The 44,889-nt window shown below is 42.6% G+C and carries 44 protein-coding genes and 1 pseudogene; 3 read left to right on the top strand and 42 right to left on the bottom strand.

What is annotated here, in order from left to right; translation table 11 throughout:
• Window positions 1-108 precede the first annotated feature (108 nt).
• From H7T92_RS09640 to H7T92_RS09580, 13 genes are all read right to left on the bottom strand, one after another.
• Window positions 109-3,639, bottom strand: a complete 3,531-nt coding sequence (locus H7T92_RS09640; RefSeq protein WP_201037657.1) for a family 20 glycosylhydrolase — start codon at window positions 3,637-3,639, stop codon at window positions 109-111.
• A gap of 161 nt (window positions 3,640-3,800) precedes the next feature.
• Window positions 3,801-4,934: a molecular chaperone DnaJ gene (dnaJ, locus tag H7T92_RS09635; RefSeq protein ID WP_003004734.1), complete on the bottom strand. Its 1,134-nt coding sequence runs from the start codon at window positions 4,932-4,934 to the stop codon at window positions 3,801-3,803.
• A 266-nt stretch (window positions 4,935-5,200) separates the two neighbouring features.
• Entirely contained in the window at window positions 5,201-5,833 is a 633-nt protein-coding gene (locus H7T92_RS09630) for a DJ-1/PfpI family protein (protein WP_201037656.1), read from the bottom strand.
• A 214-nt stretch (window positions 5,834-6,047) separates the two neighbouring features.
• On the bottom strand, window positions 6,048-7,871 hold the full coding sequence (dnaK, locus tag H7T92_RS09625) for a molecular chaperone DnaK (protein ID WP_201037655.1): 1,824 nt from the start codon (window positions 7,869-7,871) through the stop codon (window positions 6,048-6,050).
• A gap of 352 nt (window positions 7,872-8,223) precedes the next feature.
• Complete coding sequence (gene grpE, locus H7T92_RS09620; RefSeq protein ID WP_301355021.1) at window positions 8,224-8,748, bottom strand: nucleotide exchange factor GrpE; 525 nt, start codon at window positions 8,746-8,748, stop codon at window positions 8,224-8,226.
• A 24-nt stretch (window positions 8,749-8,772) separates the two neighbouring features.
• Window positions 8,773-9,807: a heat-inducible transcriptional repressor HrcA gene (gene hrcA, locus H7T92_RS09615; protein WP_003004578.1), complete on the bottom strand. Its 1,035-nt coding sequence runs from the start codon at window positions 9,805-9,807 to the stop codon at window positions 8,773-8,775.
• A gap of 168 nt (window positions 9,808-9,975) precedes the next feature.
• Window positions 9,976-10,749: a M15 family metallopeptidase gene (locus H7T92_RS09610; RefSeq protein WP_049475118.1), complete on the bottom strand. Its 774-nt coding sequence runs from the start codon at window positions 10,747-10,749 to the stop codon at window positions 9,976-9,978.
• Window positions 10,739-11,440 carry a histidine phosphatase family protein gene (locus H7T92_RS09605; RefSeq protein WP_201037654.1) on the bottom strand — a complete coding sequence of 234 codons (702 nt, stop codon included), beginning with the start codon at window positions 11,438-11,440 and terminating at the stop codon, window positions 10,739-10,741. The genes H7T92_RS09610 and H7T92_RS09605 overlap by 11 nt, the downstream gene beginning before the upstream one ends.
• A gap of 123 nt (window positions 11,441-11,563) precedes the next feature.
• Window positions 11,564-12,253, bottom strand: coding sequence for a histidine phosphatase family protein (locus tag H7T92_RS09600; protein WP_201037653.1), 690 nt, complete (start codon window positions 12,251-12,253; stop codon window positions 11,564-11,566).
• An 81-nt stretch (window positions 12,254-12,334) separates the two neighbouring features.
• Window positions 12,335-13,672: a PFL family protein gene (locus H7T92_RS09595; RefSeq protein WP_201037652.1), complete on the bottom strand. Its 1,338-nt coding sequence runs from the start codon at window positions 13,670-13,672 to the stop codon at window positions 12,335-12,337.
• An 18-nt stretch (window positions 13,673-13,690) separates the two neighbouring features.
• Complete coding sequence (locus H7T92_RS09590; protein WP_003004214.1) at window positions 13,691-13,957, bottom strand: ACT domain-containing protein; 267 nt, start codon at window positions 13,955-13,957, stop codon at window positions 13,691-13,693.
• Between the two features lie 143 nt (window positions 13,958-14,100).
• Window positions 14,101-15,204: a VanZ family protein gene (locus H7T92_RS09585; protein WP_201037651.1), complete on the bottom strand. Its 1,104-nt coding sequence runs from the start codon at window positions 15,202-15,204 to the stop codon at window positions 14,101-14,103.
• A 144-nt stretch (window positions 15,205-15,348) separates the two neighbouring features.
• A complete protein-coding gene (locus H7T92_RS09580; protein ID WP_257738302.1) occupies window positions 15,349-15,939 on the bottom strand; it encodes a rhomboid family intramembrane serine protease in 591 nt (196 codons plus the stop codon).
• Window positions 15,940-16,263: 324 nt separating this feature from the next.
• Here H7T92_RS09580 and H7T92_RS09575 point away from each other — a divergent pair, with 324 nt between their 5' ends.
• Window positions 16,264-16,467 carry a CsbD family protein gene (locus H7T92_RS09575; protein WP_049471982.1) on the top strand — a complete coding sequence of 68 codons (204 nt, stop codon included), beginning with the start codon at window positions 16,264-16,266 and terminating at the stop codon, window positions 16,465-16,467.
• A 284-nt stretch (window positions 16,468-16,751) separates the two neighbouring features.
• Here H7T92_RS09575 and H7T92_RS09570 read toward each other — a convergent pair whose 3' ends face one another.
• The 20 genes and pseudogenes from H7T92_RS09570 to rlmB all read right to left on the bottom strand — a co-directional run bounded on the left by H7T92_RS09570 (window position 16,752) and on the right by rlmB (window position 29,827).
• Window positions 16,752-17,453, bottom strand: a complete 702-nt coding sequence (locus H7T92_RS09570) for a DUF3169 family protein (RefSeq protein WP_201037649.1) — start codon at window positions 17,451-17,453, stop codon at window positions 16,752-16,754.
• 14 nt (window positions 17,454-17,467) lie between these two features.
• The gene (locus H7T92_RS09565; protein WP_049523591.1) at window positions 17,468-17,818 is read right to left on the bottom strand and encodes a PspC domain-containing protein; all 351 of its coding nucleotides are present in this window, start codon (window positions 17,816-17,818) and stop codon (window positions 17,468-17,470) included.
• A gap of 13 nt (window positions 17,819-17,831) precedes the next feature.
• Window positions 17,832-18,014: a hypothetical protein gene (locus H7T92_RS09560; protein WP_049499707.1), complete on the bottom strand. Its 183-nt coding sequence runs from the start codon at window positions 18,012-18,014 to the stop codon at window positions 17,832-17,834.
• Complete coding sequence (locus H7T92_RS09555) at window positions 18,011-18,220, bottom strand: helix-turn-helix transcriptional regulator (RefSeq protein WP_031576108.1); 210 nt, start codon at window positions 18,218-18,220, stop codon at window positions 18,011-18,013. The genes H7T92_RS09560 and H7T92_RS09555 overlap by 4 nt, the downstream gene beginning before the upstream one ends.
• A gap of 768 nt (window positions 18,221-18,988) precedes the next feature.
• Window positions 18,989-19,273 (bottom strand): hypothetical protein, encoded by a 285-nt coding sequence (locus tag H7T92_RS09550; RefSeq protein WP_229041728.1) that lies wholly within the window; start codon window positions 19,271-19,273, stop codon window positions 18,989-18,991.
• 69 nt (window positions 19,274-19,342) lie between these two features.
• Window positions 19,343-19,477: a hypothetical protein gene (locus H7T92_RS10490; RefSeq protein WP_003004655.1), complete on the bottom strand. Its 135-nt coding sequence runs from the start codon at window positions 19,475-19,477 to the stop codon at window positions 19,343-19,345.
• Window positions 19,478-19,522: 45 nt separating this feature from the next.
• Complete coding sequence (gene cadX, locus H7T92_RS09545) at window positions 19,523-19,861, bottom strand: Cd(II)/Zn(II)-sensing metalloregulatory transcriptional regulator CadX (RefSeq protein ID WP_003004755.1); 339 nt, start codon at window positions 19,859-19,861, stop codon at window positions 19,523-19,525.
• An 11-nt stretch (window positions 19,862-19,872) separates the two neighbouring features.
• Window positions 19,873-20,487, bottom strand: coding sequence for a CadD family cadmium resistance transporter (locus H7T92_RS09540; RefSeq protein ID WP_083327647.1), 615 nt, complete (start codon window positions 20,485-20,487; stop codon window positions 19,873-19,875).
• Between the two features lie 299 nt (window positions 20,488-20,786).
• Window positions 20,787-22,850, bottom strand: coding sequence for a heavy metal translocating P-type ATPase (locus tag H7T92_RS09535; RefSeq protein ID WP_201037648.1), 2,064 nt, complete (start codon window positions 22,848-22,850; stop codon window positions 20,787-20,789).
• Window position 22,851: 1 nt separating this feature from the next.
• Window positions 22,852-23,130 (bottom strand): DUF6110 family protein, encoded by a 279-nt coding sequence (locus H7T92_RS09530; protein ID WP_002893755.1) that lies wholly within the window; start codon window positions 23,128-23,130, stop codon window positions 22,852-22,854.
• A 180-nt stretch (window positions 23,131-23,310) separates the two neighbouring features.
• Window positions 23,311-23,889: pseudogene (locus H7T92_RS09525) on the bottom strand (IS256 family transposase); the annotation flags it as partial.
• 499 nt (window positions 23,890-24,388) lie between these two features.
• On the bottom strand, window positions 24,389-25,438 hold the full coding sequence (locus H7T92_RS09520) for a DUF389 domain-containing protein (protein WP_151379262.1): 1,050 nt from the start codon (window positions 25,436-25,438) through the stop codon (window positions 24,389-24,391).
• Window positions 25,435-25,758, bottom strand: coding sequence for a potassium channel family protein (locus H7T92_RS09515; protein ID WP_001253404.1), 324 nt, complete (start codon window positions 25,756-25,758; stop codon window positions 25,435-25,437). The genes H7T92_RS09520 and H7T92_RS09515 overlap by 4 nt, the downstream gene beginning before the upstream one ends.
• Before the next feature lie 13 nt (window positions 25,759-25,771).
• Window positions 25,772-26,113, bottom strand: a complete 342-nt coding sequence (locus H7T92_RS09510; protein WP_000397556.1) for a hypothetical protein — start codon at window positions 26,111-26,113, stop codon at window positions 25,772-25,774.
• Window positions 26,038-26,340: a TMEM175 family protein gene (locus tag H7T92_RS09505; protein ID WP_004240734.1), complete on the bottom strand. Its 303-nt coding sequence runs from the start codon at window positions 26,338-26,340 to the stop codon at window positions 26,038-26,040. The genes H7T92_RS09510 and H7T92_RS09505 overlap by 76 nt, the downstream gene beginning before the upstream one ends.
• Before the next feature lie 353 nt (window positions 26,341-26,693).
• Window positions 26,694-27,086: a 30S ribosomal protein S9 gene (rpsI, locus tag H7T92_RS09500; RefSeq protein WP_002893764.1), complete on the bottom strand. Its 393-nt coding sequence runs from the start codon at window positions 27,084-27,086 to the stop codon at window positions 26,694-26,696.
• 18 nt (window positions 27,087-27,104) lie between these two features.
• Window positions 27,105-27,551 carry a 50S ribosomal protein L13 gene (rplM, locus tag H7T92_RS09495; protein ID WP_002876943.1) on the bottom strand — a complete coding sequence of 149 codons (447 nt, stop codon included), beginning with the start codon at window positions 27,549-27,551 and terminating at the stop codon, window positions 27,105-27,107.
• A gap of 152 nt (window positions 27,552-27,703) precedes the next feature.
• The gene (locus H7T92_RS09490) at window positions 27,704-28,567 is read right to left on the bottom strand and encodes a DegV family protein (protein WP_201037647.1); all 864 of its coding nucleotides are present in this window, start codon (window positions 28,565-28,567) and stop codon (window positions 27,704-27,706) included.
• A complete protein-coding gene (locus H7T92_RS09485; protein WP_201037646.1) occupies window positions 28,564-29,079 on the bottom strand; it encodes an NYN domain-containing protein in 516 nt (171 codons plus the stop codon). The genes H7T92_RS09490 and H7T92_RS09485 overlap by 4 nt, the downstream gene beginning before the upstream one ends.
• Before the next feature lie 19 nt (window positions 29,080-29,098).
• Entirely contained in the window at window positions 29,099-29,827 is a 729-nt protein-coding gene (gene rlmB, locus H7T92_RS09480) for a 23S rRNA (guanosine(2251)-2'-O)-methyltransferase RlmB (RefSeq protein WP_003010074.1), read from the bottom strand.
• A 96-nt stretch (window positions 29,828-29,923) separates the two neighbouring features.
• Here rlmB and H7T92_RS09475 point away from each other — a divergent pair, with 96 nt between their 5' ends.
• Window positions 29,924-30,886 (top strand): aromatic acid exporter family protein, encoded by a 963-nt coding sequence (locus H7T92_RS09475; RefSeq protein ID WP_201037645.1) that lies wholly within the window; start codon window positions 29,924-29,926, stop codon window positions 30,884-30,886.
• A gap of 114 nt (window positions 30,887-31,000) precedes the next feature.
• Window positions 31,001-34,219 carry an LPXTG-anchored zinc carboxypeptidase gene (locus tag H7T92_RS09470; RefSeq protein ID WP_201037644.1) on the top strand — a complete coding sequence of 1,073 codons (3,219 nt, stop codon included), beginning with the start codon at window positions 31,001-31,003 and terminating at the stop codon, window positions 34,217-34,219.
• 59 nt (window positions 34,220-34,278) lie between these two features.
• Here H7T92_RS09470 and H7T92_RS09465 read toward each other — a convergent pair whose 3' ends face one another.
• From H7T92_RS09465 to pnp, 9 genes are all read right to left on the bottom strand, one after another.
• On the bottom strand, window positions 34,279-35,946 hold the full coding sequence (locus tag H7T92_RS09465; protein WP_201037643.1) for an alpha-glucosidase: 1,668 nt from the start codon (window positions 35,944-35,946) through the stop codon (window positions 34,279-34,281).
• Window positions 35,947-36,012: 66 nt separating this feature from the next.
• On the bottom strand, window positions 36,013-37,143 hold the full coding sequence (locus H7T92_RS09460; protein ID WP_049518228.1) for an ABC transporter ATP-binding protein: 1,131 nt from the start codon (window positions 37,141-37,143) through the stop codon (window positions 36,013-36,015).
• A 124-nt stretch (window positions 37,144-37,267) separates the two neighbouring features.
• On the bottom strand, window positions 37,268-38,128 hold the full coding sequence (locus H7T92_RS09455) for a helix-turn-helix domain-containing protein (protein WP_201037642.1): 861 nt from the start codon (window positions 38,126-38,128) through the stop codon (window positions 37,268-37,270).
• Window positions 38,125-38,523 carry a Mini-ribonuclease 3 gene (locus H7T92_RS09450; RefSeq protein ID WP_003004765.1) on the bottom strand — a complete coding sequence of 133 codons (399 nt, stop codon included), beginning with the start codon at window positions 38,521-38,523 and terminating at the stop codon, window positions 38,125-38,127. The genes H7T92_RS09455 and H7T92_RS09450 overlap by 4 nt, the downstream gene beginning before the upstream one ends.
• Complete coding sequence (cysS, locus tag H7T92_RS09445; RefSeq protein WP_201037641.1) at window positions 38,516-39,859, bottom strand: cysteine--tRNA ligase; 1,344 nt, start codon at window positions 39,857-39,859, stop codon at window positions 38,516-38,518. Before cysS ends, H7T92_RS09450 begins: the two co-directional genes overlap by 8 nt.
• 41 nt (window positions 39,860-39,900) lie before the next feature.
• Window positions 39,901-40,665, bottom strand: coding sequence for a nucleoside phosphorylase (locus tag H7T92_RS09440; RefSeq protein WP_013904594.1), 765 nt, complete (start codon window positions 40,663-40,665; stop codon window positions 39,901-39,903).
• Between the two features lie 4 nt (window positions 40,666-40,669).
• Window positions 40,670-41,536 carry a GNAT family N-acetyltransferase gene (locus H7T92_RS09435; RefSeq protein WP_201037640.1) on the bottom strand — a complete coding sequence of 289 codons (867 nt, stop codon included), beginning with the start codon at window positions 41,534-41,536 and terminating at the stop codon, window positions 40,670-40,672.
• 12 nt (window positions 41,537-41,548) lie between these two features.
• Window positions 41,549-42,166 carry a serine O-acetyltransferase gene (gene cysE, locus H7T92_RS09430; RefSeq protein WP_201037639.1) on the bottom strand — a complete coding sequence of 206 codons (618 nt, stop codon included), beginning with the start codon at window positions 42,164-42,166 and terminating at the stop codon, window positions 41,549-41,551.
• A 24-nt stretch (window positions 42,167-42,190) separates the two neighbouring features.
• Window positions 42,191-44,413, bottom strand: a complete 2,223-nt coding sequence (gene pnp / locus H7T92_RS09425) for a polyribonucleotide nucleotidyltransferase (RefSeq protein ID WP_201037638.1) — start codon at window positions 44,411-44,413, stop codon at window positions 42,191-42,193.
• Between the last annotated feature and the right edge of the window lie 476 nt (window positions 44,414-44,889).

Below are 44,889 nucleotides of genomic sequence, written 5' to 3'. Positions count from 1 at the left end.
ACAGCCCTACTCAACTGTGCGGAGGTGGGACGACGAAATCGAATTCTAACGAATTACCGATTTCTGTCCCACTCTCCTAACTTCGACCTGTTACAAGTCAACTAGGTCTCAGTCTCTTTTTTTATTTTTCAAGTCCATTCCTGCTGCTCCTAAGATCGCTCCTAGTAAAGCGAGTCCCAGAGCAGATTCCACTCCTGTTTCTGGAAGTTGCTTGTTAGAAGATACTGTTTCTGGACGAACCGCTTCTTCCACAGTTGCTGGAATTGGCGTTGGGGTATTTACTGGTGCTACAGGTTGAGCCTTCGCGATCACTTGAGGTGTTGAAGGATCTGGAACCACTTTATTTACAAGCACGTCTGACTTCACTGGTGCTTCTACGGAAGGGCTTGTTGGGATCACAATTTCTTTGGTACCGACTTCAACAATTTCTGCAACTGGCTCTTTAGCAACTTCTGTAGCGATCACTTTTCGACTTTGATCAAGTGCCGAAACCTCTACATACTCAAGACCTTGCCCTTTAACCCCAGCCTGGATCACTTTGCGTTCTCCTTTAGCGAGATCTGGATTGGTCCGTTCCACAAGGTCAAAATCAAGCTCTTTTTCTACGATTTCAAGACTTGGTTTGTCTTCCACTAGGGCTTTGACGTCATTTTCAGCCAAGCTACCTACTTGCGTGATTGGCTTGAGCCCCGCAAGGGCTTGAGTCAGAGCAGCCACTTCTTGATCCACCTGATCTTGATGAGCACGGCTCACATTCCAATTCAAGTTATCTAAGACTTTCGCAAGTGCTGCGCGCGATTCTGGTGTGTATATGTCTAGATCTGTTGGCACCGTAGCAACTGCTTTTCTAAGAGCAGTGAAGTCCGCCTTGAAATAGTCCTTGTTATGGTTGGCAAAAGCTTCCATGAGATCAAAGACATTTTTTTCGATGTATTCTTCACTTGGGGTATCACACCAAACAGCTACCATGCTACCGACCATCGGCAAAGATGTTTCTGGATATGTTGTACTTGGGAGTTGTCTAAATGGAGTAGCAGCTGCATTGGCAATCGCTTTTTCAATATAACCACCACCCGTTTCAGGTGTTCTTCCCAAAACATAGTACCAGTCTCCGTTAGTATTAAGGAATTTATAGCCCTTATCTGCCAAATACTGTGGAGATGCGAGATTATAGCCCCACCATCCTTTAGACCAGTATGAAATCAAGACGTCCTTGTCAAAGGCAACATCATCTTCATCTCCATAATAGAAGCCATCGTTAAAGGCCATTGGCTGCAAGCCTTTTTCACGCGCCATAGCTGCAAGACTATTGGAATACTCCGCAAATTTACCATAGAGGTCATACCACTTGAGGTAGTACCAGCCTTGCGCACTGGTAGCGTCATTGGCATATTCATCTGTTCCGTAGTTAAAGATCTTAGACTTGTCTTTGAAGTAGTCCATGTACTTGCCAATCAAGGCTTTGGTAAAGTTGACTGCTGCTTCATTGGTCAAATCCATGGTTGTTTTTGAAACCGTATCAAAGCTGGCTTGTGGATTTTCAATGCCCAATTTTTCCATGGCCACCAACAAAGCATCCATGTGTCCAGGACTATTGACTGCCGCAATCAAGCCGATTCCTTTCGCAGTCGCATAAGCATGGAGTTCATCCATTTCTGCTTGGGTCAAGGCTTGACCATTTGGATCATCGTAATAGGCCTTGGTGCCTTCTAAAATGGCCTTTTTCACATCATCACTGGCATAGGTTTTGCCATTGGCTTCCACCGTCATATCATCGAGCACGAAGCGCATACCATCGTTTCCGACAAGGAGGTGCAAGTCAGAATAACCCAGCTCACTGGCCTTGTCGACGATCCGTTTCAACTGATCCAGTGAGAAGTATTTGCGGCCCGCATCGATCGAGATGACCTTCTTCATGGCGAGTTTTTCTGCTGCTTCTTTTGCAGCAACTTCTTTCGCGTAGCTTTCCGTATACACCAAAGCATCTTGAGCTGCTTTGAGATGATCGATCAAAGTTTTGGCCTCTGCTCGAGTGGTGTTTGCTCCTGCCCCTTCTAAAGCTTTTTTAGCTACCGTAAAGGCTACTAGAGATTCCTTTGTATAGTGGTCCAAATCAGTTGGAGCTTCCGAAAGAGCTTTTTCAACGACTTCAGGATCTGCTACAAAGTAGTCCGCATTCTTGTCCGCGAAGGCATGCATGAGCTTAAAGAGAAGGTCTTTTTTGTAGGTTGCGGATGGCGTATCTGCCCAAGCAGCTACCATGCCACCGATGAAGGGTACCTTAGCTCCATCATTTTTTTGAACCACATCAATCGCTGACTTGGAAATTCCTTCGAGACCTTGATCCAGGTTGTACCAACCAGATCCAGCCTTGTCCCGTCCAAGCACATAATACCAAGCATCATTGGTATTAAGAATCTGATGACCTAGTTCAGACAAGAGTTTTGAAGATGCGACATCATAGCCGTTCCAGCCACCTGTCCAGTAGGAGACAATGATATCCTTGTCAAAAGTACCATAGGAAGTATCGCCATTGTAGTAGATTCCGTCATTAAAGGCCATTGGTTTCATCTTGTGTTTTTTCACAATAGCTGCTAGATCATTAGCATATTGTATGAATTTTTCATAGCCTTTTTCTGGATAGCCTTCACCTGGCCAATGCTTGCTGGCTTGGAGAACCTGCCAACCATGGGCATCTGTGGCATCGTTGGCATATTCATCCAAACCGATGTTAAAAATGTCTGCCTTGTCGCTGAAATAAGCCACATACTTGTCTACCAAAGCCTTAGTAAAGTCTATGGCTTTTTGGTTGTCCAAATCAACTGTCCGAGCTGATTTCTTTGTACCAAAATAATTAAAGTGAGGGTTTTCGATACCCAATTGTTCCATGGCCGTCAGAATCGCATCCATGTGACCTGGACTATTAATGGTTGGGATGACACCTACTTTCTTCGATTTGGCGTAAGCCAAAATATCATCCATTTGAGCCTGGGTCAAGGCTGTCCCGTTCGGATCATCGTAATAAGCTTTTGTCCCTTTTTCAATCGCATCCGTCACGGCTTGGCTAGAATAAGAAGTATCTCCCACTTTCAAAGACATATCATCCAACACAAAGCGCAAACCGTCATTTCCGACTAGAAGATGCAAGTCTGTATAGCCAGTTTTACTTGCTTCATCAATGATTTCCTTGATTTGGTCTGGTGAGAAGTACTTGCGACCGGCATCGATCGAAACAATCTTTTTCTTGGCTAATTTTTCTTCTTGGTCAGGATCTTTAGCAGGCGTTTCCGTCGCTGGTTGAGCTGCCACATTCGACTCTGCGACAGAGCTCGCTTCTTCGCGAATCAAACGGTCAAGATCTGATACCCGCAATTCACGATCAGGCAGTGTCGGTTGACTTTGATCGACGATTGGGGCAGGAGCCGTTGGTTTTTCTACTGTTAGCTGAGAAGCTTCCTCATTGGGGGAGAGCGTCGCCTCGCCTTCGCTTGGCTGAGTTGGAACTGTCGTTGCAGGACTTTCAGTAGTCGTCGGCGTATCGGCCGCTACAACATGAGCACCAGCAAAAAATCCTATGAGCACCGAAGCAGCTCCTACTGCATACTTTCGAATGGCATAACGTGGTTGATGTGATTTCATCAGGACCTCCTAAATTGTCTTTGTAATCGTTTTCTTAAATTTACCACGATATCTTAATAAATTCAATGAGGCTTCTCATTATTCTTTAATTAGGAGAGGAAGTTCTTGGATTCGATCCAAAATAAAACGAGCCCCTTACTCAAAAGGAAACTCGTTTTTTCTTATAAATCATCCAAGGCATCTTTGACCTTATCAAAGAACCCTTTTTTCTTTGGGTTGACCTTCAAATCACTTGCTTCCGCAAAGGCTTGAAGGGCTTCTTTTTGCTTATCATTTAATCCAGTTGGGGTGACGACATTGACAGATACATATTGATCCCCCATGGCACCACCACGTAAGCTTGGAGCCCCTTTTCCACGGAGGCGGAATTTCTTACCAGTTTGGGTTCCTTCAGGAATGACCAAATCGACATCTCCATGAACGGTTGGCACATGGACCGTATCTCCAAGAGCTGCTTGGACAAAGTTCAAGTCTAACTTGTAGTAGATGGTTGAGCCATCTCGTTCGAAGCGATCGCTCGGCTCAACATTGACAACAACATACAAGTCACCATAAGGTCCACCGTTAAAGCCAGCTTCTCCTTGACCAGCTAAGCGGATTTGTTGACCTGTTTCAACTCCTGCAGGAATCTTGACATTCACGCTATGAGCTTGTTTTTCATGACCTGTTCCACGACAAGTCGTACATGGATCCTTGATTTCTTGACCACGACCATGACAGACATCACAGGTCACTTGACGGCGCATCATCCCAAGAGGGGTTTGCGTATCCACATTGATGACTCCAGAACCATGACAGCGTCCACAGGTCACCGGACTAGTGCCTGGCTTAGCTCCAGAACCATGACAGGTATGACAGCTAGCTTCCCGATGGTACTTGACTTCTTTTTCCGCACCAAAAATCGCTTCTTCAAACTTGAGATTGACGCGGTATTGGAGGTCATCCCCTTGACGAGGAGCATTCGGATTACGGCTTGCACCACCACCAAAGAAGCTAGAGAAGATGTCTTCAAAACCACCAAAACCAGCACCATCAAAGCCACCAAAACCACCTGCTCCGCCACCGAAGCCACCATTGGCACCCGCAGCACCATATTGGTCATAAGCAGCCCGTTTTTGCTCGTCACTCAAAGTCTCATAAGCTTCTTGAACTTCCTTGTACTTTTCCTCAGCACCAGGCTCCTTGTTGATATCTGGGTGATATTTTTTAGATAATTTCCGATAGGCTTTCTTGATCTCATCCTGAGATGCATTCTTTGAAACGCCCAAACGGTCATAAAATTCAGTATTATTCATACAAGATACTAAGAGCGAACAGAAAGCGACTGAAATTTAGGAAACCGACAAGAAATCCTGATTTCTTAGGCGGTTTATCTAATTTCCAAGCTTTCCGCTCGAGTTCAATTCCCCGAACGCTCTTTGTTCCTTTCTATTGATGTTGTGAATCAAACCACGATTTAGGTCGGGTTCAGTTCCTTTCTTTTATATTGAATTAGAAACTTTGGAACCCGTGTTCAGTTACGAACACTCTTTGTTCCTTTCTATAATTTTCATGTAAATCTTTAGAGGCTGTTTTCTATACTTCGCTTCACTTGATCAAAGTCTTGGTCCGATAGAGTAAATATCAAATCCTCTTCTGAGTAGTCGTTTCGTTCTTTAAAATAGTTGTCCGTATTAGCTGCCAAGCCTAAACTTAGAATCACTTTTCTTGCAAACTCTTGATGGGCAAAACCGATAGCCGTAATGATCTGTTTATCTTGCACAACCAGTTTGGGTTGGAAATTTTCACGTGGAAGAAATTCAAAATAGTCAAAGAAGTTTTGCCAAATTCCACCTGTAAATTTCGTGTCCTTCAACAGACCTGCTTTCGCTAATAAAAGAGGCGCTGAAGAAATGGCTGCAATGAGGATATCTTGCTCACCAAGATCCCTCAAGAACGAAATCAATTTCTCATCCTGTAGGGCAGGTCCTATGTTGACCATTCCTGGCAAAATCACACAAGAATACTCTTCTATACAGATTTGATCTAGTGTTTTGGTCGGTTGACAGGGCAAGCCATCCTCAGAGACCACCATCGAATGATCTGAAGCGGCATAATCAATCGTACTATCAAAAGACAGAGCTAAAGTACTCGTTAAAGCAGTTATCTCATAAAGAGAAAAATTAGGATAAATCAAGCAAAGTACTTTTTTCATAGGCAACATCCTCTATTTTACCGAAAAACAGAGGCTGGGTTGCAACCTCTGGATTTCTTCTTATACTTACTAGTTTAAGTTTTAAAAATCAAACTAGTAATGCTGAATTGAGCACGCCCTAACCTCTTGGTGAAAAAGATAAATCTTTCTAGAAACTAAAGTTTCTGCGTCAGATTTCCTATTTTCACTGTGAGGTTTTAACGGGCTTTGCATCTTATTTTTCTGTAAACTCTCCGTCTACAACGTCATCGCCTGCGTTTCCTGCCGCTTGTGCGCCTTCTGCTCCTGCTTGGGCTTGTTGCGCTGCTGCGGCTTGTTCGTAGAGTTTAACAGCCAATGCTTGTGCTTTTTCGTTCAAGGCTTCAAGTTTTGCTTTCATTTCTTCAAGGTTACCTGATTCTTGAGCTTTCTTAAGATCATCAAGTCCTGCTTGAGCTGCGTCACGTTCTGCATCAAAGCCTTTGCCTTCAGTTTCTTTGATTGTCTTTTCAGTCGCAAAGATAGCTTGGTCTACTTCGTTACGAAGGTCAACTTCTTCTTTACGTTTCTTATCTGCTTCAGCGTTTGCTTCTGCATCTTTCATCATGCGATCGATTTCTTCGTCTGTCAAACCTGAGTTTGATTGGATAACAATTGTTTGTTCTTTTTGAGTTCCAAGATCTTTCGCCTTAACAGATACGATACCGTTCTTATCGATGTCAAATGTAACTTCGATTTGTGGGATACCACGAGGTGCAGCTGGGATATCTGTCAATTGGAAGCGTCCAAGAGTCTTGTTATCTGCTGCCATTGGGCGTTCTCCTTGAAGAACGTGGATATCAACGGCTGGTTGGTTGTCTGCTGCAGTTGAGAAGACTTGTGATTTAGATGTTGGAATTGTTGTGTTACGGTCGATGAGTTTTGTGAAGACTCCACCCATTGTTTCGATACCAAGTGACAATGGTGTTATGTCAAGAAGGACAACATCTTTGACATCACCAGTGATCACACCACCTTGGATGGCAGCACCCATAGCCACAACTTCATCAGGGTTTACTGATTTATTTGGTTCTTTACCAGTTTCAGCCTTAACTGCTTCTACAACGGCAGGGATACGAGTTGAACCACCAACAAGGATGACTTCGTCGATTTCTGACAAGCTCAAACCTGCATCTGAAAGGGCTTGGCGAACTGGAGTTTTTGTACGTTCTACAAGGTCACGAGTCAAATCGTCGAATTTAGCACGAGTCAAGGTCATTTCCAAGTGAAGAGGTCCAGCAGCTCCTGCAGTAATGAATGGCAAGCTGATTTGAGTTGAAGTGACACCAGAAAGGTCTTTCTTCGCTTTTTCAGCTGCATCTTTCAAACGTTGAAGGGCCATCTTGTCTGTTGACAAGTCGATACCATTTTCTTTCTTGAATTCTTCAACCATGTGGTCGATGATTTTTTGGTCAAAGTCGTCACCACCGAGTTTGTTATCCCCTGCAGTTGACAATACATCGAAGACACCATCACCGAGTTCGAGGATAGATACGTCGAATGTACCACCACCAAGGTCGAATACCAAGATTTTTTCTTCTTTATCAGTCTTATCCAAACCATAAGCAAGGGCTGCTGCAGTTGGTTCGTTGACAATACGTTCTACTTCAAGACCAGCGATTTTACCAGCGTCTTTAGTTGCTTGACGTTGTGCATCGTTGAAGTAAGCAGGAACTGTGATAACAGCTTTCGTTACTTTTTCACCAAGGTAATCTTCAGCATAACCTTTCAAGTATTGAAGAATCATAGCTGAAATTTCTTGTGGTGTGTATTCTTTACCGTTAGCAGAAACTTTTTCAGAAGTCCCCATCTTAGATTTGATAGAGATGATGGTATCTGGGTTTGTGACTGCTTGACGTTTTGCAGCGTCACCAACGATGATTTCACCGTTTTTGAATGACACAACAGATGGAGTTGTGCGGTTTCCTTCTGGGTTTGCGATAATTTTTGATTCAGTTCCTTCAAGAACCGCTACTGCTGAGTTTGTTGTACCTAAGTCAATACCGATAATTTTAGACATATGTTTTTCTCCTTGTTATTTTTTCTCTTTTTTTCTTTCTGATACTCTTCTTAAGTGGCGACGCCGTCAGAGCTTGACTTCGTCAATCTCTTAGACTAAACTTTGAGCCTCAGGTCTCAAAGTTTGCAAAGATACTGCCACGGCGAAGAGTATCGCCTTTGGTTCGCTTCGCTCACTATTGGCAAAGCTGAACCAATGTTAATCTTTCTTTCATAGTTTAGTGTCGTTTCGGACAAGACAGACTAGTTGAACACGCCCTAAGCTCTGGGTAAAAAAGATAGATTTCCTTGTGTTCATCGAACACTTCGTCAATCTCCTATTTTTACTGTGAGCTTTTTACGGGCTTTGTATCCTAGTTATACACCACTACCATTGCTGGGCGTAGGATGCGGTCATGGAGTTTGTAGCCTTTTTGGAAGACTTGTGCGATGGTGTCTGCTGGATGCTCGTCATCTGCAGGTAAGGTTTGGATGGCCATGTGGTAGTTATGGTCAAAGGCTCCGTCCGCTGGAATTTCTTCAATTCCTTCTTCTTTCAGAGCATGTACCAAACTTTCTTGGACCATTTCCAAGCCCTTCTTCACATCATCTGTCAATCCTTCTACGGCAAGGGCACGTTCGAGGTTGTCAAGTGATGGTAAGATCGCTTTTGCCAAATCTTGGCTACGGTACTTTTGTAATTGTTGACGTTCTTCATTGGCACGGCGCTGAATGTTTTGCATTTCTGCATGAGCACGAAGGTATTTATTTTCAAATTCTTCGGCACGCGCTTGTGCTTCTTCTAACTCAGAAGGTTGGTTACTTTCCTCTACAACTTCTTCAGTTGTTTGGGCAACTTCCTCTTCTTTCACGTCTTCTTTTTTGATATCTTCTGTCAAGGCATACACCCCTTTCATTTGATCTTAATTTACTTCATAATGGTTGCTGTTGAGGTAACGGTAGTAGTCCGTCAACTTCATAACCAGTACCCGTCCGATGACATTGACCAGGCTAATCACACGCCTGTAGTCCATCTCTACGGGACCGATCACATGCATGAGGGCCATCCCACGATAAGGAACCAGGAACTTGTGACTAATCACTGTCACATTTTTCAAGGCCTTCTCTTGAGATTCTGCAACCAGGATCTGGGTCATTTGGTCTTCTGGCATTCCCCCTCGCAACTCGAGAGCTACGTGTTGGGGATTATCTAAGAACTGATAGGTCTGAAGATCGGCGTAGGTTAAGGATGAAACCTTTCCTTCTACAAAGACCAGTTCTTGAAACAGTTGCGAGAAGACGTAATCAAAGAGATCCAGCACATTATCTGTCGTCTTGAAATAACGCTGTACAATCTGTGGAATCTCTGTCCGCAAGCGGTAGTGGATATCCAAGACTGTATTTCCAATGAAGCGTTCTTGAACCAGCTGATGGAAGATTTCCAAGTCACTGGTTAAGAAATTCTTTGGAATGGCAAACTGGACGGTGACAGGCTTTGATTCATCCAAGGTCAGAACCGCTAAGGCATCGTGGTTGGACAATGGAACAATCTCAAAACCAGTCAAGCGCTGACGTGTCGGCTCCACATCCTGAATCACTGCGGTGTAACCCGTCATCTGGGCTAGCAACTTGGCCGTAGCATCCAAGATATCATCTAACTTAAAGGCTTCGAAATCAAAGGCTTTCACCACCTGGTAGACATCTTGCTCATCAATCAACTCTAGATCAAGCGAGTTCTGAACAAAATATTGAAAACCAGCTCGGCTAGGCATGCGACCACTCGAAGTGTGGGCCTTTTCTAGTAAGCCTTGTTTTTCGAGGGCAGCCATGTCGTTTCGAATGGTCGCACTACTGGATTGAATCACATCTTGTAGCGCTTTTGAACCGACTGGTTCGTGGGTCTTGGTAAAGATATCGACAACAAGATTGAGAATCTCATTTTGACGTTCTGTAACCATGACCTCACCTCTCTTTCATTTTTTAGCACTCTAAACACTCAAGTGCTAAACCATGATTCTATTATACACCCATCCAAAAGAAAGTCAAGAGAAAAAACCAAAAAATTAGCACTCTTTTTTCAAGAGTGCTAAAAATCATTCTTAAGACCTAGAGAAGTGACTCTCCTCTTATTTGCCAGCTTTTTTCAAGAGTTGAATATATTCTTCTAATACTAGCTGATGGTTGGCCATATACTGAGCGTTTTCTACGCCAACATAACGGAAATGCCAATTCTCAAAATTCACACCCGTGATGTTGCTCTTCCCATCTGGGTAGCGAAGCACAAAGCCATATTGCGGTGCGATGGCAGCCAGCTGCAAGCCCAACTCATCACTTTGACCAGCTTCGACACTCATATCAATCGCAAGCCCTGTCTGGTGTTCACTCGCACCAGGGACCTGTACCTGGGTCTGCACCTGCTTTTCAGCTTCTTCGTGCGAAAGGCCGCTAGCCTCTAGTTGCGCAACACGTTCATTATAGAGCTCTGTTTGCTCGGCCACACTTCGATAGCCTGATATCAAGGTTTCTTCTGGGGCAATTTTTCGAGCCGCTTCTAAAAATTGACGAGTCGGTTCTACAATCCGACTATCCACTTTGATAGCATCCACATCTGTTAATTGTGGGTTCAGCTCAGGCTTCACATTGTCACGATTGACCAAGATCAACTGCCAGTCTTTTGTCGAAACGGCTGGTAAATCTGATTTTTCTTCCTTTTTCTTAGAAGAAGAGGGAGTCGTTACAGCTGTTTTTTTAGCCTTCCAAAACTGAAGCCCTGAAAACAAGCTCGGCTTCGCTAAGTAAGCACCAATTCCCGATCCAAGGACCACAAGAAGAAAGAAACTCAATAGGTAAGGCCACCACTTCTTACGTTTTTTTCGTGCGCGTCTATACTTATTCGTCATGGCCACCCTCTAGAAGTTTTGCTCCAACCTTACGATAGGACATATCCCCAATCTTTTCAATACGAAAGGCACCATCCTCATAGGCCAAAACCGTCACGCTTCCGTTGTCCAAGACCAATTCTTCGACAGCTTTCGGATCGATGAGATAAATCAAGGTCGTAATCGTCATGCCGTGGCTGACAACAATCGCATTCCCACCGCCAGTTGCTTCCACCTCTTTTGCGATGGCTTCAAACCCTTCTTTGATCCGACCACTCAAGGCACCCCAAGATTCAGCCCAACCAGTGGTGTCGACTTCAACGATCCCTTCGGCCAACTCCATCAAGCTCAACTGATGAAAATCCTCGACCTTAAAAACACGGGGTAAAACCCCCATAAAGAGCTCGCCATCATAGGCACCGTCGAAGCTACCAAAACACCACTCGCGGATCCGTTTATCATAGCGATAAGGAATCTGACCTGTCAAACCAAGCTCTTGAAGAACAATTCCCATGGTTTGAATGGTGCGACCAGAATCACTCGAAACAGCCTCTTTAAAAGAAAGACCTGCTTCCTTAAGGCCAAGCCCTAATTCTCTAATCCCACGCTCTCCTGCTTCTGTCAGCGGAGTGTCTGACCAGCCCTGTGCTCGCCCAATGGTATTAAACATGGTTTTTCCATGACGAGCAATATATAATCTGGTTTTTGTCATTGTATTACCTCCGTATGTATCTCTTTCATTATATCATTTTTTGTAAAAAGAAAGTAGGAAAGCTCTTACAAGTTTTGAGAGAAAGAAAAGGCTATGACCAAAAGGTCAGCCTTTTACGACGGACTAGGATTCTTGCAAGCTTTCACCGACTTCACGGTAACTGCTATCTCCAAACACCTTAACCGTCAATGCGCCATCTTCATATTCTACAAGGGTAACACTACCATTTGAAAGAGGCAGATTGAGATTTGGTTTTCCTTCAATTAGGCAGACCAAGGTCTGAATGGTCCAACTATGGCTGACCACCAAGGCATTGCCTCCTCCATTTTCTTCTACTTCTTTGGCAATAGCTTCAAAACCTTCTAAGATTCGGCCTTTCAAAACCTCCCAAGGTTCAGCCCAATTCGCTGTATCCACTTGGCAGATGCCATTGGCCAAGTCTTCCAAGGTCAAGGTCTTATAATCTTCTACATCCAGCACACGCGGCACGACACCGTGAAAGAGCTCACCACCGTAGGCTCCATCAAAGCTTCCGAAACACCACTCGCGAATCCGCTTGTCAAAGCGATAAGGAATTTTTTCTTTTAAACCCAATTGATCAAGTATGATCCCCATGGTCTGAATGGCACGACCTGAATCACTGGAATAGGCTCGGGTAAAGTCCAAACCAGACTCACGCAAGCCGATCCCTAGAGCCTCAATGCCTTTTTCTCCTTCTGCTGTCAAGGGTGTATCAGACCAGCCTTGAGCACGGCCAATGGTATTAAACATGGTTTTCCCATGACGAATCACAAATAATCTTGTTTTAGCCATCTTGTCTCCTTTTGCAAGAAAAAAGTCTGGAGTTTCATCATCACAGACTTTTCTATTTTCTACTATTATACTAGATTTCTCTTAGTTTTTAAAGCTATGAACCGGAGCTGGAATTTGACCACCACGGGCAATGAAATCAGCTGACGAAGCCTTGTTGACCTTCATTACCGGAGCAGACCCAAGAAGTCCTCCGAGCTCTAACATATCGCCTTCTTTTCCATAAGGAATGATCCGAACGGCTGTCGTCTTTTGGTTGATCACTCCGATAGCTGCTTCGTCGGCAATCATAGCCGCAATCGTCGTAGCTGGAGTATCAGCTGGGATGGCAATCATATCCAGACCGACAGAACAGATAGCCGTCATGGCTTCCAATTTTTCCAGATTGATATGACCTGACTGGACTGCCGCAATCATCCCCTCATCTTCTGAGACCGGGATGAAGGCACCTGACAAACCACCGACTTGGTTACAAGCCATGATACCACCTTTTTTTACTTGGTCATTGAGCAGAGCTAGCGCTGCTGTAGTTCCATGGGTTCCGACTACTTCAAGCCCCATGGCTTCAAGGACACGGGCAACCGAATCCCCAACAGCTGGTGTTGGCGCGAGAGACAAGTCTACAATTCCAAACTCCACACCGAGACGTTCACTAGCCATTTGACCCACTAATTGTCCGACACGGGTAATCTTGAAGGCTGTCTTCTTAACTGTTTCAGCCAATACATCAAAGCTTGCTCCGGGAACTTTTTCGATGGCCCGTTGGACGACACCAGGTCCTGAAACCCCAACGTTGATGACGACATCTGCTTCACCGACACCATGGAAGGCTCCTGCCATAAAGGGATTATCTTCTACTGCATTGGCAAAAACCACGAGCTTACCTGGCCCCATTGGATCTGCTTGGGATGCTTCTTTAATGATACGGCCCATATCTCGGACAGCGGTCATATTGATCCCTGTCTTGGTCGATCCGATATTGACTGAAGAGCAGACAAAATCTGTCTCCGCAAGGGCACGAGGAATGGAATTGATGAGGATTTCATCCCCTTTTTGGTAGCCTTTTTGAACCAGAGCTGAGAAGCCACCGATAAAGTTGACCCCAACTTCTTTGGCCGCACGATCCAGTGCCTTGGCAAAGGGCACATAGTCTGTCGCATTGGTTGCTGCACCGATAATAGAAATTGGAGTGACCGAAACCCGCTTATTGACAATAGGAATACCAAGTTCTGCCGCAATCTCATCCCCAACAGCCACCAAATCTTTGGCCTTTGTCACAATCTTATTGTAGACTTTTTCTGCCGCCTTATCGATATCTGGATCAATACAATCTAGAAGCGAAATCCCCATGGTGATGGTCCGAACATCAAAGTTCTGCTCCTCAATCATGGCAATGGTTTCTGTTACCTGTCTAATGTCCATAAATTCTCAACCCCTATCTTACAAATTGTGCATGGCATCAAAAATCGCTGCGCTCTGGATATTGATTTTTACGTGAAGAGACTGACCGAATTCTTCTAACTCTGAACGAAGCTGCGTGAAATCCTTTTTCTCATCCGATGATACGACCGCCATCATGGTAAAGTATTCATCCAATACAGTTTGAGAGATATCGTCGATATTGAGTCCCAATTCTGCCACTTTCGTTGCGACACCGGCTACGATTCCTTTTTGGTCTTTTCCAACGACTGTAATAATTGCTTTCATTTCACTGCTCCATTCTTTCTATTTGCTTCCATTGTAGCACATTCCCCTTAAAATCGCCCTTCTCAACTGGGAACGTTCGGATATTTTCCGCGTATCTAAAAAAAGGCTGGATCTAGATCCAACCTCTGTATCAACTATTCAGTTCAATCCTTTAGGATCTCTTCCTTTACACACACGGTACTCTCATACTCAGCTCCAGCTAAACGATCAAACGGAAAGCGACGATTGAGCAAAACGATGGCAAGAGTCAGAATCAAATACAATAAAAGTGCAAAGAAGAGCAATAAGATCATGGATAGGGTCAAGAGGGAATTATCCGTCAAATCGCTGTTCAAGAGCGAAATCAAATAGAACAATCCCTGAGGAATCAGATAGAAATAGCTGACTACTAAGATCCCCCACCAGATGGTGCGAAGCCATTTTTGCTTTTCAAAATGCAGGCGGAATTTCAGCAAAGCCATTCCCAAGGTTTTGCCCCGCCACAAAGGAAGCAAGCTAAAGTAAACCGCTAGAACCGCCACATAAGGAATCGTCCCTAAACGCCCAATCAATGCGTAGAAAATAGATAGTATCACAAAGTCGATTATGAAAGCAAGACCCATCCGAAGACCCGATACTCTCGTCCCCTCTCGGAAAGAATGCTCGTCGATTTCATCTCGTGTTGGCAGTAACCAAACTAGAAACCAACCGAACAGGTAGCCCACTCCACCACCAGTGGTATTTTGAATGATATCATCAACATCTGCTAGGCGGTAAGGACCCGGATACCTAAAGTAGAGACCTGATAATTGGGTCAGCTCCAAAAAGAGACTAAAGAGGGCCGTCAGGAAAATCGTCTTCTTAAAACCACACTTGAAATAATAGCGTAGATACATCCCAAAAGGAATCAACATCAGGACATTAAAGGCGGGCACGTAAAAAGTTGGATGCTTGATGGCCTGAAGCCAAGTGCTTGCCTGCGCTAGATCAAAGGGGCTCTCCTTGAAAAAATCCACCACAAAAGCAAAGGGATAAAGATTGATCATTTCCGAGTAGCTAGTATGGATCTTACTCGGATCCGGCAGGGGCAAGATCACCAGCAGATAGACCGTCATCAAGTAAAGCATAAAAGAATAGAAAATCAGCACCCGCAATTTATTGACCGAACCATATTTTCGATAATTCAAAATCATGTAGGGCAAGGTCAGCAAAAATGCCAGGAAAGGAAAGAGCTGAACAGCCGTTTTAATAGTAGAGATATACCCCATTGTGTCTCCTTTTTTTCGTTATAAAATCACCCTTTGCACAATGACAAAAGGTGATTTCTTCATTGATATAGAATATTATACGGCCTGGTAGAGGAAGAGTCAAGGAAGTACGATGAAAACCTTACTGAGGAGCCGTCTTAATAGTTAGCTTCTCCCCTTCAAGATATTACTTCCGATAAAGACCAATAGATAACTCACAATCCCTGAAAGATGTAATAGCGTTGAGATCCATCCGGTGATTACTGGTAAGAGCATGAGGCCAGATAGAAAAATTAAGAATAGATAAAACAGTTTTACGGTGCGTGAGAACTCTTTCCACACGTTTGGCAGGATCATAGCCCCTCCGGTCACAAAGGCGTATCCTACAGCAGAGATCCCTGTTGCCTGAATGTCCTGCTCCTGGGTTAAAAAGTGAAAAACGATGGAAGAGAGGACTGTCGCCGTCACAAAAACGATCAAGACTTGTCTAGAGCCTATTTTTCTTTCTAGCAGTCCTCCGAAGGGAAGGAGCATGAGTCCATTTAACAACAAATGGACCCATAAAAACCAGATAGGGGCTCCTTTACTACCGTGCATCAGGGTCCCACTAACATATTGCCAACCATACACCGGCTTTGAATGAAAAGCCAATAGGTCATACATAGCATCCCCATAAAAGGAAGTCAATAGACCGAGCGATAAACAGATTAGAGCTAAAGTACTGATAACAGGGTAGGTTGTAAGGATTCTTTTCATATTTATCTTCTCTTTTTCAAAAAACAGCGTTACGATGTCTCCATTCACGACCATTATACCATTTATTTCATTGGAGACAGAAAAGTTTTTGCTTCTTTCGTTTCAAATCTTTGCTGGAAAAACGAAATATCGTGACTTATTAGTCGCTCGCTATTTGCCATCAGATCAAACGTCGATCCTGCTTTCAGAATACCGTAGCAAAAATTTGACTTTCCATTTTAAAAAGAATATACTTATTCTAATCTGAGACAAATATTTTTTATTTTTTTAAATCAACAGTATTGCATTCAGAGAAAAAACTACTAACTTCATGGAGGTGACGCTATGTCATTAGAAGAAAAATTGAACCAAGCAAAAGGTTCTGTTAAAGAAGGCCTTGGTAAATTAACCGGTGATACAAAAACAGAAGCTGAAGGCACTGCTGAAAAAGTTGCTTCAAAAGCAAAAGAAGTTGCTGAAGATGCAAAAGAAGCTGTTGAAGGAGCTATCAAGGGCGTTAAAAATATCTTTCATAAAGACGACAAATAGTCTTTAACATCCTAGACCCACTCTATTTTCTACAGTCATGTTTGACTGTGAAAGATAGGGTGGGTTTTTGTTTATCTTTCATTTAGTTTGGGTGTAGAAAAAACACCCCGAAGGGTGCTCATTGTAATGATTAGCATTCTTTTAAAAGAACGTTTACTAAAGCTACTTTACAAACTTTTTAGAATTTTGTGTTTAGCTCTATCTTGGAATGAGATTTATTTTGATTGATTCATTCCTTTCAACATCGTCACCTACATTTGCGACACGATTCATAGAAACCCCTGTTATTTAAAGTAACGTTTTGTTTTTCCTAATTGTGCAATATTGATATAGAGATGGATGACAGAAGTTATAAGGGCAGCAACTAACTGTACTTCTCCAAGAATAATGGATAGGGCAAACAAGATGATATAGACAGATGGTAAGATTAGCTGATTGAGTTTGAACAAGATTAAATAAGCCTCTACCATTTCCGCTTGTTTCTCTCCCTCGTCATAGGTTTCTAGATAATCTAATACCTCTTTTGGTGTGGCTAAAATAGAGAGTTGGTAATTACGAATTTTGCTCGTTGTTTTGATGCAGAAACTTCCAACAAGAATGGTTAATACTGCTAAGAGAAAAGCTGATATCGGTAAATCGTGGCTAGGCAACACTGTAAGCAAGCTAAAAAGCATACTAACTTGCAAAACATTGTAAGCAACTGTCCCATAATCTAGAGAGCGATACATCTTAATATAAGCTAGCTCGTTTAATTCATCATCTTCTTCTGCTAGGTAGCTAGCATAAACTTTCCTACTATTCATGATAAAATAGAGAGCTACTATTGTCGATAGTATTCCCAGATAGAAAAAGATGGTCGTCAAAATAAACTGTACTTGCTCTTGAGAAATGTTTAAATGAAGATTCGTAAAGGTAGCACCAAACATTCCGATTAAACCACCCAACAATAAACTTCCTAACAATAGTAATAAATGTTTCTTTTTCATTTTCTATCTTCTTTCTAAAATAAACCTAGCAGTCCTTGAACCAGAGCATGCCCAAATCCAAAAGTAGCCGTTAAAACTTGATCACCAAAACTATTCAGGAGAATGGAAACTAGATAGAAAAATAGAATCTTGTACCCTGATTTTTTGATGACTACTTCAAGAGATTCATTTCCCATCCAGCCAGCTAAAAAAGCATAACTTATCACTGTGAGAAGACTAATTTCTATCGAAGATAGAAAAAGCAAAACGGCTAATGCACGAATCATCAGAGGGTCTACATTGAAATAACGGGCGATACCGGCACAAACCCCTGCAATTTCTTTATGTTCGGTATCTACTTGAAAATCTGCCAAAAACTCTTTCATAATCTTACTCCTTTTATACTCTTTCTTTTACTTTCTTTTCTATCCGCTCAAATACTAAACTAAAAATCAAGCCACTCCAGAAAAAATAATTACTGTCTAAAATGTGAAACCATCCCATCAAGGTCCCGATCATCATCGAAACATTTGCTATAAAGGCAATGATACAAAGATAATAAATTACTCTATATTTGTTCATGATTCTTCCTCCTCTAAGCGAAATACCGACTCTACTGGCTCATGAAATATCTGAGAGATTTTCAAGGCGATAATAATAGAGGGGGTATACTCATCACGCTCTAGCAAACTAATGGTCTGCCTAGATATACCTGCTAGCTTTGCAAGCTCGGTTTGGTTTAAACCATCACGAGCGCGAAGCTCTTTTAAACGATTTTTTAGCTTCATATTTACCATTGTCATCAAACTCAGCCACTTCGCTTAGATATCCCCAAAATGGTAGAATCTGATTTTTCCTCCTTTGTTATTATATAAGATATTATTACCGATATCCTCATAGTTTCTCCGTTCAAAGTCTTATTTCTTTAACTTGATTACATTGTAACATATCTTTTTATTTTTGACAATTATAATAGTCAAAAATATCATTATTTTTGTCATTTTGTAAATGATTTAGGTCAAAACTCTTATCCTGAATAAGAATTGATTTGATATTTTTCTAAATAGAGATGAAATGGATACTTGAAATCAAAAAAATAACGGGGTCAACTTTGTATTTTTGAAACAAAAAAAGACATCCAAGAGAATACTCTTGAATGTCTGTAAACGTTGATAGTATCGTGTTGATTAACGTTTTGAGGCAATTGACTTCGTCGAATGGCAGCCGTAATTGTAAGCGGCTAAAGCCACAACAACTACGTCAACTACCACAATTTAGTATGAAAATACAAAAAGAACACCTCGAAAGGTGCTCTTTGTAAGTATTGTAATTCTTTCGAATTAACGTTTACTAAATTGTGAAGCTTTACGAGCTTTCTTAAGACCTGGTTTGGAAAGTATGGATTTCAGTTGGACTAAAAACAGCGTAATATCAAGGATTTTCTGAACGAAATCTACTTATTCATTTCATAAAATTTGAATCAATATTGTTTTAATAGGGGAATAGTTTAGGTCTGTGAGCATTAAAATAATACACCTAACTTTGATCACCATTTTTTAGTTATTCACTCTTTTTTCAGATAGTGTTTTTAAAGTTATGATGTAAAATGCCGCAATTAAAACACTATACATCATAATCGGAGGATAGAGAATTAAGGATAGAATCAATCCCACTCCTTTAATTATTTGGTCAGGTATCAATAACTTTCTATATTGTGCGTTAGCTTCAAGTAATTCTTTCTGATCTATATTGGGTTTATCAATTACTTTATGTAAAAACCAGTTTGCTACCGTTGAAACAATAACGATCAGTCCATAAAAGAGCTGTGCCGTATGATTCATGAAATGACTACTAACTATTCCAGTAGCATAGGACATAAATGAAACAAAAAATAAAAGATACAAATCCTTTCAAATTCCTCCCTTTTCAACTTGGCTAACTTGACCTGCATTACCTAGGTCGCTTTGCTTTAAATTATACTTTTTTCTTAAACATTTGCTACGAGCAGGTCTTTCTTGTGAGTAATTTTCATCAAAAAATTTCATAGATAAGTCCTATATATAATCATGGAAAAGTAGTAAAAATAGTTGTTATCCTAGTTGATTAAAAAAATCTCTGATTTCCTCATCTTTTATAAAATAATATATAATTTTCCCCTCTCTTCTAGTATCCAAGATGTTTTGATTGGCTAGTTTACGAAGATGGTGAGAGGCAGATGCCATACTGAGATTTAGTAAACAGGCTATATCACAGACACAGAGTTCTTCAACAGCAAGGAGATAAAAGATGATATTTATCTGTTTATTATCGGTAAACTTTGATAAAATACGAAGTGATTTTTGGACTTTTTCCTTTTCAAGGTAGTTCGTTGCGGTTATAACATTTTGTTGATTTATAACATCCACTTGACAGATACTATCTTTTTTCATAATTTTTTCTCCTAGCCGAACACAGCCCTCAGCATGTCAAAGCTGTTGTTTTCAATCAGGATATACATCCCCAATCCTAAATAGACAACGGCAATAAACCATCTGCTATATTTTTCCAAAGTTTCTCCAACAGAAGGGACTTGTGCCAATTTTTGGGCAGAAAAAACCAAGAGATAAATCATGACTAGAAAAGTAAGTAAAGTCACTATCAAATTCGCTAAATTTAAGGTGGTAAAATATGGGACAAAGACACCAATATTGTCAGCGCCACAACTTGCAAAAGTAATCATAGCGACTAGAAAAATCAAGTTTTTATTGTCTTTTCGCAAACCATCTTTTGCAATAGCTTCTCCATCAGAATCTCCTAAAAGCAAAACTTTGAGGCCTAGGAAAATTGGAATCAAACCGAGTAAACCTAAAATCTCTTTACTAGGAATATAATTTAAGACAAATGCAAAAAGTAAACTTAGCAATATTAGACTAACAGAGCCTAGAAATTGTCCTAAATAGATGTTAATGATGTCTTTTCTGCTTTTTCTTTTGGCAAAAAATAACATTAGGATAATAAGTAAGTCTACGGCTGTCCCAGAATACAGGATTATTGAAGTAACAACATTTTGAACCATAAAGCACCTCATTCAAATATATTTTTGAATGTATTTTAACATTAAACTTTGTAGATGTCAACTTAAAATCCACCAATTAATAATTGCATGTCAATATTTGTATTGTGAAACTAGTTTCAGAAATATATAGTCTTAAAGTATGTCCACTGCCAATGGTTTTTTCAATATTTAAAAGGAGAGAACCAATTTGGTCCTCTCCAGGGTATAATTTTCCATCAACCCACTACAGTTGACAAAGAGCCGTTATTCTCAAATGAGACAACTCCTTTTAGTTTTTATAACCTCAGCTTCTCGGTCTCTTACCTACTTTTAATAGAAAGACTACGAAGGACGATTCTTAAAGTAGTCAGATTGTGCAATATCGAAAGATTAGATGGGCTTAACCAATTTAACAACCCAAATCCAATTAAACTTCCATTTATTACAACTGTTTCTTGAATATTTCTTTGAATTAATTTCTGCAACGATTCAGATAAAGAATTCAATTCCTCGAAGAAATCTAAACGATTATCTAATAATAAAATATCACTCATCTGCTTAGAAATATCAGCACTTTCATTCATCACAACCCCAATATCTGCAAGCGTCAAGGCAGCAGAGTCGTTTAACCCGTCTCCAACCATCAAAATAGTTCGGCCAGCTTTCTGTAATTCCTGAACCAACTGAAACTTACCATCTGGTTTTAAATCAGTATAAACGTTGTCAAATGGCAGATCTTTAACCAACTCTTCTGTTCTAGCCAACGTATCACCAGTTGCCAGAATCAGTTTTTTCCCTTGGCGCTTTAGCTTTTTCAATGCAACTTTCGCCTCGCTTCTCAAGGGAGTGTGGATACAAAACATCCCAATTAATTCTTTCTTATAAGCCAAAAACAATAAATTGTAATGAGTCTTATATTGCTTAATCAAGGCCAGCTGCTCAGAACTAATTCTTACCTGTTCGTCTTGCATTAGTACATAATTTCCAATGACAACCGATTGACCATCAATTTGCGATTTAATCCCTTTGCTTGCAACATACTGAAGCTTGCCATGCATTTCTTCGTGTTCAATGCCTTCAATTTCAGCTTGTTTAACAATTGCATTGGCAATAGGATGATAGATATGTTCCTCCAAACATGCACTTATTCTTAAAATATCTTTCTCAGTATAATCTCCGAAAGGAAGAACCTTTTCAACCAAAGGATAACTCGTCGTGATGGTACCCGTTTTATCAAACAAGAAAGTATCCACTTCCAGATATTTTTCTAATACATCACCATCTTTAATAACCATTTCTCGATTTAGACCTTCCTTTATGGCCGTAAGGTAGGCTACAGGTGTGGATATTTTTAGAGCACATGAAAAATCCACCAATAAAAAGGAAATGGCTTTTGAAAACGAACCTGTTAACAGATAAGTCAAACCAGCACCTAAGAAGTTATATTTTACAACCTTGTCTGCCATCCTAATAAAATGACGTTGTTTTGTCTTCTTACTCTCTTCAGATTTTTTCATCAGATTGATGAGTTGCAAAATACGACTGTTTATCTGATTATCAGTCACACGAATTCTTAACTCTCCTGTTTCCAAAACAGTATTCGCACATACAGAATCTCCCTCTTTCTTTTCAACAGGGAAGCTCTCTCCAGTCAAGGAACTCTCATTGACCATGCCTAATCCTGAAACCACTTGGCCGTCAAACAAGATTTCATTCCCTTGGGAGACAACTAATACATCACCTACTTGAACATCAGAACTCTTGATGCTGATGACCATGTCTCCCCGCACTAAGAAAACATCACTTTCTTTAGCAAGAAGGCTTTGTTCCAAATCTGTTGCTGTTTTTTTTAAAGACCACTGATCCAGATGATTACCCAAATCAAGCATAAACATGATGTTGCTAGCTGTCTTGGATTGGTTCATAAACAAGGACAACAAAATGGCCGAACAGTCCAAGACCTCCATGGTTAGTTCCTTGCGCGCTAAAGTTTGATAGGCTTCTTTGACATAACCCAAAGCCTGATAACAAGTCCAAATATAACGAATAGGGTAGGGTACAAAACTTCGAAACAGCAAACGCTTAATCGCTGCACCCGATACAATTGAATAAGCACTCTCTTCTCTACGAATGGGAAGAGTCATCAAGTCCGAAACTTTCCCCTTGTCAATTTTTTTTAAAAAGGCCTCTGCATTTTCTAATACAGAGAAGCCTTCTTTCATACGTAGAGTAAAGTGCTGCTGATCCATATAAAACTGAATAGAGTCGATCCCTTTTTCATCTTTAGCCAAGGAACGAAGATAATCTTGAATATCCAAGGTCAGTGAAAACGAGGACGATAATCGGATATGTTGATATCCTCTGTGTAGCACTTTAAAAGACATATTATTCACCTGTCAGGCTATCTAATTGTTCTTCTTTCTTTTCCTGTTCGTATAAATATTTAGCGTCTTGTAAAACATCATCACCGTGTTGTTTTACAACAGAAACAGATGCATCCAGTCCATCTTTCAATTTGTAAGCTTTAGCCAAGGCCTTAGAATAGCCTTTCTTAGCTTCTTTACTTGCTAAGACTTTCAAGCCAAGCGTCCCAAATGCTACCCCTCCTAAGAAGAGAGATGATTTTTTCGCAACTTTTGCGACGTTTAATACTTCTTTTAACATGTTTATTTCCTCCTTGTAACTATTGTAGCGAAAAATGACAGCAAAAGCAATTGCTGATATCTGATATATAGATAAAATTCTCTATACTGATATTTAATTATATTATGATGAAAACAATATACTTTATTTTTTGATACTGTCAATAATTATGTGTAAACACTTAAGTAGAGTTACGGAGTGTTAATTAAATAAGCTTTCAAGTGTATCAGAACATTGACCAAACCCTTTATGGATTCGTTGACTTTGCTTGAAATTATAATCTTCAAACAACGTAACTAAGTAACGTTCCAGAGCCTCCTCATTAGGAAAAAGAACCTTCTTTTTCGTTTGATGTTTGATTTCTTTGTTAAGAGACTCAATGAGGTTTGTCGAATACATGCTGTGCCAAATCTGGTAGGGAAACTGATAAAAAGTTAAAAGATTATCCGTCTTCTCCAGACTTTCCATGACTTTCCTATACTTTGGTTTCCATTCGGCGAGAAAGTCCTCTAAAGCTTGTCCTGCCATTTCTAAATTTTCAGCACGATAAATCATTATAAATTGCCCCAGAATAACCGCTCTATCTGCTCGTTTCACTTTACTAGCTAGATTTCGACTAATATGAATTAAGCAACATTGTTGTTTAGCTAATGGGTGAGCCTGACTGATAATCTGCTCAAGCCCCTTAAAGCCATCTGTAACTACAAGAGAAATCTGTTGGATTCCTTGGTTTTGAAGCTTGTCTAACAGGGTGGACCAAGAAGCATTGTTTTCTTGGGGCAACTATGCATAGCATATCTCTATGCGACTAAAGTCGCTAGAGCTATCCTAATTGCGCACCGCCAGTTCTCATAGAAAAAAACACCTTGCAAGATGCAAAGTGTTTTCGTTTGTATTCTGCTGTCCAGTAACGAATTAACGTTTACTAAATTGTGATGCTTTACGGGCCTTTTTCAAGCCTGGTTTGGAAAGTATGAATTTCAGTTGGACTAAAAACAGCGTAATATCAAGACTTTTCTCCGCTTTTATAAAAGCGTTTTTCCAATCAAATTCAACTAATTTTATCTAAATGGTGTGGATTTTACCCCCAAAATTACAGAGAATGGAGCTGATAAACACTAAACGTTCACACCATTAGTTAAATGATTTTTTTCATCATTTTTCTTAGATGATAGAACTTCTAATTTATTTCTTATTCAAGCAAAAACAACCTGCTATAAGTAAGAAAGAGGAAGATACAAGAAAAACACGGCGTAAAAACCGATTCAGTTCATTGTCCTCAATCCTTGTCTGCTTCATTTTCTTTTACGAGATCGTTTTGTGAATCTTTTTCAGAGAGTTTTTGATCAATATACTTGTCAATGTTTTCATAAAATTCCTTGGTCGCTTCACTATCTAATGTTGGCGAGTTCTGAACTTGATTCACTTTCAATTGAACAGATTGAATACCGTAAGAGGCTTGTTTTTGGTGGAGTGTTTCTAATTCTTCTTCTGAAATCGGATCTCCAACAACCGTCAAGACCAATTCATTGTTACTTGACTTGTAGACTTGATTAATAACCGTATAATTGGCGAACTCTTTTCCTACAAACTGTTTGATCCCTTCTTTGCGCGCTTGTTCTATTGTCAGAGTAACTGCCGAATAGCTAGCTGGAAGAATCAACAATACAATCAAAGAAATCAAGCCAATTCTCATTTTAATGCTCAGCTCTTTAAATGAAGTTAAAGGAGATTTTCTCATCAAAATTCTTGTTCCAACAATGTTGGCTAGCATGATAAAGACACAGTTGATCAAGAAAAGATAGAGAGCCCCCAATAAAAATCGTACATTCCCATTAGCTAAACCATAGCCAGCAGTACAGATAGGCGGCATCAAAGCTGTAGCAATGGCTACTCCTGGCACGATATTGTTTGCTTCTTTTTTCCTTGAACCGATCACACCAGCAATCCCACCAGCAATAGCAATGAGAACATCCCAAATGGTTGGAGAGGTTCGTGCGATCAACTCGCTACTTGCATAAGACAAGGGAGAAATCCAGAAATACAGAGTCGAGACAAGCAAACTGACCAACACTTGAGTCAATAAAACCTCTAGAGATTGCTTGATTAAACGCGTATCAAAAATAGCTAAACCGAATCCCAGTCCAACAATCGGTGTCATGAGAGGTGAAATTAACATGGCTCCAATAATAACAGCTGTTGAATGCATATTTAGACCGATAGAGGCAATAAAAATTGCACACATCAAAATCGCTGTATCTCTCAATCGAACATGAAGGTCATCGTATAATTTCTCACGGTATTCCCGTGTTGAATAATTGGCAGTCATTTGTCCTCTCCTCTTTCCTTATTTAAATCGGTATAATAATTAATAATAACAGCTGATAAACAGCCAAAAAATATGAGCCCATAAATCGTCAAGAAGACACTGGTAATCCTTCCAATCAAGGTCACAGCTAGGAGATCCCCGTAGCCGACAGTCGTCGAAGTCACAAAAGCATACCAAAGACCGTCTCCGTAATTTGTGATAGCAGGTTCAACTAGGAAAAGCACGCCTCCTGACCCAAAAACAAAGGTCACAAAACTCAGAGCAAACCGAGTAAAACCCGTAACCTGTATAATATGCCATAACATTTTTAAACGTCTCATTTGTTCTCCTTATTCATACTAGCTCCTGACCGAGCCGTTTTTTCCAATAATCAAAGTGAAGATAGGACATGATCTCCATCAGAGAAAGATAGACAAACTGATAGATCTGATTTAAGCTGATTATCAACTGATATTGTTTGAAAAATGACTGGAAGAAAGACCAGATATGACTGTCTTGAATCAGTCCCTTCTTAACATCAGACAGGATATTAGCTAAAGCTCCCAAGGACTGAAACGGTAAATCCTTGACATTTATATAGATCCGGTCCACCACATCATTCAGACTGGTATCTTGGATGGCATGAAATTCTCCAAAGAGAACTCCTGCCGCTCCAAGAGTAGAAACAAATTCCACCAAATAATTTCTGAGGAAATTTTCTCAACCTTTTCCCATAATGTGTTTAGTGCCATCCATAACGATCCCAACCAGAAAAAGGAAAGAAAACAAGCAAAGAAATTTTGCCGTAAATCCCAAAAAGCTTCAAGACTTGGTGTTGTTGGTTTTTCTAACTCTAAAATCAAGATGGTCATAATAATTGCTAGAACAGCATCTGTCAATACAATTAATCTGTCTTTCTTCATCGGATTGCATCCCCTTTCTTTTTTGTAACATTCTATCTTATCGCATAATATTGGATATTCTTTCATAATCCGACTACAAACAAAAATAAACCAAAAAGTCTGTCCCTATTATGCTATATTTAACTCTAGAAGTATTCATCCATCTAATTAATAAATATATCATATTTCACAATAAATGAATACTATCAAAGATTCATCCCCTTTCACTTCATCATTTAGTGTTGCTTAGATTTATCAAAAACAACCAAATTTGTATTAATTTCAAGTATCACCTAGTTACAAAAATTTGGGGTGAACAGAAAAAGCATCCCGTATTTTTGATACGAAATGCTTTCAATAAGTTTAAATAAGTTTTAACGTTTACTAAATTGTGATGCTTTACGAGCTTTTTTCAAGCCTGGTTTCTTACGTTCAACTTTACGTGAGTCACGTGTAAGAAGTCCTGCGCGTTTCAATGAATCGCGGAAGTCTGGGTCTACTTGAAGAAGGGCACGAGCGATACCGTGACGGATTGCTCCTGCTTGACCAGCGTATCCACCACCTACAACGTTAACGAAAACGTCGTATGAACCTGCAGTTGAAGTAACTGCGAATGGTTGGTTGATTACAAGACGAAGGTCAGCGTGTGGGATGTACTCTTCAACATCTTTTTTGTTAACAGTGATTTTACCAGTTCCTGGAACAAGGCGAACGCGTGCAACAGCGTTTTTACGACGTCCAGTACCTGCATATTGTGCTTGTGACATACTTTATTGTTCCTTTCCTTAGATAAGTCCTGAAATATCAAGAACTTCTGGTTGTTGTGCAGCGTGAGTGTGCTCAGCTCCAACGAATACTTTCAATTTCATACCTTGAGCGCGGCCAAGAGTATTGTGTGGAAGCATACCTTTAACTGATTTCTCGATCAAACGTACTGCATTTTTAGAACGAAGTTCACCAGCAGAGATTGATTTCAATCCACCTGGGTGGTTTGAGTGAGTGTAGTAGATCTTATCAGTTGCTTTTTTACCAGTCAATTTAACTTTTTCAGCATTGATAACGATTACGAAGTCACCTGTATCAGTGTGAGGTGTGAAGGTTGGTTTGTTTTTTCCGCGAAGCACGCTAGCAACAACTGCTGAAAGGCGTCCAAGAGGTACATCAGTTGCGTCAACAACGTACCATTTGCGTTCTACTTGGCCTGGTTTAGCCATGAATGTAGTTTTGTTCATGATTTCTCCTATATGAATGTCGTTTTTGTTTACAGGGCGGATGTTCCGGTCCGCGAGTTATTTGAAAGGTTCCGGGGCCTTACAAATGGGGTAAACAATACCGCCTACTATTGTATCAAAATTCTAAGATAAAAGTCAACCGATTTGGAAAATTATTTGCGATTTTCTTTTCCAATGACAAATCCGATCAAGGAATTCGGGCCGACGTGGGCTGAAATAACCGGTCCAAGAGGCATCACGAGGACTTCATCTATGCCTTCAAGCGCAAGCATTTCTTGCTTCAGTGCTTCTGCTCCTTCTAGATCGTTGGTATAAGACACCAAGGCTGTGCTTCCACCGATGTCTGCCTTGATCAACTCCAGTAATTCTCGGACAGCTTTTTTGCGCCCCCGAACCTTGCTAATAGGAACTAATTTTCCTTCCGCATCTATCCAGAGAATGGGTTTGATGCTGGCTAGACTTCCCATGATCGCGGCACTCTTTGAAAGGCGACCGCCACGCATGAGGTGGTAGAGGTCATCGACCAGGAAATAGGTCCGCAGTTTTGGCGCTAGATCCATGATCTCTTCTTTGGCTTCTGCTAATAAACGACCTGCATCACGCGCAGCTACTGCCCGCATAACCAGGTAACCCTCTCCAATCCCAGCCGCCTTCGGATCGACAATCTCGATCACGGCTTCTGGGTAGTCTTCTAAAACCAGGTCTCGTGCCATGACTGCACTCTGGTAGGTCCCAGATAAGACTGATGAAAAAGCCACATAAAGCAGATCTTTCCCTTCTTTGGCAAACTGTTCAAAGGTTTCCTGAAATTGGCCCACATTGACCTGACTAGTTGTCGGTTTGGCCCCATTTTTCATGGCTTCTAAAAGCTCCGGGCTGGTCAATTGACCTTGACCAACTGTCCGGTAAACCGTCCCATCTAACTCAATGGTCAAGCCAAGAATGGTCACCTGATGTTCCTTAGCCCAGTTTTGGTCTAAATCTGCGGTCGAATCGGTTAAAATAGCAAATGTCATTTCTTGTCTCCCATCATTTCTTGTAATTGTCGCAATACTTGGTGATCGAGCGGTCGAATGGGTGGTTTTTGATCATTGACCACTCGCTGTGCCTGATTGAGGCTTCCTTTGACGACTGCGACTCGTTTCTCTAACTCTTTAGCGGATACCCGAAGGGCTCCTTGAGCAAAGACAGTCCATTGTTCATGTAAGTCACTGGTCGCGACGGATACCTGGTGGAGGGGCGTGTTGAGCTCTGCCGCCAAGCGCTCGATATAGTCGTCTGCCGTCTCATCCTCACCGGTAAAGACCACCTGAACATTGAACTCATCGTAGGTCTGCCGCACTCCTGGCATATACTGGGCATCAAAGACACAGATGACTTCGATCCCTTCAAAGCTAGCATAATGGCTCAGTTTTTGCAGGAGGATGTTGCGCGCCGCATCGAGCTCACTTTTTTGAAAGAGCTGGCGGGTCTCCTGCCAGAAGGCAATCATATTGTAGCCGTCAACCAATAAGATTTTTCGTTTCATATCATTGCCTTTCTACTATTTATAGTCTGTTGCGAAAGACCTCATACATGAGGATGGCTGCTGCCACACTGGCATTGAGGCTTTGAACATGGCCATTCATAGGAATGGTGATCATCTCATCGACTTGCTTTTTGATATTGGCTGAGATCCCTTTTCCTTCATTACCAATGATCAAAGCCAACTTACCAGCCGTATTCCACTGATGAGATGGCGTGCCGTTCATGTCGGTTCCAAAGATCCAGAAGCCCTCTTCCTTTAACTTGTCTAGGGTTTGGCTGAGATTGGTCACACGGGCAATGGGAATGTGTTCCACTGCTCCGGTAGACGTTTTCGACACCACCGGGGTTACCCCGACTGCCCGATGCTTAGGAATGATGACCCCTGAGACATTGGTCGCATCAGCTGTCCGCAAGATAGATCCAAGATTGTGCGGATCTGTTAAGCCATCGAGAATCAATAAAAGCGGGTTCTCTTCTTGGGCTGTCTGTTTCAGAATCGCTGCCAAGTCGGTGTAAGCAAAGGCTGCCACTCGAAGAACAAAGCCTTGGTGAACAGCTCCTTCTGTCATTTCCTGCAGGGTTTTCTTTGGCGTCCAAGAAATCGACACTTTTTTCTCAGCTGCTAAGGCCTTGATCTTGTCGACATTTTTCCCTCGGAGATCTTCTTGAATATATAATTTATTGCCTGTGTTGGCTTGTAAAGCCTCGGTGACTGCGTGGACACCGTATACGATATCGTTATTTTCCATAGAACTAGTATACCACAAGAAAGGAGGAAGAGGCCAATTCATGATATAATGAAATCAAATCTATCTCAATGAACAAACATAACTAGAAAGGAAGCCATGCCTCTTTTTCAACGAACCATCAAGCTCACCTTGGCCACCTGTTTAGCAGCTACCCTTGCTTATGCTCTGGGCTTGACCTATGCCATCTCAGCTGGCGTCATTGCCATCTTGAGTATCTCTGATACGCGTCGCAGTACCATCAAGCAGGCCTACCAGCGCTTTATGTCAACCTTGCTAGCCCTTGCTATCGGAAGTCTCGCCTTTTCCTTTTTAGGATTTAACCTTTGGGCACTGGGAGTTTTTATCGCTCTCTATGTTCCTGGTGCCTTTCTATTGGGTTGGCAGATCGGTATCACCCCTAGTACAGTGTTGGTTACCCACCTCTTGATTGAGCAGTCTACCTCCTGGGGGCTCTTGCTCAATGAACTTGCTCTCTTTTTAATTGGGACCAGCTTTGCCTTGCTGGCCAATCTCTATATGCCTTCTAATCAGGGAGCGATCGATCATTACCATGATGTTGTCGAAGACCAACTGAAAAAGATCCTTGGTCGTTTTGCGGAATTTCTTGGTAAAGGGGATGGTCGCAATGATGCTCGCTTGATTAAGGAGTTGGACAGCATCCTAAAGGATGCTTTAAATCTAGTCTATCTGGATCATTCCAACCACCTCTTTCACCAAACCAACTACCACATTCACTACTTCGAAATGCGCAAGCGTCAAAACGACATCCTGCGGGATATGGCAGAAAACGTCAACCGCTGTCAGTTAGCAGCGAGTGAAAGTATGATCCTGGCTCAACTTTTTAAGAAGACTGCGCAACAGTTAAGTCAGGAAAATCCTGCCCAAGATCTTCTAGATGATATTACTCAGTATTTGGCGATCTTCCGCGAACGGCCCTTGCCCAAGACTCGGGAAGAATTCGAAACACGCGCCACCTTGCTCCAATTGTTAAGAGATTTAGAAACCTTCATTCAGGTCAAGGTTGATTTTTACCAACAATTTCATCAGGAGACAGAATAGACAAAGAAGCCCTTGCCAAATGCAAAGGCTTCTTTATTGCGGGAACTGTTGAAAACGCTTTCCTAAAATGGTATACTAGAACAAGAAAATAACTTTTTAAGGAGGGTCTTCTATATGAAGTCTTCATATAAGAAACATTTGTACACTACGACGCTCAGCCTCTCAGCTGCTGTCTTGCTTTCCGTTATCGGACATGGCCAAGTTTCAGCCGATAGCTTAGAAGCGCCTCAAACGGAACCGAGCACGGTCCTTGAAGCGACACCCGCTACTGAGCAAGCTGTGACAGCTGAGACTGCCAGTCCTGCTACAGCTGAAAAAGGAGACACCGCAGCCCCTGCCACTTCTGCGGAAGCAGCAGTGACTTCTACTACAGAAGTTTCTCCAGCCGCTAGTCCAAGCACTAACCGTGCTGCAACGACCGCTGACCAAGCGACACGATTGGCTGATAGCACCATTTATCTCTCTGAAAAGAGCACGATTGATGACAAAGTCCAAGAAAAAGCTCAAGCTGCTGGCAAGATCAACTGGACCTTGGACAACAAGCCTCTCTCGGAGTGGAAAACCTGGGATATGGAGACTGGAACCCTGAGCAAGGATCCATTCCTTACTATCACAGAGACTGCAAACGGCAATGATTTGGATCTCCATATGGAAGTGAAAGATCTCTTTGGTGAAGATCTTAGCCTTCGGAGCCCAAATAATATCCGCCGGACTTACCGCAACTACATCGGCAATCATGAGCTGGTCGGAACCAATGCAGACTTGGGTGTGACCATCAATAAAACTCTTGTTTTTCGACCTTACCAAGACTACCATACACATGAAGAGATGCTCGCTGCTATCGAAAAATCCAAGGAAGAAGCGAAACCCGATCGTTTGGTGCAGTTAGAAACCCTTGGTAAGAGCGCCCAAGGCCGGGACATGAAGATGGGAATTGTGAGTAAGGACCAAGCCAGCATCGATCACTACCTGTCTAGCACCAATCCTACAGCTTTGACCAAACCAAGCGAAATGCTGGCTGCACTGAAGGACAAGACCTTGGATTACAAACTACCTGTCTTAGTCCACAACACCCACGCGGATGAGCAGCCAGGCATTGATATCATCACAGGCCTCTTTAATACCTTTGCAACCAAGGAAAAGGTGACCTTTAACACCACAGATGAAGCTGGAAATGCCAAAACTGTCACGCTAGATATTCCAAGCTTGCTCAATAAATTCATCTTCTTATTTGACTTCACGGAAAACCCAGATGGAGATGCTCTCAACCTGCGGGCCCTAGCAAACGGGCTCGATCCAAACCGGGATGCCAGCTACCAAACCAACCCTGAAGTCCGGACCGTCATCCAAATGATCAACAAGTGGAATCCGATCGCTCTCTACGACTTACACGGTTTTGTAAAAGAATTCTTAATCGAACCTGCAACACCTCCGCATGATCCGAACTTTGAATACGATCTCATGTCCAACCTCATGCTGGAAAATGCCCATCATATGGGCCGGGCTGGAGTTGCCAATTCCAAATACGACAGTTACATCATTCCAAAACTGGATTGGGGAGATGGCTGGGATGATTCCTTCTCAGGTTATACAGGTGTCTATGCTGTCTATCACGGCATCTTGGGCCACACCATTGAAATACCAGAATCCAACCAAGAATCCTATAAGGCTGGACGCAATGCTGTCCTCGGCGGCATTGACTTCCTCAACCAAGATCCAGACAAACTCCTTGAGATGCGGCTCAACTTCTACCTGCGTGGTCTCAATAAAACGGAAGATCCAAAAGCTGAAAATGAACTGGTCGGCCCAAATGGGGAAATCGTTGGACGTGTGAAAAACGGTCGTCCAAAATTCTTCCCAGACTACTACGTCATCCCGATGAGCCTCGACAAAGACAACGATGCCCAAGAAGCTTTCAATATGATCGACTACTTCAAACGCAATGGTGTCCTCGTCAAAGAGCTCAAAGAAGATATTGGCAACTATAAAAAAGGAGACTTAGTCATTGATATGGCCCAAGCCAAACGCGGCTATGCCAACCACATTCTCTACAAGGGCTCCAACGAATCTGCCTGGGCTGCGATGTACGCAGAGTTGCTGGTTAACTTCCCAGATATGAGAGGGTTCAAGTCCGAACCTGTCTTTGCGGATGGTCTTTTCAATGGAAAATTAGGCGAAGTCACCACCACCCGTGCGACTCGTACCTCTGAGATCGATCCAAAAGCTCCTTACTATGTGATCGCAAATACCTCAGCCAGTGCCGTTAAAGCTGTCAACCAGGCCATCGCGCAAGGAAAATCCGTCTACCTAACAGACGATGGCTACATCGTTGACCGTGATACCTTTGCTTCGCTCCTGCCAAACTATGCCATTTATGGTGATGCCCTCTACAAGGTACCAAGCGGACCAACTTTGAAACCGATGAAGGTCTACTCTCCGAACTACCACTATAATTGGGCCGGAGTAGATGCGCCTGCTCATACCAGTCTAGTCCTTGAAAAATTAGGCTTCCAAATCGTCAATACGCCAGAAGAAGCGGATGTTGTTATTTTGGAAAGCAACCGCTTTGATGCTTCCATTTTTGGCAAGAAACCAACCCTTGTCATTGGTGGGGAAGCCATGCAAAAATTGGAAAAATTGGGAGTTCTTACAGGATTTGACGCTGAAAAATTAAAAGGCGGTAGTGACTACGAAGGCTTGATGAAAGCGATCATTGATGACCAGGATCCATTGACCAGCGGATACAAGAAGAATACCCTCTTCTACTCCAACTCAGGAAACTGGATTGAAAAGGTTCCAGAACATTTCAAGACCTTGATGAGCATCGCTCCGAGCGATTATTATATTGCAGGTTGGTGGCCACATAACGATGTTCTGGCTAACAAAGTCATGGCCATCTCTGGAGAACTGATGGGACAACCACTCTTTGTCTATGCAGGAAATCCAACCAACCGTCAACACCCTGTCCACTTCTTCCGCTGGGTAACCAATGCAATCTTTGGCAGCAAGTTGGCAAGCTTGATGGATTACGTTCCAGCTAAAGAACCAGATCAAGTGGTGGTTCCAATTCATAACCAAACAAGCAATCCACAGCCAATCTTAGCCAAGAAGGATACTCCTAAAGTGCTCCTTCCACAAAAAGAAATGACAACAAAAAATGAAGAAAGCGTGCAAGCCTTGACTTACCAAGTAGGACAAAGCTTCCAAGAAAGTCCAGCCAAGGCACAATTGCCACAAACTGGAGAAGACACAACCGCACACTTCGTTCTTTCAGGCTTCTTGCTAGCCGTTAGCGGAGGCTTCCTCCTCTTGAAAAAGAAAGAAGTTGAGTAAGTTCCAGATTTAGACCTGGATGACATGAAAAGAACCTTCGCAGATGCGAAGGTTCTTTTCTATTCTGCCAATTCCAACACAACCGTTTGGTAAGGGGTCAATTCGAGCACTTGGTCTCCTTCTTGGAATAATCCTGCAGTATTATTTAAAACGAGCGTTTTAATCGGAGCTGGTAACTCCAAAGTGGCCTGGCGATTTTGGAAATTGCTGATTACCAAGAGACGCTTGTCCCCACGGCGTTCGAAGGCGATGATATTCTCACGGTCCCGATAAGCTGGGATCATATCTCCAAACCGGATGGTATTCCCATAGAGGGGATGACGATATAAGGCCGTCAGCTGACGGTAATAATTCAAAATAGAATCTGGATCCTTTTCCTGGTCTTCCACATTAATGGAATAATCTGGTTTGGGACTGATCAGCCAGGCTGGTCCATCGCTAAAGCCCAGACCTGGCTCTCTTGTCCACTGCATCGGTGTCCGCGCATTGTCTCGGCTGTAGTTGGCAATCACTGCTAAGGCTTCTTCCTCGCTCAAACCAGCTTCTTTAGCCACATGATAGCCATTGATGGTTGCGATATCATCAAAGTCCTCTACTGATTCAAAGACTTGGTTTTCCATTCCAATTTCTTGGCCTTGATAGATAAACGGAATTCCCTTGCGCAAAACCTGAATAGTTCCTAGGGCTTTTTTACTGGTGTCGTTTACTAGACCTTCCGCGATATAGTGTGACACCCCACGAGGCTCATCGTGGTTTTCAATGATGGTCGAAAGAACCCCAATCCTATCTGCGCGCTCATGCGCTTGGAAAATACTTTCCTTGAGTTCATCTGCTGTTGGAAGACTATGGTCAAACCAGCCTTTTCCTTCCTGCCCTAAGCAGGTTTGCTTGAAGTCAAAGATAGAAGAAAAGACACCATCTTTTCCGATAAAGAAATGCAACTCTTCGTCGGTTTCATTGAACACTTCTCCTACAGTGAAAGCATTGTACTTGGCAAAGGTCCGCTCATTTAACTCTTGCAAGAACGGTTCAATCGATTGGGCATTCACTAGAGACTCCGGTACTGGGACCAAGCCATTTTCGCGATCAGACGGAAGCGAACGCCATTCTAGATCTTTTTTGATATTGATAATAGCATCGATCCGAAAGCCCGCAATTCCCTTGTCCAACCACCAGTTGATCATCTTGTAAATTTCTTCGCGCAAGACAGGATTTTGCCAATTGAGATCCGGCTGGTCCTTGTGGAAAGAATGGAGATAGTACTTATTGGTGCCAGGAACTGGCTCCCAAACACTGCCCCCAAAGTAACTTTCCCAGTTGTTGGGTTCTTTATCACTTTCGATAAAATAAAAGTAATCCGCATATGGGCCATCTGGATCCGCTAAAGCCTTTTGGAACCACTCGTGATGACTGGAGCAATGGTTGACCACCAAGTCCATGATAATGGAAATGCCCCGCTTCTTGCCTTCCGCGATCAGCTCTTCCATATCTTCCATGGTTCCAAAAATTGGGTCAATGGCATAATAGTTGGAAATATCATAACCCTGGTCAATAAACGGACTCTTGTAAATAGGAGATAACCAGAGAATATCAATCCCTAAGTCTTGAAGGTAATCTAGTTTCTCCGTGATTCCTTTCAAATCCCCAACACCATCTCCATTGCTGTCTTTGAAGCTTTTGGGGTAGATCTGATAAGCGACCTTTCCCTTCCACCAGTCTTTTTCCATATTTTGTCTCCTTAAAATGAAAGAGACCGAGACAAATTGTCTCAGTCTCTATAGTGTCAGTAGGTATTAGTATACTGTTTTTTCAGTTTCTTTGTCGAAGAAGTGAGCTTTGTTCAAGTCAAATCCAAGTTCGATGGTTGCACCAGTTCCAAGGTAGTCACGCGCATCCACTTTAGCGATGAATTCGTTGTCACCAACTTGGCAGTACAAGTGAGATTCAGAACCGAGCAACTCAGACACAGAGATCGTAGCTTTCACAACTGATTCTGGGAAAGTTTCAAGGAAAGCAGCTTCTGTATTCACGTCTTCTGGACGGATACCAAAGATCAATTCTTTACCATCATAGCCTTTCTCTTTTAAGACTTTCAAAGCACCTTCTGGAACTTTCAAATTCAATCCATTAGCAACGATGTGTCCACCTTCCAATTTCACGTTAATGAAGTTCATCGCAGGGCTTCCGATGAATCCGGCTACAAATTTGTTCACTGGGTTTTTGTATACTTCTTGAGGAGTTCCGATTTGTTCTACACGTCCGATTGTACCAGTACCTGCAGGGTTTTTAGTAGCAGACATGATAACGATACGGTCAGCAAGTGTCATCGCTTCTGTTTGGTCGTGGGTTACATAGATCGTTGTAGCTCCGATACGACGGTGAATTTTCGCGATTTCAGCACGCATGGATACACGCAATTTGGCATCCAAGTTTGACAAAGGTTCGTCCATCAAGAATACTTTTGCATCACGGACAATGGCACGTCCCATGGCCACACGTTGACGTTGACCACCTGAAAGGTCAGCTGGTTTACGATCCAAGAATTCTTTCAAGCCAAGGATTTCAGCTGCTTCTTGTACACGTTTGTCGATATCTTCCTTGCTGTATTTACGCAATTTCAAACCGAAAGCCATGTTATCGTATACAGTCATGTGTGGGTAAAGAGCGTAGTTTTGGAATACCATGGCGATATCACGGTCTTTAGGTGCCACGTTGTTTACAACAGTGCCATCGATTGAACATTCACCTTCTGTGATATCTTCAAGACCAGCGATCATACGAAGAGTCGTTGATTTACCACATCCTGAAGGACCTACGAAAACGATAAATTCTTTGTCTTTGATGTCCAAGTTGAAGTCTTCAACTGAGTAGTGTTCGCTGTTTGGATATTTTTTGTAAATATTTTTAAGATTTAATTCTACCATGATGGTACTCCTTTGATTTTTATAGTTCTATTGTAAATGAAAACGTTTTACAAATCTATGGCAAGTCTCACAAAAAAGAAAAAGAGTTTTGTGCAAGTTGCACAAAACTCTCGATTGATTCCGTTTAAATGACATCTTGCAAGACTAAATGGTAGCAAAGAGCCAGATCTGTCAGATTTTTCAACTGGAGACCCGTTAGCTCTTCCCACTTATCAATCTTGTATTGGAGCGAATTGCGATGGAGATAGAGTTGCTGGGCCGCCTTGGTCACGACTGCCCCATTTTCCCAAAGAGCGACAATGATGTCTTGCAATTGATCTTGACTTTCAATCAACTGATGCAAGCTTTCTTTGATCGGGGTAAGATCCAGACCTGCCTGCTCGATCCCCCACAGATAGAGTTGGGAAAAGCGATAGACGCCTTGATGCCCTTCTCGGATCCAAGCTTGAAAAACCGCCTGTTCTGCTCGGATAACCGGAGCCACTTTCCCGTCTTTTGACTCGGTCCATACTTGCCCGACCAGGATAGATAAACGAATATTGAAGTCATATTCCATAGCAGAGACAGTATCTTTTAAGATATCGGCCACAGGCAAAGACTGGTCTTGGTCCAGAATGAGCACGTAGTCCTGTCCACTCAGTTGCAAGGTTGCTCGGAAGTTGGGCAAGAGTGTCTGCATCATCTCTAACCAAGAAGCCATCCCTTCCGCTGTTGAGTGCGAGAGGTGGCAATAGACAAGCTGCATTTTTTTGATGACCTGAGGGGCTTCTCCCTTTCCATCGATCAGGTATTGGTACCAAGGATTGGGGGCAAGATCTTCCTCACTGCCTAACCAAGCAATCAATTGTTTTTCTCGCTCGGTTAACTCTTCTTCCTTCAGTAGCAGCCATTGATGAGCCTGAAGGGGAACGGCTACATAACCAGCTGGTGGATTGGCTTGATCCGTCACCTCTGCATGAGGAAACCACTCTCTGATATTTTTCACTGCTTTCTTCCTTCTTCTACTTGCTGGATGCACCAGTCAATCAGCTCTTCTAGACGAGAGAGCTCCCCCGTCATATGGAGATAGCCCATGACAGCCTCAAAGCCTGTCGACATGCGATAGGTCACGACATCCGCATTTTTGGCCTTGGTATGACTATTGGTATTGCGACCGCGCTTGTAGATCTCCAACTCTTTTTCCGTCAGAATTTCTTGCTCCAGCATGCTTTCAATCAAGCTGGCTTGAGCCCTAGCAGAGACATAGCGGGTGGCAGCCTGGTGAAGCTTATTGGGCTTGGTCATCCCTTGAAAAATCAAGTGTCTGCGAATATACATGGAATAGACCGCATCTCCCTCAAAGGCAAGGGCAATTCCATTGATTAGATTGACATCAATCACGTGTCCACCTTACACCTTCTTTTGTATCCAAGAGCTTGATTCCTTGCGTAGCTAATTCATCGCGAATAGCATCTGCACGCGCAAAATCTTTCTTAGCCCGCGCTTCCTGACGTTCAGCGATCAAGGCTTCAATATCTGCATCCAAGACTTCTTCGACAAAGATCACTCCAAAGACTTCTAACATCTTGGTCAAGGCATCCTTGACGTCTTGGTTGTAGTGACCAGAATTGATCCATTTAGCCAATTCAAAGACGACAGTGATTCCGTTTGCCGCATTGATATCTTCATCCATAGCCGCGATAAACTTGTCCACAAAGCCTTGCAAGTCTGCTGGATCTACTTCTCCTGTGAACGGTTGCTCATAGGTATTTTTCAAATACTTGAGGTTGGTCTCCGCATCGCGCACCGCTTTTTCTGTGAAGTTAATGGGCTTGCGGTAGTGCTGGGTCGCAAAGAAGAAGCGAAGCACTTGGCCGTCGATAGTCTTCAATGCATCATGCACAGTGATAAAGTTTCCTAAGGACTTGGACATCTTGACATTGTCGATATTGACAAAGCCATTGTGCATCCAGTAATTGGCAAAAGTCTTGCCTGTTTTAGCTTCAGACTGGGCAATTTCATTAGTATGGTGTGGAAACTCAAGGTCAGCTCCACCACCGTGGATATCAATAGTATCCCCTAAAATTCCCGTCGACATGACCGAACACTCGATGTGCCAACCCGGACGACCAGGTCCCCAAGGGCTGTCCCAAGAAATCTCACCTGGTTTGGCAGCTTTCCAGAGGGCAAAGTCGACTGGATTTTCCTTGCGAGCTGTTTCCTCATCTGTCCGACCTGAAGCGCCTAGCTCCAAGTCTTCTAGGGTTTTATTGGCTAACTTAGCATAGTTGTGGGATTTTTCCACACGGAAATAGACATCGCCTTGGCTCTCATAAGCATAGCCTTTTTCGATCAAGTCAGCGACAAAACGAATGATGTCATCCATAAACTCAACCACACGAGGATGACGGGTTGCAGGCTTGACCCCAAGAGCCGTCACATCTTCACGAAAGGCCGCAATATACTTGTCTGCCACTTCCTGAGGTGTGATGCCTTCTTCTTTGGCACGGTTAATGATCTTATCATCCACATCTGTAAAGTTGGAAATGTAGGCAACTTCGTAGCCACGATACTCAAAGTAGCGACGAATCGTGTCAAAGGCTACCGTTGAACGGGCATTCCCTACGTGGATATAGTTGTAAACCGTTGGCCCACAAACATACATGCGGACCTTTCCTTCCTCGATGGGGACAAATTCTCGCAAATCACGAGACATGGTATCATAAATTTTTAACACGCTTCATTTCCTTTCTGTTTTTAGATTTTGAATCTATATTCTCATTTTTCCAACTCTAACGCAATATCGACAGCAATCTTAAAGAAAGTCATAGCATCTGCTTTTCTATCTTCACGTCTAGCATCCCATTCGTGATTGTGATGATCCACATAGTCAGCCGTGTAGAAAAATTGATAGACCTTGGCTTGTCGATATTGAGCCCAAGCCATGATAGCCGAAGCTTCCATATCTACAACTTTCGCTCCTGCTGCAAGTCTTCGTTTAACCTTAGCAGCTGTTTCACGATAGAAGGCATCTGTCGTCCAAGCTTTAGTCCGAATGTGCTCAATACCAGATTTGTTCAAAGCGTTCTCCAGAGTTGAGAGAAGCGCTTCATCATAAGAAATCTCATCACTTGCTGGAGCGTAGTGGTAACTTGTACCTTCATCACGTAGAGCTGAACTTGGTATAATAATTTTATCTGCTTGAATAGACTGATCTAGAACTCCACAAGAGCCCAGAACAATAAAGTTGTTAAAACCTCTCGCTTTGAGTTCTTCTAAGAAACCCACAACCATTGGAGCTCCAATAGTAGCCATAGCAACTGCAAGTTTAAGTCCATCTACTTCATAGATATACCATGGAAATTTGCCATTTAGGTTGGTGAGATAACCACCTTCATAGACTCCGTCTATCTGCTTGACTCTTTCCACTATCTCTCCATTAAAAGACAGAATAATAGTGTCACAAATTTCTCCACTACTAAGAAGGCTTCGATCAGTTGGCTCTATCACAGCAGGTACATTTTCAAATTCTTCTAGTAACATTTATTCACTCTTTCCTATCTAGATAAACCGCCTGAGTCTGTTTGATAAAGCCAATCTTTTCATACAAGCGTTTGGCACCTACATTGCTATCTTCCACTGCAATCTGAAATTCCTTATCATTTTGCTCAATGAGTTGGTTGATGAGGGATTTTGCCAGATAGCTTCCGTAACCTTGCCCACGATAGACTTCAGCAATCGCAAGTCCATAAAGGTAATTGCATTTTCCAGATACATCGACCGTACAAACGCCAATCACTTGACCTTCTTTGAGTAATATGTACAGCAGACTATCAGGATCCTTCAAAGCCTCTGAAATGTATCTGTGGCTCACTTCCGGTGCTTCCACTTCATCTGAAAAGGTTTGGTGGTGGAGCTGGGCAATGGCTTCAAGATAAGAAGGATCTGCCAAGAGCACATCGACATCCGAACGGGAATCTAATGCATAAGTGGTTCGATCACGTCCTAACCAGGTTTCAGTCTCTTCATCCTCGACCAGTCCCCAATTGCTGGCAAAATCAGGATGATTCTCTAGAAAAATACGCTCTGTCTGAAAAGTCACAGACTCAATTGGATAAGACGCCGTTTCTTTCTCAAAACTTCCATACAAAGCACGCGCAATTCCCTGCCGACGGTGATTAGGGTGGACCAGGATCGCTACTTCCACATCTGGGTCATCCGCATAGATAGTTAATAGACCAACAAGTTCACCTTTTTCGTAATAAAGGAAAAAGGCCGGCATATCGGGATCAAAATTGAGCATATTGGAGAGATAAGGATCCCGAAACGTTCCGTCATACTTCTGACAGATGGCAATAAGGGCCTTTGCTTCCAGTAGTTGGTGGTCATTCAATGTATGGGTTGATTGAATCACGTAGCGATCTCCTTACAAGCTCGAAGACCGATGGCTAGCTTCCTTAGCATGCTCCAGCTTGTTCATGTAGTATTCCCGTTTTTCTTCTTCTTGGTGAATGACTGGTTCGTCTTTTCGACCGTGTACCCGCACGATCTTGGCTGGAATACCGACAACGGTCACATCACTCGGTACATCGGAGACCACGACAGCTCCTGCTCCGACTTTGGCCTTGGCTCCGATTTCCACCGGGCCAATGACTTGGGCATGGGCGGAGACCAAGGCTCCTTCACGAACCGTTGGATGGCGTTTGCCGACATCCTTTCCAGTTCCACCGAGCGTCACCCCGTGGTAGAGCATAACGCCTTTTTCAACAATAGCTGTTTCCCCAATAACGAGGCCCGCTCCATGGTCGATAAAGACACCCGAAGCAATGGTCGCACCTGGATGGATTTCGATCTGGGTCCAAAAACGCCAGAATTGGCTGTGCATCCGCGCCAAGAGCTTAAATCCATGGTTCCACAAAAAGTGGGAAACACGGTGAGCTGCCAGTGCTTTGACGCCCGGATAGGTCAAAAGGACCTCCAGCGAGGTACGCGCTGCTGGGTCATTTTCTTTTACAATATTGATGGTTTCACGCCACCATCCCATACCGTGCTCCTCCTTTTCTAATGCTTATTCTGATTCTTTTTGTGTAATGGTAAAGTCTTTTTTAGGTTTGTGGTCTTTATTGTGGTGACGAGGACGGTCGCCATGGCGATGAGTTTTTTCACCTTTTTCCTCGCTGTTTTCTGCTTTTGGCGGACGAGGGAGAAGAGCTTTCATCGAAGCATCGACACGACCTTTTTCGTCAATCTTGATAATCTTCACATCGACTTCATCACCGATGGCTACCAAGTCTTCGACACGATTGGTGCGTGTCCAAGCCATTTCAGAGATATGAACGAGGGCATCCGTCTTGTCAAAGAGGTTGACAAAAGCACCAAATTTCTCGATCCGAACCACTTTGGCATGGTAGACTTCGTCCACTTTCGCTTCACGAACCAAGCCTGCAATGATTTCTTTAGCACGGTTGATCGCAGCTTGGTCGCTCGAGTAGATAGATACGTTACCTTCTTCGTCGATATCAATCTTAACGCCTGTTTCAGCGATGATCTTATCGATGGTTTCTCCACCCTTACCGATGACAATCTTGATCTTGTCCACATCAATTTTGATGGTATCAATTTTCGGAGCAGTTGGCGCCAATTCTGGACGCACTTCTGGAATCGTTGCTTCGATCACATCAAGGATTTCAAAACGCGCTTTCTTGGCTTGAGCCAAAGCTTCTGTCAAGATTTCTGCAGTAATCCCTTGGATCTTGATATCCATCTGAAGGGCTGTAATCCCGTCACGAGTTCCAGCAACCTTGAAGTCCATATCTCCAAAGTGATCTTCTAAACCTTGGATATCTGTCAATACGGTGTAGTTGTTTCCATCTGAGATGAGACCCATGGCAATACCAGCTACTGGAGCCTTGATTGGCACACCACCAGCCATAAGGGCAAGTGTTCCCGCACAGATAGATGCTTGAGATGAAGAACCATTTGATTCCAATACTTCTGCTACCAAACGGATGGCATATGGGAATTCTTCCAAGCTTGGCAATACTTGAGCAAGGGCACGCTCACCAAGAGCACCGTGACCAATTTCACGACGACCAGGCGCACCGTAACGACCTGTTTCACCAACAGAATATTGAGGGAAGTTATAGTGGTGCATAAAGCGTTTCTTGTACTCTGGATCCAAACCATCGATGATTTGCGTTTCACCCATTGGTGCCAAAGTCAAGACAGAAAGGGCTTGCGTTTGTCCACGCGTAAAGAGACCTGAACCGTGCACACGAGGAAGGTAGTCGACTTGTGCATCCAAAGGACGGATTTCATCGACCTTACGACCATCCGGACGAACCTTGTCTTCTGTAATCAAACGGCGCACTTCTGCGTGTTCCATTTGTTCCAAGATTTCAGCCACATCCCGCATGATGCGATCAAACTCTTCGTGGTCGGCATATTTTTCTTCGTAAGTAGCAATGACTTGGTCTTTGACTGCTTGAGTTGCAGCTTCACGCGCCAATTTTTCTTCTACTTGAACCGCTTTTTGAAGGTCGCTGTTGTAGGCTGCGATGATTTCAGCCTGCAAGTCAGCATCTACATGAAGCAATTCCACTTCTGCTTTTTCTTTACCGACCGCCGCAACGATTTCTTCTTGGAAGGCAATCAATTCTTTAACGGCTTCGTGCCCTTTAAGAAGGGCTTCCAACATGATTTCTTCCGACAATTCTTTGGCACCAGACTCTACCATGTTGATAGCGTGTTTGGTACCAGCTACTGTCAATTCAAGAAGAGAGCGCTCAGCTTGTTCTTGCGTTGGGTTGATGATGATTTCCCCGTCAACATAACCCACTTGTACCCCAGCGATTGGTCCGTCAAATGGAATATCTGAAATAGAAAGTGCCAAGGATGAACCAAACATGGCTGCCATTGGTGCAGATGCATTTTCATCGTAAGAAAGCACTGTGTTGATGACTTGCACTTCGTTACGGAAACCTTCCGCAAACATTGGACGGATCGGACGGTCGATCAAACGCGCTGTCAAGGTCGCATCAGTAGAAGGACGACCTTCCCGTTTCATAAAGCCACCAGGAAACTTCCCAGCCGCATACATTTTTTCTTCGTAGTTGACTTGAAGTGGGAAGAAATCCCCAGTTGCCATTTTCTTAGACATGACAGCTGCCGTCAAGACAGTTGACTCACCATAACGCACGACAACAGAGCCATTTGCTTGCTTGGCAACCTGACCAGTCTCTACGATCAACTCACGACCCGCAAAAGTCGTTTGAAACACTTGTTTTGTCATTGTAATCCCCTTTGGATTGATAAATTTATACGACTTGCCTACAAAAATCAGGATACAAAGGGCGTGAAGAATCCCGTATGAAAATAGGAGATTGACGCAGTGTGCCACGCACACTAGGAAATCTATCTTTTTCACTAGGGATTTAGCCCGTGTTCAACTATCAAGATACTAAGCCGTTAAGCAACTCAAAGGAAAATAGGAAATCGAACGACGGAGCGAACGCTCCTAGGTAGATTTATCTTTTTCCACAGAGTTGTAGGCGGGTTCAATTACTCAAGATATTTTGGACGGTTCGGCTTGCCGAACATTTCTGTAGAAAAATAGGAAGGTGACGCCGCACTCGATGAGTGCTAGGAAGCTTATCTTTTTTCCTAAGAAATGAGGCCAAAATTCAATTACTCAAGATACTAAGCCGTTAAGCAACTCAAAGGAAAATAGGAAATCGAACGACGGAGCGAACGCTCCTAGGTAGATTT

The sequence above is a fragment of the Streptococcus parasanguinis genome, from assembly GCF_016648855.1.
GTDB lineage: Bacteria > Bacillota > Bacilli > Lactobacillales > Streptococcaceae > Streptococcus > Streptococcus parasanguinis_L.
The sequence above is the reverse complement of the archived record's forward strand: the minus strand, read 5'-3'. Positions and strand labels throughout refer to the sequence as shown.

What these genes read in the sequence shown, in the direction of transcription:
- H7T92_RS09640 (WP_201037657.1), bottom strand. Translation starts at nt 3,639, where the DNA reads ATGAAATCACATCAACCACGTTATGCCATTCGAAAGTATGCAGTAGGA.
- dnaJ (WP_003004734.1), bottom strand. Translation starts at nt 4,934, where the DNA reads ATGAATAATACTGAATTTTATGACCGTTTGGGCGTTTCAAAGAATGCA.
- H7T92_RS09630 (WP_201037656.1), bottom strand. Translation starts at nt 5,833, where the DNA reads ATGAAAAAAGTACTTTGCTTGATTTATCCTAATTTTTCTCTTTATGAG.
- dnaK (WP_201037655.1), bottom strand. Translation starts at nt 7,871, where the DNA reads ATGTCTAAAATTATCGGTATTGACTTAGGTACAACAAACTCAGCAGTA.
- hrcA (WP_003004578.1), bottom strand. Translation starts at nt 9,807, where the DNA reads ATGGTTACAGAACGTCAAAATGAGATTCTCAATCTTGTTGTCGATATC.
- H7T92_RS09610 (WP_049475118.1), bottom strand. Translation starts at nt 10,749, where the DNA reads ATGACGAATAAGTATAGACGCGCACGAAAAAAACGTAAGAAGTGGTGG.
- H7T92_RS09605 (WP_201037654.1), bottom strand. Translation starts at nt 11,440, where the DNA reads ATGACAAAAACCAGATTATATATTGCTCGTCATGGAAAAACCATGTTT.
- H7T92_RS09600 (WP_201037653.1), bottom strand. Translation starts at nt 12,253, where the DNA reads ATGGCTAAAACAAGATTATTTGTGATTCGTCATGGGAAAACCATGTTT.
- H7T92_RS09595 (WP_201037652.1), bottom strand. Translation starts at nt 13,672, where the DNA reads ATGGACATTAGACAGGTAACAGAAACCATTGCCATGATTGAGGAGCAG.
- H7T92_RS09590 (WP_003004214.1), bottom strand. Translation starts at nt 13,957, where the DNA reads ATGAAAGCAATTATTACAGTCGTTGGAAAAGACCAAAAAGGAATCGTA.
- H7T92_RS09585 (WP_201037651.1), bottom strand. Translation starts at nt 15,204, where the DNA reads ATGGGGTATATCTCTACTATTAAAACGGCTGTTCAGCTCTTTCCTTTC.
- H7T92_RS09580 (WP_257738302.1), bottom strand. Translation starts at nt 15,939, where the DNA reads ATGAAAAGAATCCTTACAACCTACCCTGTTATCAGTACTTTAGCTCTA.
- H7T92_RS09575 (WP_049471982.1), top strand. Translation starts at nt 16,264, where the DNA reads ATGTCATTAGAAGAAAAATTGAACCAAGCAAAAGGTTCTGTTAAAGAA.
- H7T92_RS09570 (WP_201037649.1), bottom strand. Translation starts at nt 17,453, where the DNA reads ATGAAAAAGAAACATTTATTACTATTGTTAGGAAGTTTATTGTTGGGT.
- H7T92_RS09565 (WP_049523591.1), bottom strand. Translation starts at nt 17,818, where the DNA reads ATGAAAGAGTTTTTGGCAGATTTTCAAGTAGATACCGAACATAAAGAA.
- H7T92_RS09560 (WP_049499707.1), bottom strand. Translation starts at nt 18,014, where the DNA reads ATGAACAAATATAGAGTAATTTATTATCTTTGTATCATTGCCTTTATA.
- H7T92_RS09555 (WP_031576108.1), bottom strand. Translation starts at nt 18,220, where the DNA reads ATGAAGCTAAAAAATCGTTTAAAAGAGCTTCGCGCTCGTGATGGTTTA.
- H7T92_RS09550 (WP_229041728.1), bottom strand. Translation starts at nt 19,273, where the DNA reads ATGAATCATACGGCACAGCTCTTTTATGGACTGATCGTTATTGTTTCA.
- H7T92_RS10490 (WP_003004655.1), bottom strand. Translation starts at nt 19,477, where the DNA reads ATGAAATTTTTTGATGAAAATTACTCACAAGAAAGACCTGCTCGTAGC.
- cadX (WP_003004755.1), bottom strand. Translation starts at nt 19,861, where the DNA reads ATGAAAAAAGATAGTATCTGTCAAGTGGATGTTATAAATCAACAAAAT.
- H7T92_RS09540 (WP_083327647.1), bottom strand. Translation starts at nt 20,487, where the DNA reads ATGGTTCAAAATGTTGTTACTTCAATAATCCTGTATTCTGGGACAGCC.
- H7T92_RS09535 (WP_201037648.1), bottom strand. Translation starts at nt 22,850, where the DNA reads ATGTCTTTTAAAGTGCTACACAGAGGATATCAACATATCCGATTATCG.
- H7T92_RS09530 (WP_002893755.1), bottom strand. Translation starts at nt 23,130, where the DNA reads ATGTTAAAAGAAGTATTAAACGTCGCAAAAGTTGCGAAAAAATCATCT.
- H7T92_RS09520 (WP_151379262.1), bottom strand. Translation starts at nt 25,438, where the DNA reads ATGACTGCCAATTATTCAACACGGGAATACCGTGAGAAATTATACGAT.
- H7T92_RS09515 (WP_001253404.1), bottom strand. Translation starts at nt 25,758, where the DNA reads ATGAGACGTTTAAAAATGTTATGGCATATTATACAGGTTACGGGTTTT.
- H7T92_RS09505 (WP_004240734.1), bottom strand. Translation starts at nt 26,340, where the DNA reads ATGAAGAAAGACAGATTAATTGTATTGACAGATGCTGTTCTAGCAATT.
- rpsI (WP_002893764.1), bottom strand. Translation starts at nt 27,086, where the DNA reads ATGTCACAAGCACAATATGCAGGTACTGGACGTCGTAAAAACGCTGTT.
- rplM (WP_002876943.1), bottom strand. Translation starts at nt 27,551, where the DNA reads ATGAACAAAACTACATTCATGGCTAAACCAGGCCAAGTAGAACGCAAA.
- H7T92_RS09490 (WP_201037647.1), bottom strand. Translation starts at nt 28,567, where the DNA reads ATGACATTTGCTATTTTAACCGATTCGACCGCAGATTTAGACCAAAAC.
- H7T92_RS09485 (WP_201037646.1), bottom strand. Translation starts at nt 29,079, where the DNA reads ATGAAACGAAAAATCTTATTGGTTGACGGCTACAATATGATTGCCTTC.
- rlmB (WP_003010074.1), bottom strand. Translation starts at nt 29,827, where the DNA reads ATGGAAAATAACGATATCGTATACGGTGTCCACGCAGTCACCGAGGCT.
- H7T92_RS09475 (WP_201037645.1), top strand. Translation starts at nt 29,924, where the DNA reads ATGCCTCTTTTTCAACGAACCATCAAGCTCACCTTGGCCACCTGTTTA.
- H7T92_RS09470 (WP_201037644.1), top strand. Translation starts at nt 31,001, where the DNA reads ATGAAGTCTTCATATAAGAAACATTTGTACACTACGACGCTCAGCCTC.
- H7T92_RS09465 (WP_201037643.1), bottom strand. Translation starts at nt 35,946, where the DNA reads ATGGAAAAAGACTGGTGGAAGGGAAAGGTCGCTTATCAGATCTACCCC.
- H7T92_RS09460 (WP_049518228.1), bottom strand. Translation starts at nt 37,143, where the DNA reads ATGGTAGAATTAAATCTTAAAAATATTTACAAAAAATATCCAAACAGC.
- H7T92_RS09440 (WP_013904594.1), bottom strand. Translation starts at nt 40,665, where the DNA reads ATGTTACTAGAAGAATTTGAAAATGTACCTGCTGTGATAGAGCCAACT.
- cysE (WP_201037639.1), bottom strand. Translation starts at nt 42,166, where the DNA reads ATGGGATGGTGGCGTGAAACCATCAATATTGTAAAAGAAAATGACCCA.
- pnp (WP_201037638.1), bottom strand. Translation starts at nt 44,413, where the DNA reads ATGACAAAACAAGTGTTTCAAACGACTTTTGCGGGTCGTGAGTTGATC.